The organism is Caulobacter sp. AVps18, assembly GCF_058681425.1.
Map to the genome: position 1 here is coordinate 2,674,865 of NZ_CM178737.1, position 52,466 is coordinate 2,727,330.

At 66.2% G+C, this 52,466-nt stretch carries 58 protein-coding genes, 2 pseudogenes and 1 riboswitch (2 of these 61 running past the window's edge); of the genes and pseudogenes, 39 read left to right on the plus strand and 21 right to left on the minus strand.

All coding sequences use genetic code 11. The features are described 5' to 3' along the window. A protein-coding gene (locus ACW179_RS12085; RefSeq protein WP_492059754.1) for a BolA family protein crosses the window boundary here: on the minus strand, positions 1-147 show its 5' portion. 90 nt of this gene lie to the left of the window's left edge; 147 of the gene's 237 nt are visible here — the first part of the coding sequence; its start codon is at positions 145-147; the stop codon falls past the left edge of the window. A gap of 159 nt (positions 148-306) precedes the next feature. Between ACW179_RS12085 and ACW179_RS12090 the strand changes: the two genes are divergently transcribed. The 4 genes from ACW179_RS12090 (at position 307) to ACW179_RS12105 (ending at position 4,737) form a co-directional block, all read left to right on the plus strand. Then, positions 307-1,011, plus strand: coding sequence for a hypothetical protein (locus tag ACW179_RS12090; protein WP_492059755.1), 705 nt, complete (start codon positions 307-309; stop codon positions 1,009-1,011). A 57-nt stretch (positions 1,012-1,068) separates the two neighbouring features. Further along, a complete protein-coding gene (locus tag ACW179_RS12095; protein ID WP_492059756.1) occupies positions 1,069-1,998 on the plus strand; it encodes a M20/M25/M40 family metallo-hydrolase in 930 nt (309 codons plus the stop codon). Between the two features lie 103 nt (positions 1,999-2,101). Next, positions 2,102-3,943 (plus strand): PAS domain-containing hybrid sensor histidine kinase/response regulator, encoded by a 1,842-nt coding sequence (locus tag ACW179_RS12100; protein ID WP_492059757.1) that lies wholly within the window; start codon positions 2,102-2,104, stop codon positions 3,941-3,943. Between the two features lie 215 nt (positions 3,944-4,158). Continuing rightward, on the plus strand, positions 4,159-4,737 hold the full coding sequence (locus ACW179_RS12105) for a fasciclin domain-containing protein (protein ID WP_492059758.1): 579 nt from the start codon (positions 4,159-4,161) through the stop codon (positions 4,735-4,737). A gap of 40 nt (positions 4,738-4,777) precedes the next feature. Here ACW179_RS12105 and ACW179_RS12110 read toward each other — a convergent pair whose 3' ends face one another. Next, a complete protein-coding gene (locus tag ACW179_RS12110) occupies positions 4,778-5,566 on the minus strand; it encodes a DUF3313 family protein (protein WP_492059759.1) in 789 nt (262 codons plus the stop codon). Between the two features lie 62 nt (positions 5,567-5,628). After that, entirely contained in the window at positions 5,629-7,839 is a 2,211-nt protein-coding gene (purL, locus tag ACW179_RS12115; protein ID WP_492059760.1) for a phosphoribosylformylglycinamidine synthase subunit PurL, read from the minus strand. A gap of 67 nt (positions 7,840-7,906) precedes the next feature. On the opposite strand from purL, the gene ACW179_RS12120 reads away from it, so the two are divergent. The 3 genes from ACW179_RS12120 to ACW179_RS12130 are packed head-to-tail and all read left to right on the plus strand — an operon-like array spanning position 7,907 to position 9,164. Beyond that, positions 7,907-8,173, plus strand: coding sequence for a type II toxin-antitoxin system VapB family antitoxin (locus ACW179_RS12120; protein ID WP_492059761.1), 267 nt, complete (start codon positions 7,907-7,909; stop codon positions 8,171-8,173). After that, complete coding sequence (locus ACW179_RS12125; RefSeq protein ID WP_492059762.1) at positions 8,170-8,568, plus strand: type II toxin-antitoxin system VapC family toxin; 399 nt, start codon at positions 8,170-8,172, stop codon at positions 8,566-8,568. The genes ACW179_RS12120 and ACW179_RS12125 overlap by 4 nt, the downstream gene beginning before the upstream one ends. Then, a complete protein-coding gene (locus tag ACW179_RS12130) occupies positions 8,565-9,164 on the plus strand; it encodes a peptidylprolyl isomerase (RefSeq protein WP_492059763.1) in 600 nt (199 codons plus the stop codon). Before ACW179_RS12125 ends, ACW179_RS12130 begins: the two co-directional genes overlap by 4 nt. A 201-nt stretch (positions 9,165-9,365) precedes the next feature. Here the strand turns inward: ACW179_RS12130 and ACW179_RS12135 are convergent, their stop codons facing one another. Beyond that, complete coding sequence (locus tag ACW179_RS12135) at positions 9,366-11,321, minus strand: CocE/NonD family hydrolase (protein WP_492059764.1); 1,956 nt, start codon at positions 11,319-11,321, stop codon at positions 9,366-9,368. Between the two features lie 116 nt (positions 11,322-11,437). Here ACW179_RS12135 and ACW179_RS12140 point away from each other — a divergent pair, with 116 nt between their 5' ends. Next, positions 11,438-12,319: a hypothetical protein gene (locus tag ACW179_RS12140; protein ID WP_492059765.1), complete on the plus strand. Its 882-nt coding sequence runs from the start codon at positions 11,438-11,440 to the stop codon at positions 12,317-12,319. On the opposite strand, the gene purQ is transcribed toward ACW179_RS12140, so the two are convergent. The 4 genes from purQ to ACW179_RS12160 form a co-directional block, all read right to left on the minus strand. Then, on the minus strand, positions 12,316-12,978 hold the full coding sequence (gene purQ, locus ACW179_RS12145; protein ID WP_492059766.1) for a phosphoribosylformylglycinamidine synthase subunit PurQ: 663 nt from the start codon (positions 12,976-12,978) through the stop codon (positions 12,316-12,318). The two genes, ACW179_RS12140 and purQ, sit on opposite strands and share 4 nt — an antisense overlap. Positions 12,979-13,032: 54 nt before the next feature. Next, positions 13,033-13,521, minus strand: coding sequence for a DUF3291 domain-containing protein (locus tag ACW179_RS12150; RefSeq protein WP_492059767.1), 489 nt, complete (start codon positions 13,519-13,521; stop codon positions 13,033-13,035). Between the two features lie 86 nt (positions 13,522-13,607). Further along, on the minus strand, positions 13,608-13,784 hold the full coding sequence (locus tag ACW179_RS12155) for a rubredoxin (RefSeq protein ID WP_492059768.1): 177 nt from the start codon (positions 13,782-13,784) through the stop codon (positions 13,608-13,610). 7 nt (positions 13,785-13,791) lie between these two features. Next, complete coding sequence (locus ACW179_RS12160; RefSeq protein ID WP_492059769.1) at positions 13,792-15,066, minus strand: cytochrome P450; 1,275 nt, start codon at positions 15,064-15,066, stop codon at positions 13,792-13,794. 87 nt (positions 15,067-15,153) lie between these two features. On the opposite strand from ACW179_RS12160, the gene ACW179_RS12165 reads away from it, so the two are divergent. Next, a complete protein-coding gene (locus tag ACW179_RS12165; RefSeq protein ID WP_492059770.1) occupies positions 15,154-15,777 on the plus strand; it encodes a TetR/AcrR family transcriptional regulator in 624 nt (207 codons plus the stop codon). 14 nt (positions 15,778-15,791) lie between these two features. On the opposite strand, the gene purS is transcribed toward ACW179_RS12165, so the two are convergent. Both purS and purC read right to left on the minus strand, forming a co-directional pair. Further along, positions 15,792-16,031 carry a phosphoribosylformylglycinamidine synthase subunit PurS gene (gene purS / locus ACW179_RS12170; protein ID WP_492059771.1) on the minus strand — a complete coding sequence of 80 codons (240 nt, stop codon included), beginning with the start codon at positions 16,029-16,031 and terminating at the stop codon, positions 15,792-15,794. Between the two features lie 166 nt (positions 16,032-16,197). Then, positions 16,198-16,956, minus strand: a complete 759-nt coding sequence (purC, locus tag ACW179_RS12175; RefSeq protein WP_492059772.1) for a phosphoribosylaminoimidazolesuccinocarboxamide synthase — start codon at positions 16,954-16,956, stop codon at positions 16,198-16,200. Between the two features lie 414 nt (positions 16,957-17,370). On the opposite strand from purC, the gene ACW179_RS12180 reads away from it, so the two are divergent. Then, positions 17,371-17,688, plus strand: coding sequence for a DUF1476 domain-containing protein (locus ACW179_RS12180; RefSeq protein WP_492059773.1), 318 nt, complete (start codon positions 17,371-17,373; stop codon positions 17,686-17,688). A 67-nt stretch (positions 17,689-17,755) separates the two neighbouring features. Here the strand turns inward: ACW179_RS12180 and ACW179_RS12185 are convergent, their stop codons facing one another. Next, positions 17,756-18,553: a CAP domain-containing protein gene (locus tag ACW179_RS12185; RefSeq protein WP_492059774.1), complete on the minus strand. Its 798-nt coding sequence runs from the start codon at positions 18,551-18,553 to the stop codon at positions 17,756-17,758. 53 nt (positions 18,554-18,606) lie between these two features. Here ACW179_RS12185 and ACW179_RS12190 point away from each other — a divergent pair, with 53 nt between their 5' ends. The 8 genes and pseudogenes from ACW179_RS12190 to ACW179_RS12225 all read left to right on the plus strand — a co-directional run bounded on the left by ACW179_RS12190 (position 18,607) and on the right by ACW179_RS12225 (position 24,842). Next, a complete protein-coding gene (locus tag ACW179_RS12190) occupies positions 18,607-19,170 on the plus strand; it encodes a nucleoside 2-deoxyribosyltransferase (RefSeq protein ID WP_492059775.1) in 564 nt (187 codons plus the stop codon). Between the two features lie 117 nt (positions 19,171-19,287). Next, positions 19,288-19,581, plus strand: a complete 294-nt coding sequence (locus tag ACW179_RS12195; RefSeq protein ID WP_492059776.1) for a hypothetical protein — start codon at positions 19,288-19,290, stop codon at positions 19,579-19,581. Positions 19,582-19,875: 294 nt separating this feature from the next. Then, a pseudogene (locus tag ACW179_RS12200) lies at positions 19,876-19,993 on the plus strand (hypothetical protein); the annotation flags it as partial. A gap of 750 nt (positions 19,994-20,743) precedes the next feature. Beyond that, positions 20,744-21,241, plus strand: a complete 498-nt coding sequence (locus ACW179_RS12205; protein ID WP_492059777.1) for a GAF domain-containing protein — start codon at positions 20,744-20,746, stop codon at positions 21,239-21,241. A gap of 49 nt (positions 21,242-21,290) precedes the next feature. Beyond that, entirely contained in the window at positions 21,291-22,442 is a 1,152-nt protein-coding gene (locus ACW179_RS12210) for a GNAT family N-acetyltransferase (protein ID WP_492059778.1), read from the plus strand. Then, positions 22,442-23,362 (plus strand): glycosyltransferase family 2 protein, encoded by a 921-nt coding sequence (locus tag ACW179_RS12215; RefSeq protein ID WP_492059779.1) that lies wholly within the window; start codon positions 22,442-22,444, stop codon positions 23,360-23,362. Before ACW179_RS12210 ends, ACW179_RS12215 begins: the two co-directional genes overlap by 1 nt. Continuing rightward, positions 23,359-24,282, plus strand: coding sequence for a hypothetical protein (locus ACW179_RS12220; protein ID WP_492059780.1), 924 nt, complete (start codon positions 23,359-23,361; stop codon positions 24,280-24,282). Before ACW179_RS12215 ends, ACW179_RS12220 begins: the two co-directional genes overlap by 4 nt. A 38-nt stretch (positions 24,283-24,320) precedes the next feature. Next, positions 24,321-24,842, plus strand: coding sequence for a flavin reductase family protein (locus ACW179_RS12225; protein WP_492059781.1), 522 nt, complete (start codon positions 24,321-24,323; stop codon positions 24,840-24,842). Between the two features lies 1 nt (position 24,843). Here ACW179_RS12225 and ACW179_RS12230 read toward each other — a convergent pair whose 3' ends face one another. Beyond that, positions 24,844-25,578, minus strand: a complete 735-nt coding sequence (locus ACW179_RS12230) for an endonuclease III domain-containing protein (protein WP_492059782.1) — start codon at positions 25,576-25,578, stop codon at positions 24,844-24,846. A gap of 66 nt (positions 25,579-25,644) precedes the next feature. After that, entirely contained in the window at positions 25,645-26,193 is a 549-nt protein-coding gene (locus tag ACW179_RS12235) for an NUDIX hydrolase (protein ID WP_492059783.1), read from the minus strand. Positions 26,194-26,592: 399 nt separating this feature from the next. On the opposite strand from ACW179_RS12235, the gene ACW179_RS12240 reads away from it, so the two are divergent. The 3 genes from ACW179_RS12240 to upp are packed head-to-tail and all read left to right on the plus strand — an operon-like array spanning position 26,593 to position 29,911. Beyond that, entirely contained in the window at positions 26,593-27,054 is a 462-nt protein-coding gene (locus ACW179_RS12240; RefSeq protein WP_492059784.1) for a (2Fe-2S)-binding protein, read from the plus strand. A 2-nt stretch (positions 27,055-27,056) separates the two neighbouring features. Next, positions 27,057-29,231, plus strand: a complete 2,175-nt coding sequence (locus ACW179_RS12245; RefSeq protein WP_492059785.1) for a xanthine dehydrogenase family protein molybdopterin-binding subunit — start codon at positions 27,057-27,059, stop codon at positions 29,229-29,231. 50 nt (positions 29,232-29,281) lie between these two features. After that, a complete protein-coding gene (gene upp / locus ACW179_RS12250; protein ID WP_492059786.1) occupies positions 29,282-29,911 on the plus strand; it encodes a uracil phosphoribosyltransferase in 630 nt (209 codons plus the stop codon). A 103-nt stretch (positions 29,912-30,014) separates the two neighbouring features. On the opposite strand, the gene cuyA is transcribed toward upp, so the two are convergent. Together cuyA and ACW179_RS12260 are read right to left on the minus strand one after the other, a co-directional pair. Next, positions 30,015-31,016: a D-cysteate sulfo-lyase gene (cuyA, locus tag ACW179_RS12255; protein WP_492059787.1), complete on the minus strand. Its 1,002-nt coding sequence runs from the start codon at positions 31,014-31,016 to the stop codon at positions 30,015-30,017. Positions 31,017-31,083: 67 nt separating this feature from the next. Then, entirely contained in the window at positions 31,084-31,602 is a 519-nt protein-coding gene (locus ACW179_RS12260; RefSeq protein ID WP_492059788.1) for a hypothetical protein, read from the minus strand. A 154-nt stretch (positions 31,603-31,756) separates the two neighbouring features. On the opposite strand from ACW179_RS12260, the gene ACW179_RS12265 reads away from it, so the two are divergent. From ACW179_RS12265 to ACW179_RS12290, 6 genes are all read left to right on the plus strand, one after another. Continuing rightward, positions 31,757-32,317, plus strand: coding sequence for a tetratricopeptide repeat protein (locus tag ACW179_RS12265; RefSeq protein WP_492059789.1), 561 nt, complete (start codon positions 31,757-31,759; stop codon positions 32,315-32,317). A gap of 36 nt (positions 32,318-32,353) precedes the next feature. Next, positions 32,354-32,755 carry a hypothetical protein gene (locus tag ACW179_RS12270; protein ID WP_492059790.1) on the plus strand — a complete coding sequence of 134 codons (402 nt, stop codon included), beginning with the start codon at positions 32,354-32,356 and terminating at the stop codon, positions 32,753-32,755. A 24-nt stretch (positions 32,756-32,779) separates the two neighbouring features. Next, on the plus strand, positions 32,780-33,634 hold the full coding sequence (ypfJ, locus tag ACW179_RS12275; RefSeq protein WP_492059791.1) for a KPN_02809 family neutral zinc metallopeptidase: 855 nt from the start codon (positions 32,780-32,782) through the stop codon (positions 33,632-33,634). 38 nt (positions 33,635-33,672) lie between these two features. Next, positions 33,673-33,778: riboswitch (TPP riboswitch) on the plus strand. A gap of 70 nt (positions 33,779-33,848) precedes the next feature. Further along, entirely contained in the window at positions 33,849-35,690 is a 1,842-nt protein-coding gene (thiC, locus tag ACW179_RS12280; RefSeq protein ID WP_492059792.1) for a phosphomethylpyrimidine synthase ThiC, read from the plus strand. Between the two features lie 310 nt (positions 35,691-36,000). Further along, positions 36,001-36,393 carry a hypothetical protein gene (locus tag ACW179_RS12285; protein WP_492059793.1) on the plus strand — a complete coding sequence of 131 codons (393 nt, stop codon included), beginning with the start codon at positions 36,001-36,003 and terminating at the stop codon, positions 36,391-36,393. A gap of 276 nt (positions 36,394-36,669) precedes the next feature. Continuing rightward, positions 36,670-37,023, plus strand: a complete 354-nt coding sequence (locus ACW179_RS12290) for a DUF1428 domain-containing protein (RefSeq protein ID WP_492059794.1) — start codon at positions 36,670-36,672, stop codon at positions 37,021-37,023. 23 nt (positions 37,024-37,046) lie between these two features. Here the strand turns inward: ACW179_RS12290 and ACW179_RS12295 are convergent, their stop codons facing one another. Beyond that, a complete protein-coding gene (locus ACW179_RS12295; RefSeq protein ID WP_492059795.1) occupies positions 37,047-37,400 on the minus strand; it encodes a SnoaL-like domain-containing protein in 354 nt (117 codons plus the stop codon). A gap of 154 nt (positions 37,401-37,554) precedes the next feature. On the opposite strand from ACW179_RS12295, the gene ACW179_RS12300 reads away from it, so the two are divergent. The 4 genes from ACW179_RS12300 (at position 37,555) to ACW179_RS12315 (ending at position 39,811) form a co-directional block, all read left to right on the plus strand. Next, entirely contained in the window at positions 37,555-38,340 is a 786-nt protein-coding gene (locus ACW179_RS12300) for a DUF2461 domain-containing protein (RefSeq protein WP_492059796.1), read from the plus strand. Between the two features lie 106 nt (positions 38,341-38,446). Then, positions 38,447-38,839, plus strand: coding sequence for a hypothetical protein (locus ACW179_RS12305; RefSeq protein WP_492059797.1), 393 nt, complete (start codon positions 38,447-38,449; stop codon positions 38,837-38,839). 70 nt (positions 38,840-38,909) lie between these two features. After that, positions 38,910-39,248 carry a GIY-YIG nuclease family protein gene (locus ACW179_RS12310; RefSeq protein WP_492059798.1) on the plus strand — a complete coding sequence of 113 codons (339 nt, stop codon included), beginning with the start codon at positions 38,910-38,912 and terminating at the stop codon, positions 39,246-39,248. Next, on the plus strand, positions 39,245-39,811 hold the full coding sequence (locus tag ACW179_RS12315) for a DUF2239 family protein (protein ID WP_492059799.1): 567 nt from the start codon (positions 39,245-39,247) through the stop codon (positions 39,809-39,811). Before ACW179_RS12310 ends, ACW179_RS12315 begins: the two co-directional genes overlap by 4 nt. Before the next feature lie 119 nt (positions 39,812-39,930). Here the strand turns inward: ACW179_RS12315 and ACW179_RS12320 are convergent, their stop codons facing one another. Continuing rightward, positions 39,931-40,959 (minus strand): ThuA domain-containing protein, encoded by a 1,029-nt coding sequence (locus ACW179_RS12320; RefSeq protein ID WP_492059800.1) that lies wholly within the window; start codon positions 40,957-40,959, stop codon positions 39,931-39,933. Positions 40,960-40,963: 4 nt separating this feature from the next. Next, positions 40,964-41,353, minus strand: coding sequence for a VOC family protein (locus tag ACW179_RS12325; RefSeq protein ID WP_492059801.1), 390 nt, complete (start codon positions 41,351-41,353; stop codon positions 40,964-40,966). 113 nt (positions 41,354-41,466) lie between these two features. Between ACW179_RS12325 and ACW179_RS12330 the strand changes: the two genes are divergently transcribed. The 3 genes from ACW179_RS12330 (at position 41,467) to ACW179_RS12340 (ending at position 43,794) form a co-directional block, all read left to right on the plus strand. Further along, positions 41,467-41,967, plus strand: coding sequence for a PepSY domain-containing protein (locus ACW179_RS12330; protein WP_492059802.1), 501 nt, complete (start codon positions 41,467-41,469; stop codon positions 41,965-41,967). A gap of 97 nt (positions 41,968-42,064) precedes the next feature. Further along, positions 42,065-43,444, plus strand: a complete 1,380-nt coding sequence (locus tag ACW179_RS12335; RefSeq protein WP_492059803.1) for an MATE family efflux transporter — start codon at positions 42,065-42,067, stop codon at positions 43,442-43,444. 5 nt (positions 43,445-43,449) lie between these two features. Continuing rightward, the gene (locus ACW179_RS12340) at positions 43,450-43,794 is read left to right on the plus strand and encodes a barstar family protein (RefSeq protein WP_492059804.1); all 345 of its coding nucleotides are present in this window, start codon (positions 43,450-43,452) and stop codon (positions 43,792-43,794) included. 12 nt (positions 43,795-43,806) lie between these two features. Here ACW179_RS12340 and ACW179_RS12345 read toward each other — a convergent pair whose 3' ends face one another. Beyond that, positions 43,807-44,703 (minus strand): cobalamin biosynthesis protein CbiG, encoded by an 897-nt coding sequence (locus tag ACW179_RS12345; protein ID WP_492059805.1) that lies wholly within the window; start codon positions 44,701-44,703, stop codon positions 43,807-43,809. A 74-nt stretch (positions 44,704-44,777) separates the two neighbouring features. Further along, the gene (mdoH, locus tag ACW179_RS12350) at positions 44,778-46,778 is read right to left on the minus strand and encodes a glucans biosynthesis glucosyltransferase MdoH (protein ID WP_492059806.1); all 2,001 of its coding nucleotides are present in this window, start codon (positions 46,776-46,778) and stop codon (positions 44,778-44,780) included. 292 nt (positions 46,779-47,070) lie between these two features. Here mdoH and ACW179_RS12355 point away from each other — a divergent pair, with 292 nt between their 5' ends. Next, complete coding sequence (locus ACW179_RS12355; RefSeq protein WP_492059807.1) at positions 47,071-47,415, plus strand: copper-binding protein; 345 nt, start codon at positions 47,071-47,073, stop codon at positions 47,413-47,415. A gap of 144 nt (positions 47,416-47,559) precedes the next feature. Here ACW179_RS12355 and ACW179_RS12360 read toward each other — a convergent pair whose 3' ends face one another. Further along, entirely contained in the window at positions 47,560-48,591 is a 1,032-nt protein-coding gene (locus tag ACW179_RS12360) for an NADP-dependent oxidoreductase (RefSeq protein ID WP_492059808.1), read from the minus strand. A 103-nt stretch (positions 48,592-48,694) separates the two neighbouring features. Here ACW179_RS12360 and ACW179_RS12365 point away from each other — a divergent pair, with 103 nt between their 5' ends. The 4 genes and pseudogenes from ACW179_RS12365 to ilvD form a co-directional block, all read left to right on the plus strand. Continuing rightward, positions 48,695-49,630: a Gfo/Idh/MocA family protein gene (locus tag ACW179_RS12365; RefSeq protein ID WP_492059809.1), complete on the plus strand. Its 936-nt coding sequence runs from the start codon at positions 48,695-48,697 to the stop codon at positions 49,628-49,630. Between the two features lie 16 nt (positions 49,631-49,646). Continuing rightward, entirely contained in the window at positions 49,647-50,582 is a 936-nt protein-coding gene (locus ACW179_RS12370; RefSeq protein WP_492059810.1) for a hypothetical protein, read from the plus strand. A gap of 83 nt (positions 50,583-50,665) precedes the next feature. Next, a pseudogene (locus ACW179_RS12375) lies at positions 50,666-50,824 on the plus strand (hypothetical protein). Between the two features lie 702 nt (positions 50,825-51,526). Further along, on the plus strand, positions 51,527-52,466 hold the 5' portion of the coding sequence (ilvD, locus tag ACW179_RS12380; RefSeq protein WP_492059811.1) for a dihydroxy-acid dehydratase. The gene runs 791 nt beyond the window's last position; only the first 940 of its 1,731 coding nucleotides appear in the window; it begins with the start codon at positions 51,527-51,529; its stop codon lies off the right edge, out of view.

Consider the following 52,466-nt stretch of genomic DNA (forward strand, 5'->3'; position numbering starts at 1 on the left):
CTTGACCCGGTTAAGGCCCCGGAACGCCGGTGAAACGATGCGCGCCTTGTAGTGATCGCCGTCGCCGGCCAGATCGGTCAGGACGATCTCGGCGTCGGGGAAGGCCGCATAGAGGCGCGCTTCGAGGTCGGCGGGAGACATGGGCACGGAAGAGGGCTCCGGTAACTGGCAGTGAGAACTATGGACGTGAAGTCTTAAACCCGCCCTGACGACGGTGGAATCAACGTTTTTCAGATTGCGTCGGAACCGCGATCACGCAATCATCACGCATCCGTGAGGTTTGCGTGATTTTCCGTGAGGTGGCCGATGTTGCGCTTGATCGCTGTGCTGCTGGCGGGGTTGATGCTGGGCGGGTGCGTGCCGCTGGTCTACTCACGACAGCCCCTGTTCGGGTCTGCCGACGCCGCTGGAGAGCCAGGGCTGCGGACGGGGATCTGGGAGAGCGTACAGCCTGGTGAGGAGTGTAAGGCCGATCCAAGCAAACCATTGCGACGTTGGAAGGCCTGTACCGACTGGTTTCTCGTCAGGAGCGGCGACCTGGCATCACTTAGTGGAAACGGTGTCTGGACGACGAATTCTGCTGAAGTAGAGGGTGTCTGGACAACGACTTCCTATGTCGCGGCATCGGGAACAACCATCACTCTGCAACTGGGGCCCGATCCAGATAAACGCTACACCTACCTTAGCCTTATGCCGCTTCTGCGCGATGAGGGCGGGCGAGTGACCTCTTTCAAACTTCGGGGTGCCCTTTGCGGTCCACCGAACGACGAGGCAGGGAAAGAGAAGGGCGAGCTGCAGCCGAACCCGCAAGAGCCCGCGCAATTCGAACCCGCGACGCTCGCGCCGCTGCCAGGATTGGCTTTGATGGAAGACGGCCAGAATTGCTGGGCGTCGGATGCCGCTGCCGTAAGGCGTGCCGTGGCCTTTGCGGAGGAGCATCCGGACTGGGGCACTTTCCAGCTTGCCCGCTGGGTCCGCGATGTCCGTCCCGACGATTTCGCCCGGCCCTAGCGAGGGCCGAGCGGAAGTCATTGCTCCAGGCGTCGGCGGCGGGGCATGTTGTTGGCGATGACTCGTTTTCGCGCCCTCCGCCTCGCCCCGCTCGTCGCTGTCCTGGTTCTGGCCGCCACGCCGGTCTTCGCCGCCCCCGGCGACAGGGCGCTGGAGGATGTCCGCATCCTGTCGGCCGACGACATGCAAGGCCGCGCGCCGGGCACGCCGGGTTCAGCCCTGGCGCGGGCCTATATTCTCAAGCGCTTTGGCGAGATCGGCCTGTCGCCGATCGGCGCAGGGTTCGAGCAGCCGTTCAGCTACGCCAGGCGCGACGGGACGAAGATAGCGGCCACCAATCTGATCGCGCGGATTTCCGGCACGGAAAAGAGCGGCAAGGCTATGGTCGTCACCGCCCACTATGACCATCTGGGCGTGCGCGAGGGTGCGGTGTTCAACGGCGCCGACGACAACGCCTCGGGCGTCGGCGGCCTGCTGGCCGTGGCCGAGGCCTTCAAGGCCCAGCCGCCCCGCCATGATGTGATCTTCGCCGTCGTCGATGCCGAGGAGAGCGGCCTGCGCGGGGCCCGCGCCTTTGTGGCCAACCCGCCCGTGCCCCTGGCCAGCATCGCCCTCAACGTCAATTTCGACATGCTGAGCAAGAACACGAAGAATGAACTCTATGTCGCCGGCGCCGGGCCCAACCCGGCCCTGCGGCCCATTCTTGAAAAGGTGGCGCAGAGCGCGCCGGTCTCGCTGAAGCTGGGCCACGACACCGACGTTAACGGCCCGCGTGACAATTGGACCAGCCAGTCGGATCACTATGCCTTCGCCGAGAAAGGCATGCCCTGGGTCTATTTCGGGGTCGAGGACCACGACGAGTATCACAAGGCCACCGATGAGTTCGCGACCATCCCGCAGGACTTCTATCGCCGCGCCGTGGCTACGGTAATCGCCGGCAGTCTGGCGCTGGAACGGGGTCTGGACAGCCTTCCCCCGCCGCGCTGAGGCGCGACCAAAGGACGCGATGGCAAACGGCCTCTCACGCGACCTTAAGCTTTAGGGCTAAGTGATCGGTGATTCTCAGGGGTTCGCCGCGATCGGTCGGGCAATGCTGCGAGACAAGATTGTCAATGCCGTCCCCCTGGCGGGGGCCATCATCGCCATAGCCATGGCGATGGACTATATTGTCAACGTCCTGATCGCCCGCACTCCGGCTGCCTATTCGCCGCTGTCTACCTTTGTCATTTCATCGGCGATCGCCGGGCCTTTGGCCTGGTTCCTGACCAGCCGCAAGCTGAGCCTGCTGGCGCTGCAAGCCGACCTTTCACGCAGTCTGGACGCCAAACAGAAGGCTATCGACGAGGCCGAACGGCGCCGCGCCGAGGCAGAGGACGCCCTCACACGCCTGCGCGAGAGTGATCGACTCTATCGCCTGCTGGCCGACAACCTGACGGACAATGTCAATCTGTGGTCCCGCAAGGGCAGACAGCTCTACATGTCTCCATCCATCGAGCGGCTGACCGGCTTTTCCGTCGAGGAGTATTCGCGCCTGCCGCCCAGCGCCAATGTCAGCCCCGAGGACTATCTGCGGGTGGTGGCTTTGATCTCGACGCTGGAACCTGGCGGCGAGGCGCGGGTCCTTGAATATGAGAGCTTCCACAAGGACGGCCATCCCATCTGGATCGAGAGCACCTATTCGCGCCTGGCGGGCGAGGAGGGTGAACTGCTGGTGACTTCGCGGGTGATCACCGAGCGCAAGCGGCTGGAACTGGACCTCAAGCAAGCCCTCGATCTGGCTCAGTCGGCGGCGGCGGCCAAGTCCGACTTTCTGGCCAACATGACCCACGAGCTACGCACACCGCTTAATGCCATTATCGGCTTTGCCGGGGTGCTGCGCGGGTCCAGCGCCCTGTCGGAGCGCGACGCGCGGCATGTGGGCCTGATCCAGGAGGCCAGCAACACCCTGCTCAGCGTGGTCAATGACGTGCTGGACTTCTCGCGGCTTGAGGCCGGCGGGGTCGAGCTTGATCCCCAGCCCTTCGCCCCCGAGGCCATGATCTGCAACTGCGCTGCGTTGATCGAGGGGCAAGCCAAGGCCAAGGGACTGACCTTGGCCGTCGTCGCGCCCGAATCCTTGTGCGCCATGCTGGCGGACGCGCCGCGGCTGTCGCAGGTGCTGCTGAATTTCCTGTCCAACGCCGTCAAGTTCACCCAGGTCGGCACTGTGACGATCACGGTGGTGCAGCAGATCGAGGAAGACGCCGCTGTGTTGCGCATCGAGGTTTGCGACACGGGGATAGGCATCCCCGCGTCGCAGCTCGCCAGCGTCTTCGACCGCTTCTCGCAGGCTGACGCAGCGGTTTCGCGGCGATATGGCGGCACGGGTCTGGGGTTGGCGATTTCACGCCGGATCATCGAGCAGATGGAAGGCCAGATCGGGGTCGACAGCGTGGAGGGCGAGGGCTCTCGCTTCTGGTTCGAGATCCGCGCGCCCCTGCGCGAGCTCATCCCCGAACCGTCGTGGGAAGACGCCCGGACGCTTGGTCCAGACAGGGCTGTCCGTTTGTTGCTGGTCGAGGACAACGCCGTCAATCGCGAGTTGGTACGCACCATGCTCGAACCGTTCGCCATCGGGGTTGAAACCGCCAATGACGGCGCCGCCGGCGTCGAGGCGGTGCGGAGCGGGGGCTTTGACCTGGTTCTCATGGACGTCCAGATGCCGGGTATGGATGGGCTGACAGCCACGCGCCATATCCGGGCCATGGGCAATCTCGCCGCCGCCCGCACGCCGATCATCGCCATGACCGCCAACGTCCTGCCCGAGCAGGTGGCCAGTTGCCTGGCCGCCGGCATGGACGATCACCTGGGCAAGCCGATCAGCCCGATCAAGCTGCTGGAAGCTGTGGCCCGCTGGTCGGGCCAGGAACATGGGCAGGCCCTGGCGAGCTAGAGCGCTTCCGAAAAGTGGGAACCGGTTTTCGGAATGAAACGCGCGTGAAAACAAAAGACTAGAGCGGGCGATCTGATTCAATCAGATCGCAGCCCGCTCTGAGGGTGCCGACAAGGTTTCGTGAAAATCGTCGAACCGCCGCATCCTGTTTCCGAACGGCGGCGTAGCTGCGGGCGTCCCACTTGAGGACCAACAATCCCCCCGGAGACGACCCCATGAAAAAGTCCCTGATGTTCGCCGCAGCCGGCGTGCTGTCGCTCGCCTTCGCCGGTTCCGCCCTTGCCAAGGTGGAGCACCATGGCGCGGGCCATGGCAAGACGGTCATGGTTGGCGGCGCGACGATGTATCCGACGAAAAACATCATCGAGAACGCCGTCAATTCCAAGGATCACACGACGCTGGTCGCCGCCGTCAAGGCCGCCGGCCTGGTCGAAACCCTGTCCAGCCCCGGCCCGTTCACGGTGTTCGCCCCCACCAACGCCGCCTTCGCCAAGCTGCCGGCCGGCACGGTCGAGACCCTGGTCAAGCCCGAGAACAAGGGCACGCTGACCACCATCCTGACCTATCACGTCGTGGCCGGCCGTCTGACGGCTGCCGACATTGCGGCCAAGGCGAAGGCCGGTGGCGGAAAGGCGGTTCTGACCACCGTGCAGGGTCTTCCGATCACCGTGGCCAAGGGCCATCACGGCTGGACGATCACGGACGCCAAGGGCGGTGTCTCGAACATCACCATCGCCGATGTTCTGCAGTCCAACGGCGTGATCCACGTCATCGACGGCGTGCTGATGCCCTGACCCTGCCGTCTCCGGGCTGCGTGATCGCGGCCCGGAGGCGCTACGGCTTGGGCGAGGGGGCCTTGTCGGCCGTCTCGCCCCGGGAGTCTGGAATATAGAGATTGGTGATGCGGCCGGCGATCATCCCGCCGGGCTGGAAGCGATCACCATAGGCCTTGCAGGGGTCTGTCTTGCTGTCGATCTTGCGCGATTTGAGCCCCTCGGGCGTCATGAGCGCCGCGGCCTGATCGGCGAAGGGTTCGGCGAACTGCAGGGCGTCGCCCATGCGTGACAGGGACGGATTGTCGGTGCCGATGGCCATGGCCCGCCGCGCCCAGGCGATGGCGGCAATCTGGCGCTGATCGCTGGCCGCGCGCATTTCCGCCTCGACGCCCAGTCCGCCCAGGGTGCCCGGCGCGCGCAGGCCGATGGGCCCCGGAATGAAGAACCCCGAGGCCGCCGATGCGGCTGATGCGATCCGGCCGGTGGGTTCAAACCAGGTGACGGCGGCGCGCACATCGGCGTCGGCCTGATCGGCGGCGACGATCTCGAACCGCTCGGACAGTTCAAAGCACAGTTGAGCATCGACCTCGCGCAGTACGGCGTAGCGTTCTTCCGGCGTCAGGGGCGAACGGCTGTCGGCGCCGTCGGACAGGACTGCCGGAGTCAGCGCCACCCGGCGCACCGCCTGCAGGGCTGCCGGATCGCTGAACTGGCGGACCTGGGCGCGTCCGCCGTTCTCCTTGGCCTTGAGGGTGGCATAGTCGCTCAAAAAGCCCGAGCGGTCGGGTGCTGCGGTGGCGCATGCACCCAGAACCAGGGTCAGGCCAACGAGGGTCAGCGGGCGCATTGATCGTTTCGTCATGGACGCAACCTTGCCGATTGAAGATGGCCGCGCCAAGGCCAAACCCCTTAGCCGCCCATAAAGCCCGGCAGCCAGGCCTCGTGGGCTTCGCGCAGCTCATCCAGCGGAATGCTGAACAGGTCGGTCGAGGCGAAGGCTTCGCCCGTCGCGACGCCGGCGAGGCTGGCATGGATGCCGGCCGCCTTGGCCTCAGCCATCACGGCGTCGGGATCGGGCGTGGCGATCAGGTAGCGGGCCTGGTCCTCGCCCAGCAGATAGGGGTGGGCATGCAGGGCGCTGCTGGCGTTGAGCACAATGCCGACCTTGCTGGCCAGGGCCATGTCGGCTGCTGCGATCAGCAGGCCGCCGTCCGACAGGTCGTGCAGGCCGGCGATCAGACCGGTAGGGATCAGGCCCCGTACGAAGTCGCCGTGCTTGCGCTCGGCCGCCAGATCGACCGGCGGCGGGGCGCCGTCTTCGCGACCCAGGATCTCGCGCAGATAGATCGAGGCACCCAGCTCGCCATGCGTCTCGCCGATCAGCACCAGGGCGTCGCCCTCGGCCACGTTCCCAAAGCCCATGCGCAGGTCATAGTCTTCGAGCAGGCCCACCGCGCCCACGGTAGGGGTGGGCGGAATAGCGACGCCGTTGGTCTCGTTGTAGAGCGAGACGTTGCCGCTCACGACGGGGAAGTCCAGCGCGCGGCAGGCCTCGGCCATGCCGTCGGTGGCGCGGACGATCTGGCCCATGGTCTCGGGCTTTTCGGGGCTGCCAAAGTTCAGGTTGTCGGTGATCGCGATCGGCAGCGAGCCGGCGGCGGTCAGGTTGCGCCAGGCCTCGGCCACGGCCTGCTTGCCGCCCTCATAGGGGTCGTTCTGGACATAGCGCGGGCTGACGTCGCTGGTCACGGCGATGGCCTTGCCCTTGCCGTGGATGCGCACGATGCCGGCGTCGCAGCCGGTGGCGCTGTCTTCCAGGGTGTCGGCCATCACGTGGCGGTCATACTGCTCCCACAGCCAGCGCTTGGAGGCCATGTCGGGGCAGCCGACGACCTTGAGCACGGCCGCGTTCCAGTCGGTGGGGGCAGGGATGGCGGCCGGGTCGAGACGCGGATGCAGGGTGGGCTGGACCCAGGGGCGGTCATACAGCGGCGCATCGTCGAACAGCGGGGCCAGCGGCACGTCGCAGACCAGCTCGCCGTGATGCTTCAGCACCAGCCGGCCGGTGTCGGTGGTGTAGCCGATGACGGCAGCGTCCAGGCCCCACTTTTCGAAGATGGCGTGGCCTTCGTGCTCGCGGCCGGGCTTGAGCACCGCCAGCATGCGCTCCTGGCTTTCCGACAGCATCATCTCGTAGGCGGTCATGCCGGTTTCGCGCTGCGGGACCATGTCCATGTTCAGCTCGATGCCGACGCCGCCCTTGCCGGCCATCTCGACCGAGGAGGAGGTGAGACCAGCCGCGCCCATGTCCTGAATGGCGGCGACGGCGCCGGTGGCCATCAGTTCCAGCGTCGCCTCGATCAGCAGCTTTTCGGCAAAGGGGTCGCCGACCTGGACGGTGGGGCGCTTCTCCTCGGAGTCCTCCGAGAACTCGGCCGACGACATGGTCGCACCGTGGATGCCGTCGCGGCCGGTCTTGCTGCCGAAATAGACCACGGCCAGACCCGCGCCCGGCGCGGCCGAATAGAAGATCTTGTCGGCCTCAGCCAGGCCCACGCACATGGCGTTGACCAGGATGTTGCCGTTATAGCCGCGATGGAAATTGGTCTCGCCGGCCACGGTGGGCACGCCCACGCAGTTGCCGTAGCCGGCAATGCCGGCCACCACGCCGTCGACCAGACGCTTGGTCTTGGGATGGCTGGGATCCCCAAAGCGCAGCGCGTTTAGCAGGGCGATCGGCCGCGCGCCCATCGTGAAGACATCGCGCATGATGCCGCCCACGCCCGTCGCCGCGCCCTGATAGGGCTCGATATAGGAGGGGTGGTTGTGGCTCTCCATCTTGAAGATGATCGCGTCGCCGTCGCCGATGTCGATGACGCCGGCGTTCTCGCCCGGCCCGCAGATGACGCGCGGACCGTCGATGGGGAACTTCTTCAGCTGGTTCTTGGACGATTTGTACGAGCAGTGCTCGCTCCACATCACCGAAAACACGCCCAGCTCGACCAGATTGGGCTCGCGGCCCAGGCGGTCGAGCACGACGGCGTACTCCTCCGCGTTGAGGCCAAATTCGCGGGCCGTATCGGCCATCGACTTCGTGGGGGCGTTCGTGGGCGTGCTCATGGGCGGGCCTTCTAGCGCGGCCGGGGGGATTCCGCTATATTCTAGAAACGTCAAAGGTGGTTCTAGAATGGGCATCAGCATCAAGCGGGCGGAAACCGAGGCTCTGGCGCGTGAGGTCGCCTCGGTCACGGGGGAAAGCCTGACCCAGGCGATCCACCAGGCCCTCGTCGAAAAGGTCGCCCGGCTTTCGCAGCCCTACAAGCTTTCCGACACCGAACAGGCTGCCAAGCAGGCTTTTTTCTCCGAGTTGGACGCCCGTCCGGTGCTCGATCCCCGCGACTGGCGCGAGATCGAGGCCGAGCTTTATGACGAACACGGCCAGCCGATCGGATGATCGTCGATACTTCTGCCCTGCTGGCCATCACGCTCCAGGAACCTGAGGCCGAACTCTTCTATGTGTTGATGCTTCGCGCCCGACGTCGCCGGATGTCCGCCGCGTCCTATGTCGAGGCGGCCGAGGTCTATATGCGGCGGATCAGCCTGGTAAGCGGCATCGGTCTGCTGAACCGTGATCTGGCGAGGCTGAGGATCGAGATCGTTCCGGTCACGGCCGAGCAGGCCTATGCTGCGGTCGAGGCGCGACGCATCTACGGCAAGGGGCGTCATGACGCTGACCTGAACTATGGCGACAGCTTCACCTACGCCCTCGCCAAGAGCCTGGACGAGCCCCTGCTGTTCAAGGGAAACGACTTCATCCACACCGACGTGAAGCGAGCCGCCCCGCCATGATCTGCCGTCGCCATCTGCTCGCGCTCGCCGTCGCCCTGCCGCTGACCGCCGCCGCGCCGGCATCCGTCCGAGTACGGATTGTCACGGATCTGGGCGTCATCGTCATCGAGCTCAATCCCGACAAGGCGCCGATCACCGTGGCCAATTTCCTGGCCTATGCGGACAAGCACTTGCTGGATGGCGGCAGCTTCTACCGCACCGTCTCGCCGCGTAACGATAACAACCCCGCCACGATCAGCGTCATCCAGGGCGGGCTGAATCGTGACGACAGCCCCTTGCCGGCCATCGCCCACGAGACGACCAGGGCCACGGGCATCCGCCACACCGATGGCGTGATCTCGATGGCGCGGGACGCCCCGGGCACGGCGGGGGCGGAGTTCTTTATCTGTATCGGCGACAATCCGGCGCTGGATTTCGGCGGCGCGCGCAATCCCGACGGCCAGGGCTTCGCAGCCTTCGGGCGGGTGGTTGAGGGCATGGACGTGGTCCGCGCCATCCAGGCCGCGCCCACGCTGAGCGATGCCGGCGATCCCTATCTGAAGGGTCAGATGATCGAAAAGCCTGTGATCATTCAGAAGCTGGCTCGATCAGGCTGATGGGTGCCGGGGTGAACGCTGACCAGGATCGTGCTCTGAAACAGTGAAGAGGCCGGTGGTGATCCACCGGCCTCTTTTTTGTTGAGGTCGAGATGCTCCCCCTCTGGGGGAGCTGTCACAGAGTGACTGAGGGGGCCTTCTGGGCATAGGCCGCGCTGCCCCCTCCGGCCCTTCGGGCCACCTCCCCCAAAAGGGGAGGATCTACTTCGTCTCCACCACCGGCAACTCAATGAAGCTGGCCGTCTCGCCTGCGTGGAACACCCGCTGGGTCGCCTTCACATAGTCGGCCGGCTTGGCCAGCAGGATGTTGGGCGTGAAGGTCTGCGGGTTGCGGTCATAAAGCGGGAACCAGCTGGACTGCACCTGCACCATGATCCGGTGCCCCGCCTTGAAGGTGTGGTTGGCGGTCGGCAGGATGAACTCGTATTTCAGCGGGGTATTGGGCTTGATCGCCTTGGGATCGCTGAAGCTTTCGCGATAGCGGCCCCGGAAGATGTCCATGCCCACGGCCAGCTGGTAGCCGCCCAGTTCCGGCTGGCTGGGCACCTCGTCGGGATAGACGTCGATCAGTTTCACCACCCAGTCGCTGTCCGTCCCGCTGGTCGAGGCGGTCAGGTTCACTTTCGGCACGCCGGCGATGGTCAGCGGCTTGTCCAGCGGCGCGGTCGTGTAGGTCAGCACATCGGTGCGGTCGGCGAAGGCGCGCTGGTCGGTGACCAGCCACGACTTCCAGCGATCGCTGTCGGCAAAGCGCACCGGGCGCGGCACGTAGGGCACGGGCTTGGCCGGATCAGAGACATATTCGTCATAGGCCGCCGGGCCCTTGGCCGCTGCGGGGGCCGTGAACGACAGACCGCCGCCGGGGGCCAGATAGAGCGGCTTTGACGTGCTCTGGCAGTTGCTTTGGCAGGCCAGAGGCCAGGTCTTGAAGCGGTCCCAGTGATTGGCCCCGGTGTTGTAGATCAGCACCGGCGGGGTGTCGGCCTTGGGCGCGCCGTCCTTCAGATACTGGTCAAAGAAGGGCTTGAGGGTGTCGCGCCGGAACTGCAGGGCGGTGTCGCCCTCCCACTTGAACGGACCCAGATTGTAGCCGTCATAATTGACCTGGCTGTGGCGCCAGGGGCCCAGCACCAGATAGCTCTTGTCGTTGGCGACGTCCTTGGGCTCGGTAGCGGCATAGGCGTGGACGCCGCCCCACATGTCTTCCTGGTCCCAAAGGCCCTGGATCCACATGACCGGAACCTTGAGCGGAGTCTTGGCCATGGTCTTGTCCAGCGCCTGCTCGCTCCAGAACGGCGTATAGGCGGTGTTTTCGACCAGCTTCTTCCACCAGGGCAGGCCGTCCAGACCGTTCAGCTTGGCGTAGTCGCCGGCCGAGCCCGCGCGGCGGAAGGTCTCGTAGTCGTCGTAACCGGGCCGCACCACGTCGTCGGCGGCGCCGCGCGCGGTGGTCTGGCTGGCGAAGAAGTCGAAATTGATCTGCCGGAACGCGCCGTGGTGGAACCAGTCGTCGCCCATCCAGCCGTCGATCATCGGGCTCATCGGCGCGGCCACCTTGAGCGCCGGGTGCGGATTGACCAGGGCCATCACCACCGTGAAGCCCTCATAGGAACTGCCCAGCATGCCGACCTTGCCATTGGTCTCGGGGACGTTCTTCACCAGCCAGTCGATGGTGTCCCAGGCGTCGGTCGAGTGGTCGACCTCGGAGGAGTTCAGCGGCCCCTTCAGCGGCCGGGTCATCACATAGTCGCCTTCAGAGCCATACTTGCCGCGCACGTCCTGGAACACGCGGATATAGCCGCCGTCGGCCACGAACGGCTCGTCGCCCTGGGGCAGGGTCGAGATCATCCGGGGGCTCTCGTTGCGTGTGGCCCGCTTGGCGGCGTTGTAGGGCGTGCGCGTCATGATGATCGGCAGGCTTTTGCCGCCCTTGGGGATCACGATGACGGTGTACAGCTTGGTCCCGTCGCGCATCGGGATCATCACCACGCGCTTGTCGTAGTCATAGCCGACCTTGGCGGCGACATACTTGCCGTCGATGTCCGGCGTCAGGGCCGGGGTCTGGGCCCATACCTTGGAGTGGGGGGAGACAGCGGCGAGGGCGAAGGTCGCAGCGGCGGCCAGCAGGCCGGCGCGGAACGGGGTAACGAGACTCATGGTGCGCTCCTGGAGAGGGAGCCACCTTAGGAGCGGTTCAAATGGGGTGCTATAGTGTAACGTCAGAATGACGCCCGTTGCTGTTGATGATCGGTGCTTGAGCGAAGCCGGACGGCATGATCTATCGAAAGCGTCCGGAGGTTGTCTTGAATCGGTTGCTCGCCCTTGGTGTTTCGATCGCCGTGATCCTCTCGGCCGGCTGTGAACGCGACCGCACGCAGACGGCGGTGAGCGGTGCGAGATCTATTGCGGTTCCGACAAAGAAGACTGGGACGCCATCCCGGGCCTTCGTCGGCGCGACCTTCCAAGCCGACTATCGCCAGGCCTGGTGCAACCGGACACCCGCTGACGTGGAGAGACTGAGAGCTGAGGACAGGGCGTCGATGGCAGACCTGTCCGCCGTGCCGGAAAGCGACGCCGAGATGCGGGCACGCCAGGCGGAGGAGGCCACCGCCAGACATGCCGACGAGGCAACAGCTGTAACGTCGTCGCGGGGCCGGGCACGACGTGCCAGGTCCATGCTGACCGTCTCGGGCGCGCGCTTCGCCGACAACTACGAGGAGGGCGATTCCGCAGTGGTCTACACCTATGCGGGGCGGCTACCGACCGCGTCATTCGACGTTGTCCGCGGGGCGCACTGGGAATGGCATAGCTGGAACCTCGTCGATGCTCGCGGCGTCCAGATCGATCTCGGTGGCCCCCCGGTGGCCTCGCCCAACGGGCTAGCGTTCGCCGCCACAGGAGACGACGTCTGGGGCGAGAGCCTTAATGGGGTGGAGATTGCGAGCTACGCGAACGGGGCTTTTACCCGCGTTGAGCTGGAAGCGTCCGCCGCATGCAATCCACATTGGATCGATGACAACACCTTGGAGGTGAAAGTCTTTCCGGGCTGGGAACGGTTCGCCCTGCGCCCGGATCAGGTAAGGCCCTCCGACTGGAAAACCGTCCGGGTCGTCAGGGATGGAAAAGGCTGGAAACTGCTCCCGCCTAAGCCCTAGGCGCTGGCGAACACGCTGCGGAACAGGATCGCGCCGTCTTCCGAGCCCAGATCGGCGTCGAACGACCGGTCGGGGTGGGGCATCAGGCCCAGGACATTGCCCTTGGCGTTGACGATGCCGGCGATGTCGCGGGCCGAGCCGTTGGGATTGTCCTGGTAGCGGAACACCACCTGGCCTTCGCCCTCGATACGGTTGAGCGTCTCTTCGTCGGCGAAGAAATTGCCCTCGCCGTTGCCGACGGTCATCACCGCCTCGCGCTGCTCGCCGAACTCGGCGGTGAAGCGGGTCTGGCTGTTGACGATGTCCAGCGCCACCGGCTTGCAGATGTATTTCAGCTTCTCGTTGCGCAGCAGGGCGCCGGGCAGCAGGCCCGCCTCGCACAGCACCTGGAAGCCGTTGCAGATGCCGACCACGGCCATGCCGTTGTCAGCGGCCTTGACCACTTCCTTCATGACCGGGCTCTGGGCCGCCATGGCTCCGCAGCGCAGATAGTCGCCATAGGAGAAGCCGCCGGGCAGAACGATCAGGTCCAGGTCGTCCGGCAGGGCCGTCTCCTGGTGCCAGACCATCTCGACGCGGGCTCCGGCCGAGCGCTCGATGGCGACCTTGCAATCACGGTCGCAGTTGGACCCCGGGAAGACGATGACAGCGGCTTTCATGGCGCGGGCTCTTAGCAGCGTTCGGGGCGGCTGTCAGCGGTTTGGGCGGTAAAACTAGACCCCGCACTCATCCAGTACCGGTGCCACCGGAATCGCGTCCGGCGCGGGAAAGGGCGTCTTGAAGGTGAAGGCCTGCGCCGTCGGTCCCAGCCTTTCCAGAAGGGCCAGCTTTTGCTTGGCTTCGTCGATGGTCGGGTGGTGACCGGCCGGGACCCACCAGAGCACCATGAAGACGTCCATGTGCTCGAACCATTCGCGGCGGCGGCGCATGATCTTCACGTGGTCGCCGCGATAGACAAAGGCCCCCAGCGAGGGGATGTCGGTCCAGACCGACATGTTGATGGCGATCAGCGGGTCTTCGTAAGGCGTCAGATCGGTGGCGTTGTTGCCCTCGCCGGTCAACCGCCAGACAAAGCCGGGCGAGGCCTCGGCGATCGCGTTCACGGCGTCGAGGTTGTCGGCGAAGTCCTTGATCATCGGATGATCAATCGGCGCGCGCAGGCGACCGATATTGACCTGTGCCAGTTCGTACCTCGAGCCCATCACCGTCTCCCGCCAACTCAACCCGAACATTGTGCGGCCAAGCTGGCTCGGGAAGGGGGCAGGTTGAAGAAATCGCTGCCTGCCCCTCACAGCTCAATCATGTCGAAGTCCGACTTCGGTGTGCCGCACAGGGGGCAGAGCCAGCCGGCCGGGATGTCGGCCCAGCGGGTGCCCGGGGTCAGGCCTTCGCCCGGATCGCCCTCGGCCTCGTCATAGATGTAGCCGCAGGTTCGGCACTGCCAGACCTTGAAGGGTTCGCTCATCGCGGCCTCACCTCATCTTGAAGCGGATCGGCACCGACTTGGGGCCGCAGACGAAGTTGGCGGTCATGCGGGTGGGCTGGCCGTCCAGTTCGACGCTGTCGAGGCGGGCAAGCAGCTCTTCCCACAGCACCCGCATCTCCATCCGCGCCAGATGCTGGCCAAGGCAGATATGGGCGCCGTAACCGAAGGCGACATGCTTGTTGGGTGTCCGGTCGATCCTGAAGCTGAACGGGTCTTCGAACACCGCCTCGTCGCGGTTGCCGGACGGATAGGACAGCATCAGCCAGTCGCCCTTGGCGATCTTGCGGCCGGCCAGTTCGGCATCGGCCGTGGCGGTGCGCATGAAGTGCTTCACCGGCGTGACCCAGCGGATCGATTCCTCCACCAGGCCCGGGATCAGCGAGGGGTCGGCCTTGACGCGGGCGAACTGGTCGGGGTTCTCGGCCAAGGCCCACATCGCGCCGGCGGTGGTCGAGGAGGTGGTGTCGTGGCCCGCCGTGGCGGCGATGATGTAGTAGCTCATCGCCTCCAGGTGGCCCATCGGCTCGCCATTGATCTTGCCGTTGGCGATGATGCTGGCCAGGTCCTCGCGCGGATTGGCCCGGCGATCCTCGGTCATGGCGTTGAAGTACATCATGAAGTCCATGATCACCGACTGCAGGCTGTCGATGCCGGCGCTGATGTCGGTGACGACCTTGCCGTCGCGGTTCAGGTCCGGATCGGCATTGCCGAACAGTTCCTGGGTCAGTTTCAGCATCCGCGGCTCGTCGGCCTCGGGCACGCCCAGGACCTCCATGATCACGTGCAGGGGGTAAAGGAAGGCGACATCGCGGGCGAAGTCGCAGCGGTCGCCCTTTTCGGCCATGCGGTCGACGAAGCCGCGGGCGATCTCGCGGATCCGGGCTTCCAGCGCCCGCAGGTTCTGCGGCAGCAGCGCGCCCTGGGTGATGCGGCGATAGGAAAAGTGGTCGGGATTGTCCATCTGGACCAGGGACCGCACCAGGTGGGGCGAGCCGCCCATCATCTCGCGGACCTTCCTGTCGGCCTCGATGGTAGTGACGATCGTCGCGCGGTCGCCGTTGTGGAACAGCTCGTTCTGGCGTTCGACCTCCAGGATGTCGGCATGGCGGGTCACCACCCAGAAGGGGTCGATCCCGTCCGGCTGGGCCACCTCCAGCGGGCTTTCGCGACGCAGCTGGGCAAAGGCCCGGTCGATGCGGTCGCCGTCGGCATAGGCCTTGGGGTCGACGATGGTGTTGGCGATATCGACGGCGATGGTCATGCTGGCGCTCCTGGCATCCTCCGGGGGCAGCTCTCCGGCCGCCTTTGATATTTGCTAGTTGTTCAACAAATATGTAGCGTGCGCAAGATGACATCCGCCCTTAAGGTTTCAGGCCGCCGCAGCCAGTCCGACCGTCGCCAGCAGTCCGAGAGCGAACTGTTGCGGGCGGCCGCCGAACTGATCGTCGAGCGCGGCATGGCGGCGGCGACCTTCGAGAATATCGGGGCGAGGGCGGGCTACAGCCGGGGGCTGGCAACCCAGAAATTCGGCTCCAAGCAGGGGCTGATCGAGGCCCTGATCGGCCGACTGCAGGCCCGTCTGCAGCATCTGCTCGACGACCGGCAGGTCGAGACCGCCAACGGCCTGGAAGCGATCCTGGGGTTCGTCGACATCTATCTGCGCAATCTGGCCGAGGACGGCGAGATGCGGGCCTATTTCATGATGATGGCCGGGGCCGTGGCCGAGGTCTCGGACCTGCGGGGCCCGTTTGCGGCGGCCCACAAGGAGGTCGAGCTGAAGCTGGAAGCCCTGTTCCTGCGTGGCCAGGCCGAGGGCGTGATCCGCCCGGGCTTCAATGCCGATGCGGCGGCGCTCATGGTCGGCGCGCTGCTTCTGGGGCTGAGCACCCAGAAGCTGGTCGATCCGGACCTCGACCTGGATCCGATCCGAGAGACCAGCCTGGCGACCCTCAGGGGCAGTTTCGCCGCCTGAGGCCGCCGGTGGGTTTAGTCGACGCTGATCGCGTAGCTTTCGATGACTGTGTTGGCCAGCAGCTTGTCGCACATCGACTTGACCTCGGCCTTGGCCTTCTCGGCGTCGCCGTCAGTCACGTCGAACTCGATGGTCCGGCCCACGCGGACATTGGCGACATCGGCCCAGCCCAGGCCGTGCAGCGCGGCTTCGACGGCCTTGCCCTGCACGTCGAGGACGCCGGGCTTGAGGAACACTTGAACCTTGGCTTTCATAGCGCTTCAAACCTTTTTCACCCTCTCCCAAAGGGAGAGGGAGGGACCCATGCGCAGCATGGGAGGGTGAGGGGTTTCGGGGCCAGCCGGACAGGGTTTAACCCCTCATCCTCCCACGCCAAAGGCGTGGGCCCCTCCTTCTCCCTATGGGAGAAGGTTCGATCAGCTAGTGCACGCCGCCCTGAATGACGGTGGGCATTTCCTTCATGATGCCGAGGCGGCGGGCCACCTCGGTATAGCTTTCGATGACATTGCCCAGGTCGCGCCGGAAGCGGTCCTTGTCCATCTTCTCGTTGGTGATCGAGTCCCACAGGCGGCAGCTGTCGGGGCTGATCTCGTCGGCCAGGATGACCCGCGAGAAGTCACCCTCATAGATGCGGCCAAACTCGATCTTGAAGTCCACCAGGGTGATGCCCACGCCGCTGAACAGGCCCGACAGATAGTCGTTCACCCGCAGGGCCGTGGCCATCATGTCGTCGATCTCCTGGGTGGCGGCCCAGTTGAACGCGGTGATGTGCTCTTCGGAGACCATCGGGTCGCCCAGCTTGTCGTCCTTGTAGTAGAACTCGATGATCGAGCGGGGCAGGGGCTGGCCTTCGGTCAGGCCCAGGCGCGTGGCGATCGAACCGGCGGCGATGTTGCGCACCACCACTTCGAGCGGGATGATCTCGACTTCCTTGATCAGCTGCTCGCGCAGGTTCAGGCGGCGGATGAAGTGGTTCTGCACGCCGATCCCGTTCAGGCGAGTCATGACGTACTCGCTGATCCGGTTGTTGATCACGCCCTTGCCTTCGAGAACGGCCTTCTTCTGGGCATTGAAAGCGGTGGCGTCGTCCTTGAAGTACTGGATCAGGGTGCCCGGCTCGGGGCCCTCGTACAGGATCTTGGCCTTGCCTTCGTAGATCTTCTTGCGGCGAGTGGTCATGGCTCTCGTCGAGGCCCTTCATGGATGCCAAGCGCGACCCCGGATCCGGGCCCGCCCGAAGAGGGACTGTCCGGGGAAACGAAAAGCGCGCGCGGCCGGATAGCTGCGCGCGGCGTTCGACTCAAGGCCGCTCGTTGAAAATGTCGCATGGAACCTACCCGAATGAGGGCTTGCGCGCAAACGCGGGGTCGGGTTCCGTAGCGATCGGAACATGCAAAACCGCCGCCTGCTGCCGATCCGCCGATTGCAGGCCGGCGCGTCACGGGATATGCAGCCGCCTTGAGAGCGCAACCGCGCAACCGGCCTGGCCGTTTGAGGGGTTGTCGCGTTGTAAATGTTTGAGAATAGAGCCTGTTTGTCCGTTGCGAACGACTTTCGCTGCGACAGGCGGGCGCAGACGAGTTTGGGGCCTTCATGACCACCTTCGACGATCGCGAGCAGGGTTTCGAACGCAAGTTCGTTCTGGATAACGAGCTTGAGTTCAAGGCCACCGCCCGCCGCAACCGCCTGCTGGGCGAATGGGCCGCCGGCCTGATGGGCCTGGCGACGGTCGAGGACTATGCCCGCGCCGTGGTCAAGTCCGACTTCGAGCAGCCTGGCGACGACGACGTGCTGCGCAAGGTGTTCGGCGACCTGAAAGGTTCGGGCGTGGCCGTCTCCGAGGGCGAGGTTCGCATGAAAATGGACGAACTGCTGGCCCAGGCCCGCGAGCAGATCAAGACCGGCGCCTGATCCTTCGGGCAGGGTTGAACTGAACAGGGGCCGTCCTTCGGGGCGGCCCTTTTTCGTGCCTGAAGGCTCAGCCCAGCACGAACACCGGCCCCCAGGCCACCTGATAGCGATGCTGGCCTGACGACAGGTGCGGGCGCAACTGCCAGGCACCGGGCGGCAGGGCCGTCTCCGGGCGGCCCTCGACATAGGGTGTGGTCAGTACCTCGCCGCCGGGCTCCGACACCGAGAACTGCGAGATCACCGGGGTGGCCTTCGACAGGGCCAGGGCGATCTCGTCAGCCGAGCGCACCCGCAGGGGCGCGGGTCCCTTCAGCCGGGCGGCCACCTCCGCATAGGCCCCCACCGCCAGCACGCGCGGCCCCTGACGCAGCACGCCATAGCCCACATGGGTGAAGCCGGGCGCCAGCAGGTTGGCGCGATGGCCGGGGCTGGCGCGCCACTGGCCCATGATCTGATCGGGACTGACCGCCCCGGCGGCGTTGCGGCGCATGGCGATGTTCTCGCCGGCCGCCCCCACCAGGTCGCGGGCCAAGAGGCCCACCCGGGCTGCGGCCATGAAGCCCTCGGGCGTGGCGTGGTCGATCAGGCCGCTGACCGCCATATCCGCCGCGTGGGCCCGGGCGGCAAGGGCCAGTCCCGGATCGAAGATCAGCGCCGGCAGGCCCCGGTTCTCGCGCAGGGCGTTGTTCTGCTCTTGCAGGGTCTCTTCAAAGCCTTCGTCAAACCGGCCGCCCGGCGCATTGGCCAGGCCCGCGCGCAGCCGCCGCTCATAGGCCAGCCAGGCTGAGGCCGGGGCGGCCAGGGCCGGGCCCGCCGCCAGCAGCAGCGGCGTCGCCAGAAGGGCTCTGCGGGAGATTTGCGGCATGTTGTCTCTTACAGTGATTGACAGACGGGGCGCGGACCCAGACCTAAGATCCCATGCGTCCCGTGCGTTCCATATGGCTGGCCGGTCCCGAACCCTGGCTCCCCGACTTCGCCGCCCAGGCCGCGCGCCAGCGGGCCCTGTGCATCGACTCCGGCTTCACCGGCCTGACCCCCGATCCCGTTCCGACGATGTCGCAGGACAGCTCGGAGATCGAGGCCCGCGAGCTTTACGCCGCCCGCATGGCGCGATTGCGTCAGGTCGACGCCGGTGTCGTCAACCTGACGCCGTGGCGCGGTCCCTCGGCCGATACCGGCGCGGCCTTCGAGGCGGGCGTGCTGGCGGGCCTGGGCCGTCCGGTCTTTGCCTATCTGAACGTGCCCGACGAGATCCATGCCGAATATGTCGACCGCGTCGAAGCCATCCTCGGCGCCCAGCGCGACGAGGCCGGCGTCTGGCGCGACGGCGACGGATGCCGGATCGAGGACTTCGGCCTGCCCGAAACCGTCATGCTGTGGGCCGAAGCCCGCCGCCTGTTCGTGATCGTCACCGACGATGTGCTGCGCGACCTGACGGGACTTGAGCTGTGCCTGGACGCGCTGGGGCTTTACGCGGAGTAGGGGGGGGGCGGTGTGGAGCTCGGGCAGGACGGTTCGGGGTGGACTCCAGACCATCGCCACGACAAGTTAAGCCGTTGTAGTAGGGGTCTGAATGCGGGCGTCCCCCGCAAAAATTCGATGATCGCAGAACTGTCGTTTGATTGCGTCTATGGGGACGATCAGGACAACATGGAAGGCTGTTTCCGGCTCCCCGGTCGGGACTGGCAGGTCTTCTATTTCACTCGCTGGTGGCACGGGCAGCCTGAAGTCATACCGAATGCTGTTTGGCAAAGCGGCGTCACAGGCGTCAACGTGCAATATCCTAAAGATCGGTCACTAAACCAAGCAACCGTTCAGGCGGTGCTGTCTGATGTGCTCGGCGTAGAAACCTGGACGCTCGTATCCGGCCCCGACTCGCTGATGCTAAAGTGAATCGGCACCGCCACGCCGCAAGAGCAGACTCTCCCTACTTTGCCCAAGGGTCGCGATCACGCCTTGGCGTCTTTCCCCAAACCAGACGCCCCGCGTCGCGCCGATCCTTAAATCTCACGCAGGCCAGCGTGCCGGACAGGACAGGCCAGTCCGCCGACACTGGCCTGCGGCCAGCCGCGTCGCGGCGACGCGTGAGTGTCGTCCTTGAGAGACCTGTCCTGTCCGGCGATCGTCTCGCCGAGGGATTTGGGGAGGGCTCCGGCCGGTCGGGCGGGAACAATTGTAAGCTGATCCAAAAAAGCTTGTCATCCCGGCCGCAGCGTAGCGGAGAGCCGGGACCCAGGGGCCGCCTCACTGCCGGCTGCCCCTGGGTCCCGGCTCTCCCGCCCTTTCGGGCGTCCGGCCGGGATGACAAGCTTTTTTTGGCTTGGAGAACGGGGGTAGAGCCCGCTCCATCCCCGGCGTATCGCCCACAAACCCCAATAAACTCAACGCCCTGCGAAAAGAACGAGCGCGCCCATCAGACGCGCTCAAAACCACCCCCATAATCACAGCTGTCCCCGTCGCAGGGGGAGGGCGCTTGGTACCGGCCCGAAGCGGCGATGGGGATGAAGCTGAGCGGGGCCGCGCGGTCACGCAGCGAGGATGAGGGTGGCCTGTTCGTTGGATTGATCCGGGGCCACCGGAGGTCTTGCTTGTCAGACAGCGCGGAACGACAGGGCGGTGATCGTAAAGCCGTCTATCGCGACCCGTCGGACCCCTCACGGACACACCGCAGGGGTTGGGCGCGCCCGTCCGGGGGACAATTGGGGGCCAGAGCTGAAACAGCGCTCGCGAGCTCGCCATCCTCACGGTCAGAACAGCTTCTGCGAAGCGGAAGAGACGAGCCGAAACGCACACACTTCACATCACGGTCCCCGGGTTCGCCCCGGCCGCTTCGCGCCTCCCCACTGAAACTCAGCGACTGTTCGCGTGAGGCGGAGAGCTCGTGGTCGCAGAACAGATGCTCCCCCTCTGGGGGAGCTGTCCCGGAGGGACTGAGGGGGCATCACTGCCCTCGCCGCGCTGCCCCCTCCGGCGCTTCGCGCCACCTCCCCCGAGAGGGGAGGATCTGGGCAGCCCCCCTCGCAATCGCCCCGCAACGCGCTATATCCCCGGCATCATGGCCGAAGCGTTCAACGACATCACCCTCTCCGCCGACAAGTCTGCCCGCTATGTCGAGGTGGCTGCCGAGATTGCCTCGGTGCTGGACGGCGAGCCCAACCTGACCGCCCGGATGGCGACGGTGGCCTCGATGCTGGCGAGCAGCTTCGGCCACTATTTCTGGACCGGCTTCTATGTGGTCGATCCGACCCGGCCCGGCGAACTGGTGGTCGGGCCCTATCAGGGCACGCTGGGTTGCCTGCGGATCGCCTTTGGGCGCGGCGTCTGCGGCGCGGCGGCGGCGACGGGACAGACCCAACTGGTCGCCGACGTCCACGCCTTTCCGGGCCATATCGCCTGCGACAGCCGCTCGGCAAGCGAGATCGTCGTGCCGGTGTTCGACGCCGGCGGCGCTCTGCTGGCGGTGTTCGATGTCGACTCTGACCAGCCCGCGGCCTTCGACCAGACCGATCAGGCGGGGCTTGAGGCGATCCTGAAAGCCACTTTCGCCGGCTAGCGACATCGTTTGCACGGTTTCATAACCTCGGTCGATTACGGTTGAGGTCATGATCGATGTGGACCTTTCCCACCCCGGGGCGCTGAGCGCCGCCGACTCGGCCCTCTGGCGGGGCTTTGCAGCGGCGCAGCCGGCGTTTGCGAGCCCCTTGCTGGGTCCCGACTTCGCCTGCGCCGTGGGCGCCGTGCGCGAAGACGCTCGCGTGGCGGTGATCCGTCGCGAAGGCGAGATCGTCGGCTTTTTCCCGTTCCATCAAAGGTTCGGCGGCATGGCCCGCGCCATCGGCGCGCCCTTGTCGGACTATCACGCCATCGTCTCGAAACCCGGCGTGGCGCTGGACGGCGCCCAGGTGCTGCGGGCTGCCGGGATCAGCGCGTTTCGCTATACCGGCCTGGTCGACCCCCACGGGGCTTTCGGCGGCCAGGGCGAGGCCAAGGCGGCGCATGTCATCGCGCTGGAAGGTCCGGCCGAGGCCTATCTGGAGGCTGTGCGGGCCGCCAGCCCCAAGAAGATCAAGAACTATCGCCGGCTGGACAACAAGCTGGAGCGCGAGATCGGCCCCGTCCGGCTGGTGGCACCCGATACATCGCGTCAGGCCTTCGACCAGCTGATCACCTGGAAGCGCGAGCAATTGCAGCGCACCGGCATGCACGACTTCCTGCGGCCCGACTGGACCAGCGGTCTGCTGACCGACCTGTTCAACCGGCAGAGCGGCGATTTCCAGGGCCTGATGGTCAGCCTCTATGCCGGCGACCAGCTGGTGGCGGGGCATTTCGGCGTGCGGCTGGGCGGGGTCTATCATCCGTGGATCGCCTCGACCGATCCGGCCTTCGGGGCCTGGTCGCCGGGCCAGATCTTCTTCCTGCGGGCCATTGCGGCCATGCCGGGGTTGGGGCTGAGCTGCTACGACCTGGGTCCCAGCCATGATCACTACAAGCGCGCCTATGCGCTGAGCCAGACTACGGCCCTGGACGGGGTCGCGACGGCGGCCGGCGTCGCGGGGCTGGTGGCCAGCTCGGTCGAGGGCGCCTGGACCCTGGCCGGCGCCCAGCGCTCTGGCATGGTGGGCAAGCTGCGTCGCCGCATGGACACCATTGCCAGCGTCGAATTGACCGTCGGGGGGCGGATGCGCGGCCTGGTCGATGCTGTCGCCAGCCAGTCGCGCCGCCGGGCCGGGGCGGGCGCTCGCGAGGACGGCTGATGGCCCGCGTCACGATCATGATCCCTACCCAGCGGCGGCCAGGCGGCCTGTCGGTGGCCGTTGCCTCGGTGCTGGCCCAGCAGGGTGTCGACTTCGCCGAGCTGGAGCTGATCGTGGTCGACAACGACCAGGTCGACTCGGCCCGCCAGATGATCGAGACGGCGGCGACGCGCGCGCCTTGTCCGCTGATCTATGTTCACGAACCCCGCGCTGGCGTGGCCAATGCCCGCAACGCCGGCATGGCCCGGGCCAGCGGCGACTTCATCGCCTTTCTCGACGATGACGAAGAGGCGCCGACCGGCTGGCTGGCGGCCCTGCTGGCGGCCCAGGCGCGGCATGAGGCTGACGTGGTCTTCGGCCCCGTGCGTGCCAGGGCCCCCGATAACGTGGCCGAGCATCGCGCCTATCTGGAACGCTTCTTTTCCAGGCTGGGACCGGCAGAGGAGGGCGTGATCGCCCACTATTATGGCTGCGGCGACAGCCTGTTGCGTCGCGCGGCCTTGCCCGATCCGGTCTCGCCGTTCGCGGTCGAGCGCAACCAGATCGGCGGTGAGGACGACATGCTGTTTGGCCAGATGCAGGCCGCCGGGGCGCGGTTTGCCTGGGCGCCGCAGGCCTGGGTCTGGGAAGACCCCGTGCCTTCCCGCCTGACGCTGGACTACACCATCGCCCGCGCCTTTGCCTACGGCCAGGGGCCCTCGGCCCATTGCGCCGCCGCCAGTCCGCCCGACCGGGCCGGGGTGGCACGCTGGATGGCGGTGGGGCTGGCCCAGGCGGCGGTGTTCGGCGCCGTGGCCGGCCTGAAGTGGCTGGTGCGGGCCGGCGACCGCGCTGACTGGCTGGACCGCGCCGCCCGGGGCCTGGGCAAGACCCTGTGGTGGGGACCCTTCAAGATCCAGTTCTATGGACTTAACCCATGAGCATCATCACCGACTGGACGCCGGAAAAGGCCAGGGCCTTCGGGCGCGAGAACCTGTCGTTCCGCCACAGCCTCCATGAGCGGCCGATGTTCGACGACGAGGGGCTGGCGCGCCTGGTCGACCAGTATCCTCGCGACCAGCTGGGCGTCTTCACCATGGGCGAGGACCCCAAGGCCTGGACCACCTGGCGCAAGGGCGCTGCCGGAAACCTGACCGGCGACCAGCTGCTGGAGGCTGCCCAGAGCGGCCGCATCTGGCTGAACCTGCGCCACACCAATGATTTCGTGCCCGAATATGCCGCCCTGGCCGACGAGATCTTCGCCGAGAAGGAGGCGCGGGCTCCGGGCCTGCGCACCTTCAAGCGCGATCTTGGCATGCTGATCAGCTCGGCCAATGCCCAGGTGTTCTATCACCTCGACGTGCCGCTGGTGTCGCTGTGGCAGATCCGGGGGCGCAAGACGGTCTGGGTCTATCCGGTCTCCGATCCCTATGTGGGCGAACTGGCGCTGGAGAAGATCGTGCTGCGCGAGACCGCCGAGCAGTTCGCCTTCGATCCCGCCTGGGACCAGGGCGCGCAGGTCTATGATCTGACCCCCGGCGTGATGGCCACCTGGAGGCAGAACGCTCCGCACCGGATCGAGAACGGCCCGATGCTGAATGTGTCGCTGTCCATCGAGTTCATGACCCCGCCGGCCCTGATGCGGGCCAATGTGATCTATGCCAACGGCGTGCTGCGGCGGCGACTGGGCGTCCGGCCGCGAATCCAGAACGGGTTTGGCCCGGCGGCCCTGACCAAGCTGGCCGTGGCCCGCGGCGCCAAGGCCCTGAACCTTCAAACCCCGCATGTGCGCCATCTGCCTATCACCTTTGGCCTGGATCCCGCCCAGCCCGGCGTGTTGATCGAGAACCCAGGCGTCTAAGGCTTGCCCCGGCCGGCGCTTCATCGCAGAAGTCAGCCATGAGTCAGGCAGTCACCATCGAACTGGGCGAGGGCGCGGAACACGACGCCCGGGCCCTGCGCAACGCTTTCGGGTGTTTCACCACCGGCGTCACGGTGATCACCACCACGGGGCCAGACGGGCGCAAGGTGGGGCTGACCGCCAATTCCTTCACCTCTGTGTCGCTGGATCCGCCGCTGGCCCTGGTCTGCGTGGCCCTGACCTCTTCCAGCCTCGCGGCCCTGGATGCGGCGGGGGTCTTCACGGTCAATGTGCTGCATGCCGATCACGAGGACCTGGCCAAGCAGTTCACGCGCAAGGACGGCGACCGCTTCGAGGGCGTCGAGGTCGAGACCTGGCGCACCGGCACGCCGGTCCTGCCCGGCTGCATGGCCAATTTCGAGTGCGAGACCCACCAGGTCTTCGACGCCGGGGATCACCGGGTCTATGTCGGTCGCGTGGTCAAGCTGCGCTACGACCCTGACCACGAGCCGCTGGTCTATCTGCAGGGTCGCTTCCGACGGGTTCACGTCGAAGGGTGATTTAGCCTGCGGTCTGCCGTGGCCTCCACGCCAGGACGTCGGCATTGCGGCCCACATCCACCCGGCTGCAGCTGTCCTTCAGCGGACAGGCGCCGCAGCGCGGGGCCACTTCCGGGCACAGCATCTGACCCAGCCCGCGCTTCATCAACCAGTGCAGTTCGAACAGGTCGTCGGCGCTCCAGGTCTGCGGCACCAGGGCCATCAGGGCGTGATAGGCGGCGGTGGCGTCGCCCGAACTCACCAGGCCGATGCGCCGCGAGACGCGATGCACATTGGTGTCGACCACCATCGCCCGCATGGCCAGGCTGCTGAAGTTGAGCACGCAGGCGGCGACCTTGACCCCGACGCCCGGCAGGCTCTGAAGCTCGTGGCGGGCGGCGTCCACCGACAGGCCGCGCAGGTGGCTTAGCGACAGCCAGCCGATCCGGGCCTCGATCATCCGCAGGGCCATGGGCAGGCGACGGGCCTTGTCGCGGGCATGGGTAACGTCGCCAAGGAGGTCCAGGACCACCCCTTCGTCGGCGCGGGCCAGGTCTTCCCAGCACGTGAACGCAGCCCGCAGGCGCAGGAAGGCGGCCCACGACACTGCGTCGGGCGTGCGGCCGCTGATCGACGACTTCACCAGTTGCGAGACCGGATCCATCCGCGCCACCGGACGCTGGGGACCAAACTCGGCCAGCAGGCGATCACGCACGGCTTCGAGCGGAGAACGGGAAAGGCCAAGGGACAGCTGCATGATGCGCCTCGTTGGAACATAATGGGAACATTATGCGCCGCGCGACCGCTTGTCCACAGGCTGTGACTATCTTCGGGCGCGACCCCAGAAGGTGGTGACCCGTCGGCGCAGGCGCTCGAACGCCACCTTGACGGGGGTGGGAGCGCGGGCCGGGGCCGGGCGCTCCTCTTCCGGCAGTTCAACCCCGGCGAACCGGGCGATCAGGTCGCGAAGCTGCGGCTCCTGCACCGCCAGGGCCGCCTCGACAGGGCTCATCCACTGCAGCACGCGCTGGCCCTTTTCCGGCCAGGTCGCATGCTCGCCGGTGACTTCCAGCGGATAGACGTCGACCTTGACCAGTCGCGCCGCGCCGCTCTTCAAACGCTTGAGATACTCGTACTCGCCGGCCGCCTGGTCGGCGACCACGCCGTCGAGACCGGCTTCTTCATAGGCTTCCTGGGCGGCGGCGGCGGGGTCGGTGCGATCCTTCATCGGCCAACCCTTCGGGATCACCCAGCGCTTGGTCTCGCGCGAGGACACGACCAGGATCTGCAGGGCTTCGCCTTGGCCACGCCAAGGCAGGGCGGCGACCTGGCGACGCTTTGCTCCATCCTGCTTTGCCGGCTTGTCGGTCACGCGTTCCAAAATCCGAGTTGTATCCGCCTTGCCGTTCCGTCCCGGATGGGTCTCGACGCCAGACTCCGTACGCACCTTAGTGCAGGGCCAATCACGAGATCGGACCGATGGCCCCTATAACGCCCTTGAGCAGGCGAGTCGTCGAGACCGCATGGGCGTCATGCGTCGTTTTGAGCCTTGGCTCGCGTTCGCTTTTCCGTTTCCGGCGGATGCCACCGCTCCGGGAATCGGAAGAACATCGATTCGTCATCCCAAGTCTTCATCCGCCATCGGTCTGTATCGCAGTCCTTGCTGAGTTCTGTGCCCCACAGGGCGGGTTACGCAATCCATGCTGCCCCCTCGTCTGTAGCGCTCGGCTGAGGCATGATCGCCCCGCAACCTCGAAGGCAGGAGTCGGGTATGGCGTTTACGCTGACCATCAATGGAGAAACCCGCTCGGCCGATGTCGCGGGCGACACGCCTCTTCTGTGGGTGCTTCGTGAGGCCCTGGGACTGGTCGGGACCAAGTTCGGCTGTGGCGCGGCCCAGTGCGGGGCCTGCACGGTGCATCTGGACGGCGTCCCGGTGCGGGCCTGCATCACGCCGGTGCAGCGGGTGGGTGCCAAGGCGGTGACCACCATCGAGGGCGTGGGCCAGACCGCCGTCGGCGCCCGGGTTCAGGAGGCCTGGAAGGCCATCGACGTGCCCCAGTGCGGCTACTGCCAGGCCGGCCAGATCATGTCGGCCAGCGCCCTGCTGGCGGCAAAGCCCAAGCCGACCGACGCCGATATTGACGCGGCGATGAACGGCAATCTGTGCCGCTGCGCCACCTATATTCGCATCCGGGCGGCCATCAAGGCCGCCTCCGGCCAGGAGGCTTGAGCATGGACGGCGAAATCCTTCGCGACCCCACCCGTCGCCTGTTCCTGCAGACCGGCGCCGCCGTCGGTGGCGGTTTGATGCTGTCGTTCAGCCTGTCCGGCGAAAGCCAGGCCGCCGGCGATGGCAAGCTGAGCGCCTATGTCCGCATCGCGCCCGATGGGGCGGTGACCATCGTCTCCAAGGTTCCCGAGGTGGGGCAGGGCATCAAGACCTCGCTGCCGATGCTGATCGCTGAGGAACTGGACGTCGACTGGTCGGCCGTCAGCGTCGAGCAGGCCATTGCCGACACCAAGGTGTTCGGCCGTCAGGTGGCCGGCGGCAGCATGGCCACCACGCTGGAATATGACGGCCTGCGCCGGGTGGGCGCGACGGGCCGGGCCCTGCTGATCGCGGCGGCCGCCACGCGCTGGGGCGTCGCTGCCGACAGCTGCGCCACCGAGCCGGGCGTCGTGATCCACGCGGCCAGCGGCCGACGTCTCGGCTATGGCGAGCTGGCCCAGGAGGCCGCTGCCCTGACGCCGCCTGATGCCAAGACCCTGACTCTGAAAGACCCCAAGACCTTCCGGATCATTGGTCAGAGCCACAAGAGCCGTGATCTCGAAGCCATCACCACCGGCCAGCCGCTATACGGTATCGACGTGCGCGTGCCGGGCATGCTGTACGCGACCTTCGCCAAGGCCCCGACCTTCGGCGCCAAGGTCGCCAGTGTCGACCTGGCACCGGCCAAGGCCGTGGCGGGCGTCAAGGACGCCTTCGTGGTCGAGGGGGGCACAGCGCTGAACGGCCTGCTACCCGGCGTCGCGGTAGTCGCCGACAGCTGGTGGGCCGCGCGCAAGGCTCGCATGGCGCTGGACATCAAATGGGCCGAGCACCCGACCGCAGCCCAGAGCAGCGCGGGCTTTGCCGCCAAGGCCGCAGAGCTGGCCAAGGCCCCGCCGCATCGGACACTGCGCGCCGACGGCGACGTGGATGCGGCGCTGAAGGCAGCGGCCAAGGTCGTCAGCGCGGCCTATGCCTATCCCTTTATCGCTCATGCCAATCTGGAGCCCCAGAACTGCACGGCCAGCGTCAAGGACGGCAAGGTCGAGATCTGGGCCCCGACCCAGAACCCTGAGCCTGGCCGCGCGCTGGTGGCCAAGACCCTGAACGTGCCGCCCGAGGCGGTGACCATCCATCTGGTGCGCTGTGGCGGCGGCTTTGGTCGGCGTCTGATCAACGACTACATGGTCGAGGCGGCTTTCCTCTCCCAGAAGGTCGGCGCGCCGGTGCAACTGCTGTGGACGCGCGAGGACGACGTCCAGCACGACTTTTACCGGCCCGGCGCCTGGCACAACTTCACCGCCGGGCTGGACGCGCAGGGAGGCCTGACCGCCTGGCGCGATCACTTTGTGAGCTTCGGCGAGGGCGAGCAGTTCGCCTCCAGCGCCGGCATGAACGCCACCCAGTTCCCGTGCTGGGCCGTGGATAACTACAAGGTCGATGTCTCGGTGATGCCGCTGGGCGCGCCGACCGGCCCGCTGCGGGCTCCGGGAAACAACGCCTTTGGCTTCGTGATCCAGAGCTTCACCGACGAGGTGGCCGTGGCCGCCGGGCAGGACCCTGTCGCCTTCCGTCGAAAGCTTCTGGGCGAGCCGCGCCTGTTGCGCGACTCGAGCCAGGGCGACAGCTTCCACACTGGCCGCATGCGCGGTGTGCTGGATCTGGTCGCTGAAAAGTCTGGCTGGGGCCGCAAGGTTCCGAAGGGGACCGGCCTGGGTGTGGCCTGTCACTATAGCCACCTGGGCTATGTGGCCGTGGTCATGGAGGTGTCGGTCAGGAAGGGCGAGCTGAAGATCCACAAGGTCTGGGCCGCTGCGGATGTCGGCTCGCAGATCATCAACCCCAAGGGCGCCGAGCAGCAGGTGCAGGGCTCGATCCTGGATGCGATCAGCTCCACCCTGTACCAGCAGATCACCTTCGAGAACGGTGCGACCGTTCAGAGCGGCTTTGCTGACCACCCGCTGCTGCGCATGGCCGACGCGCCGCCGGTCGAAGTGCATTTCAAGATCAGCGACAACCGGCCCACGGGCCTGGGCGAGCCGGCCTATCCGCCGACGCCCGCCGCCCTGTGCAACGCCATCTTCGCCGCCACAGGTAAGCGGATCCGCAGCTTGCCCATCGGCGATCAACTGGCCTGAGCCAGGCCGGCCTGCTAGGAGCGGATAGCCGCTTCTAGCAGGGTCTTACCATGTCCAACGTCACCGTCATTAGTCACCCGCTTGTGCAGCACAAGCTGACCAAGATGCGCGACAGGACCACCTCGACCAAGACCTTCCGTGCCCTGATGCGCGAGACGGCGACCCTGATCTGCTACGAGGTGACCCGCGACCTGCCGATGGAAGAGGTCCAGATCGAGACCCCGGTCGCTCCGACCACGGCCAGGGAGATCGCCGGCAAGAAGCTGGTCTTCGCCCCCATCCTGCGGGCGGGCCTGGGCATGGCCGACGGCATGCTGGACCTGGTGCCCTCTGCCCGCGTGGCGCATGTGGGGCTGTACCGCGATCCGGAGTCGCTCGAGGCGGTGGAATACTACTTCAAGGCGCCCCAGGACATCGCCGGGCGTCTCGTCATCGTGGTCGATCCCATGCTGGCCACCGGCCACTCGGCCATCGCCGCCGTCACGCGGCTGAAGGCGGCGGGCGTCACCGACCTGCGTTTCGTCTGTCTGCTGGCCGCCCAGGTCGGGGTCGACAACCTGCGCGCAGCCCATCCCGACGTACCGATCTGGACGGCCGCCATCGACGCGCAGCTGAACGATCACGGCTATATCGTGCCGGGTCTGGGCGATGCCGGCGACCGGACGTTCGGGACGCGCTAGAGCCGGTTGCGATCTGATGCGAATCAGATCGCAACCGGCTCTAGTCTTTTGTTTTCACGCGCGTTTCATTCCGAAAACCGGTTCCCACTTTTCGGAACGCGCGCTAAGTCAGCGCCGGCTCAAGCTGGGTGTGATAGCCGAACAGGCCCTGGGCACCGCCGGTGTGCAGGAACACCACGCGCTCGCCCTTGAACGCGCCCTTGCGGGCCTGGTCAAGAAGACCCTTCATCGCCTTGCCCGAATAGACGGGGTCCAGCAGCAGGCCCTCAAGGCGGGCCGCCAGGGTCAGGGCATCGATCACGCCCTGGTCGATCAGGCCATAGCCTTCGCCCACATAGTCGCAGTCGGCGACCACCATCTCGCGCGTCACCCGGCCGGCTGCGCCGATGGTCTCGGCGGTGGCGACGGCCAGGTTGAAGACGTTCTCTTCCTGCCTGGCCTTTGGGGCGCGCACGCCAAAACCCAGGATCGGCACGTCGACCGACAGAGCCGCAAAGCCGGCGACCAGACCGGCATGGGTGCCGGCGCTGCCGGTGGCCGTGACCAGACGGTCGATGCGCAAGTCGCGTTCGTCGGCCTGGACGATCAATTCGCGGGCGCAGTCCACATAGCCCAGGGCGCCGACGGTGTTGGAGCCGCCGCCGGGAATGACATAGGGCTTGCCACCGCGCCGGCGCACGGCCTCGGCCGAGGCTTCCAGCTCGGCGACCATGTCGGTTCCGCCGGGCACGAAGCGGATCGCCGCGCCCATCAGACGGTCCAGCAGCACATTGCCCGATCCGACATAGTCATGGGCCTGCGACCCTGTGCGCTCTTCCAGGATGATCTCGGAGGCCAGCCCGAACCGCACGCCGGCGGCGATGGTCTGACGGACGTGGTTGGACTGGACGGCACCCTGGGTCACGAGCGTGTCTGCGCCCTGGGCCAGGGCCTCACCCAGCAGGAATTCCAGCTTGCGGGTCTTGTTGCCGCCGCCGGCCAGGCCGGTGCAGTCGTCGCGCTTGATCCACAGGTCTATTCCCAATTCCGCGCCCAGACGGGGCAGGGGCTCTAGGGGCGTGGGCAGGTGGGCGAAGCGGGCGCGGGGAAAGCGGGCGAGGTGCATGGAACGATCCCTGACAAGGCGTGCCGCCCCGTTAGCACGTTCCCAGGCCTGACGAATACGGCCGCGTCTAGGGCTCATTGGCCCGGGCCTGCGCCTCGGCCTCAAGACGGGCACCGGCGCGGGCCTCGGCCATGGCGCGGGTGGTGGGATCGCGCATGCGCGACTTGATCAGCTCCACCAGCTCATAGGGCGGCGCCTGGATACCGCCGGCCCCGCCGCGCATGGAGGCAGTGTCCCGCGCCGCTTCGAAATCGTACCAGCCGCGCAGGGTCTGGCAGAGCGGCTTGGCGATCCGGGTGCCGGTTGGGGCCTTGGTCAGGCATATCAGCCGGCCCGGATCGGTCTCCAGCAGGGCGTTCAGCTGATCTTCGATGGCCTTGTCGGCGATTGGACCCGGCGGCTGGGGCGGCTTTGCGGCGGCCTCGACCGTGACCGAGTCGACCTCAACCGTGGCTGCGGGCACCTGCTGCAACATCAGGGCGGCGACGAGGATCAGGCTGTGCATCGGAAGGGCCAAGTCTGGAAGCGGAAAGGTGATGATGAAGTTAGTGTATTGCTCCAGGTGGCACAGCTTAAAATTGTGCAATCTTTGGGTTTCAGACACTTGCGGCTTGGCTCTGAGCCAGAGCGCGAAATGTGTTATGCTGAGGGCGTCATCAAGCACGGCCCGCGGGGCCGACCCGGGGTTCCGTCCCGGGCCGGACCTTCGTCAGAAGGACCGGCAAGCATGGGAGGACACTATGAGACATTCGAGCCTCTTGGCCGTCGCAGCCCTGGCGGCTGCGGTGTTCACCGCCGATACCGCCGGGGCCTCGACCCTGGTCCTTGGCGGCGGCGCGGCCAAGGATTGTTCGCTGGCCGCTATTCAGGGCCGCAATGACCAGAAATCGGTGTTGACCTGCACCACGGCGCTGGAGACCGAGACCCTGAATTTCCGCGATCGGGCCCGCACCTATGTCAATCGCGGGGTGCTGCAGATGCGCCGCCGGGACTTCCCGACCGCGCGGGCCGATTTTGACGCAGCGGCCAGGATCGACCCTGAGTTGGGCGAGGCCTGGGTCAATCGTGGCGCTGCCTATGTTGGCGAAGAGCGCTACACCGAGGGCCTGACCGAGATCGACAAGGGCCTGGCCCTGGGCGTCAAGGATCCCGAAAAGGCGTGGTTTAACCGGGCCATGGCCAATGAAGGGCTGGGCGATCTCAAGTCGGCCTATCGCGACTATGTCAAGGCGGCCGAACTGAATCCGGACTGGGAGGCGCCGAAAAAAGAACTGGCGCGTTTCAGCGTCAAGCGACCCTGAGCGCAAGACGCGCGCCGGGCCCGACCGGAGCATATCATGGCCTTGAAATCCCGGATTGCCGTTGCCGGTGCAGCGTTTGCGGTTGCGCTCGTGGCTGGCCCCACCCTGGCCCAGACTTCGCTGCGTGACCTGCGCGTCCAGAACGCCGCCGCCCATGAGGCCCAGTCGGCGCGGCAGGACTTGCTGGCCAGTCAGCGCGAGATCGCCGCGCGCCAGGATCAGGCCAGCACGGCCCTGACCCTGCGCGAACTCGACAGCGTGCGCCAGTCGCCGCCTGGCTCCGACCTCCTGGCGCTGCGCCCCCCAACCGTTATCCAGCCTGACGCGGCGGCGGCCAGTTTCACGGCGCAGATGGACCGGATGGAGCGCCTGACGCAGGATGCCCTGGCGCGCGGCAACGCACGGATTCGGGCCGTGGTTCCAGCCAGCGAGCAATAGCGACAACGGGGCAGGGGTCACGGCATGGAATGGAGAGGCGCGCGCCGCTCGGGCAATATCGAAGATCGCCGTGGCCTGGGGCCGGTCGGCGTGGCCGGCGGCGGGATCGGGGCGCTGGTCCTGGCGGCCGTGGGCTATTTCGTGTTCGGCATCGACCCACAGACCACCCTCGACGCCGCCCAGCAGCTTCAGGGGCAGGGCCAGGCCCAGCAGGAAGGCGCGCGCGGGCAGGTGAAGGACGAGAACGGCCAGTTCGTCGACGCCATCGAGACCTCAAACCAGCAGGTCTGGGGGCCGATCTTCGCGGCCGCGGGTTCACGCTACACCCCGCCCCAGGCGGTGGTTCTGTATGACGACGCTACGCCCACCGGCTGCGGAACCGGCCAGTCGGCCATGGGGCCGTTCTATTGTCCGGCCGACCAGAAGGTCTATCTGGACCTGACCTTCTGGAACGAGCTTGAGACCAAGTTCGGGGCCAAGGGCGAGTTCGCCCGGGCCTATGTGATCAGCCACGAGATCGGCCATCACGTTCAAACCCTGCTGGGCGCATCGGACAAGGCGCGCCGCATGGGGGCCAAGGGCGCTGAAAGCGGCTCGGTGCGCCTGGAACTGCAGGCCGACTGCTATGCCGGGGTCTGGGCGTCGCGGGCCGGCGAAGCCTCAGGCGGCCAGATCGTGATCAATCCCGCCGATATCGAGGACGGCCTGGGCGCGGCCTCTGCTGTGGGCGACGACACCATCCAGTCGCGCAGCCAGGGCCAGGTGGTGCCTGACAGCTTCACCCACGGCACCAGCCAGCAACGGATGCGCTGGTTCATGCGCGGTTACGAACGCGGCGATCCGGCGCTGTGCGATACGTTCCGGGCGTCGCGGCTTTAGCAACCGCTTGACCCATACGTCAGTACGCCTAGTGTCCCCCCTGTTCACCGGGGGGTCGCTTGCGCGGCTGAGATTGGGCGTTTGCCCTGACCCGTCGAACCTGATCCGGGTCATGCCGGCGAAGGGAGGGAACGCGAGCGGGCCGATTTTGCCGTTCGTCAGACCGACTTAGCACGCTTGTCCGGGTCTCCTTAACGCTTGAGGAGCGCCCGATATGAACGTCCAGACCACCATCAAGGCTGTCGCCGAGACCATCTCGACCGGCCCGATCCCCGGCTCGCGCAAGGTCTATCAGGCCGGCGAGCTATTCCCCGACCTGCGCGTGCCGTTCCGCGAGGTGGCCGTCCACCCGTCGGCCAACGAGCCGCCGGTGACGATCTATGACCCGTCGGGTCCCTATACCGACCCCACCGCGACCATCGACATCGAGAAGGGCCTGGAGCGTTCGCGCGAAGCCTTCGTCGTGGCGCGCGGCGATGTCGAGGTGGTTGAGACGCCCCGCGAGGTGAAGCCCGAGGACAACGGCTTTGCCCAGGGCAAGCACCTGGCCCCGCAGTTCCCCGCCGTGGGCCGCACCATCTATCGCGGCAAGCCGGGCCACCTGATCACCCAGTACGAATATGCCAACGCCGGCAAGATCACCGCCGAGATGGAATATGTGGCCATCCGCGAGAACCTGCGCCGCGAGCAGAACGCCCCGTGCGTGCGCGACGGCGACGATTTCGGCGCCTCGATCCCCGACTTCGTGACGCCCGAGTTCGTGCGCCAGGAAGTGGCCCGCGGCCGCGCCATCATCCCGGCCAACATCAACCACGGCGAACTGGAGCCGATGGCCATCGGCCGCAACTTCCTGGTGAAGATCAACGCCAATATCGGCAATTCGGCCGTGCTCAGCACCGTCGCCGACGAGGTCGACAAGCTGGTCTGGGCCACCCGCTGGGGCGCCGACACGGTCATGGACCTGTCGACCGGCCGCAACATCCACAACATCCGCGACTGGATCATCCGCAACAGCAGCGTTCCGATCGGCACCGTGCCGATCTATCAGGCGCTGGAGAAGGTCAACGGCGTGGCCGAGGACCTGAACTGGGAGGTCTTCCGCGACACCCTGATCGAGCAGGCCGAGCAGGGCGTGGACTATTTCACCATCCACGCCGGCGTGCGCCTGCCGTTCATTCCGATGACCGCCAAGCGCGTCACCGGCATCGTGTCACGCGGCGGCTCGATCATGGCCAAGTGGTGCCTGGCGCACCACAAGGAGAACTTCCTCTACGAGCGCTTTGACGAGATCTGTGAGATCATGCGCGCCTATGACGTCTCGTTCTCGCTGGGCGATGGCTTGCGTCCCGGCTCGACCGCCGACGCCAATGATGAGGCCCAGTTTTCGGAGCTGCGCACCCTGGGCGAGCTGACCAAGGTGGCCTGGAGCAAGGGCGTCCAGGTGATGATCGAAGGGCCGGGCCACGTGGCCATGCACAAGATCAAGGCCAATATGGATGAGCAGCTCAAGCACTGCCACGAGGCCCCCTTCTACACCTTGGGCCCGTTGACCACGGACATCGCCCCTGGCTACGACCACATCACCTCGGCGATCGGCGCGGCGATGATCGGCTGGTTCGGCACGGCGATGCTCTGCTACGTCACGCCCAAGGAGCACCTGGGCCTGCCCGACCGTGACGACGTCAAGACCGGCGTCATCACCTACAAGCTGGCCGCCCATGCGGCGGATCTGGCCAAGGGACACCCCGGCGCGGCCATGTGGGACGACGCCATCAGCCGCTCGCGGTTCGAGTTCCGCTGGGAAGACCAGTTCAACCTGGCGCTCGACCCGGAAACCGCCCGCAAGTTCCACGACGAGACCCTGCCCAAGGAGGCGCACAAGACCGCGCACTTCTGCTCGATGTGCGGGCCCAAGTTCTGCTCGATGAAGATCAGCCACGAGGTGCGGGAGTTCGCCGCCGCTCAGGCCCCGAACGAAGCCGCAGCTCTGGGCATGGCGGAAATGAGCGAGAAGTTCCGCGAGCAGGGCTCTGAGATCTATCTGAAGACCGAATAGGCGATCAGCACGGCCGCCGCTCTTTCGAAACCGGAAGGGTGGCGGCCTGGCCTGCGACGCTCTCGGCTGTGTCCGGATGTGTCACTCCGGAAAGTCTAGAGGCGATTTGCCCATTGCGGGGTCGGGTTGCCTTTAGAGTCAATATCGAATTCATTATGATTTTTTCGCTTCGGCTGCTTCGCGAGCGCCGTCACTTGTTCTGGCGACATTTCGACGCGGCCGATTTATGAAATTTACTCTTAAGATGTGAGGCGCAAGCTCCAATCTTGTCTGGTGCTCATTCGAGCATTTAGTCTGGAAAGAGGATGCTATGTCGACCGTTACGTCCAGTTTCCGTCGTCGTGGGCAGGACCATTTTGAACCTGAAGACGGCGATCCAGCCTTGCAGCGTCGGATGCGCGGCTATCTTGAACAGATCGACTACATGACCTTCGCCTCGAACAAGGCGATCATCAGCCAGGCCCTGGGTCATGTCGACGCCGCGCACTTTCAGCATATGGCCGTGGCCGCCGCCGCCGCGCGGGTCGCCTGGGTCGCCGCTGCTGTGGCGATCACCGAGCATGCTCATACCTTGACGCCGGAGCACGTCGCCAAACTGGCCCATCTGCGCGCCTGCTATGACGAACTGGCCGGCGCCTATGAGGGCATGCGGCGGATGATCGAGCGCGGCTATCTCGCCTTCCGGCCCGGTCCGGCCAACTAGAGCGGGTTGCGATCTGATGGAATCAGATTGCAACCCGCTCTAGTCGTTTGTTTTCACACGCGTTTCATTCCGAAAACCGGTTCCCACTTTTCGGAACGCGCTCTTGGCTCTCCAGCGGCCTGATCTGTCAGTGCGGTTGGGTGAGACCCCGCCATGCCGAGGTCCTGACTGGGGCCGGTTTCGGCGTTGCTTTTCCGCCTGAACTTCACGACCCTCTGTCAGAGCAGGACCCGTCCACGCGTCCTGGGGCTCCCAGCAACGACAGGGATGGCACCCATGGCCTATGTCGATGGTTTCGTACTCGCGGTCCCCAAGGCCAACATCGAGGCCTACAAGGATATGGCCCAACTGGGTGCCAAGGTCTGGATGGAGCACGGCACCCTGTCCTATGTCGAATGCTTCGGCGACGACGTGCCCTATGGCGAGCTCACTTCATTTCCCCGCGCCGTCCAGGCGACCGATGACGAAGTCGTGGTCTTTTCCTGGATCACCTATGAGAGCCGCGCGGCCCGCGACACTATCAATGCCAAGGTCATGGCCGACGAGCGCATGAAGTGGGACATGGCCAACCTGCCCTTCGACGGCAAGCGCATGATCTTCGGCGGCTTCGAGGCGTTCCTGGAGCGGTAAGACTCCAGGAACGATGCGCCGGATCAGTAGAAGAACTTCTCTTCGACGATCTTGCCGTCGAGCACGGTGTAGAGCGCCACCTCGTCCATGGTGATGCGCTCGCCTGTGGCCTTTTGCGTGACATCCATCTTGAAGCCGACAGCGAACTGGTCGCCGTTGATATAGGGGCCGGTGACCTCGAAGCCGTGGACCTCGTGGTTGGCGGCCCACCATTCGCCCTTGCCGCGCACGCCGGCCTTGCCTTCGATGCGGGCCATGTCGCCGGGCATGGCTTCCAGGCTGACCACGTCGTCGGCCCAGTATTTCTCGCCGGGTTCATCGAAATTGCCGGCCTTGCACAGGGCGACGAGGTCGGCGGCGATGTCTTGAATGGTCATGGCAGTCTCCAGGAAGGGCGGGTTGTGGTGCAAGCTTCCGCTCGATCAGCGAGGTATTCAAGCCTTGATGTTCACTTTAAGTTCTGGTTTGGCGTGGTTGCTGCCAGGCTGTGGCAGCAGGACACGCCCTGGTGTTTCAAGCTACCCTCGCTCCATGACAGTCACCCCGTTCCCCGGCTTCGCCACCGCCGACCTCGCCTTTCTGACCGGCCTGGCCGCCCACAATGACCGCGAGTGGTTCACCGCCAACCGGGCTCCGTTCGACGCGGGGCTCAAGCCCACCCTGGTCTCGCTGATCCTGGCCCTGAATGACGTCTTCGAGGCCAAGGGGCTGCCGCTGGCGGGACATCCGAAAAACACGGTGTTTCGCATCCACCGCGACGTGCGGTTTTCCAGGGACAAACGCCCCTACAAGACCCATGTCTCGGCCACCCTTACCCGCGATGGCCAGAAGATGTCGCCGGGCATGGTCTATGTGCATATCGAGCCCGAAGGCGGCTCAACGCCGGCGTTTGATCCCCAGACCATTGACCCCCTGGACCCCTCGACCCTGCCGTCGGCGCGCGGATCCGACGACAGCTATGCCGGGCGAGGGGCCTTTGTGGCGGCCGGGTTCTATCTGTCGGAGCGGCCGCATATCGACGCCTTTCGCCAGGCCATCGTCGCCGATCCCAAGGGGTGGCTGGCGGTCGAAAAGGCCCTGGCGGCCAAGGGGCTGACACTGGAGACCGGCGAGCCGACCAAGCGCATGCCCAAGGGGTTCGAGGACCAAGCCGGCGGTCCGCTGGAAGCGGCGATCAAGCGCACCCGCTGGCTGGTGCGCCGCGAGCTTGCCGGGGTGGAGATCGGCGGGCCAGATCTCCCCTGTGTGATTGTCCGGTTCGCCGCCGACGCCCGGCCGCTGCTGGCTTTCGGGTGGAAGGCCCTGCCGGGAGTTTAGCGGGCTTGGGCGGTCCGAAGGCGGCAAGGACCTCTTAAACAGTCGGGCGCAGTCTGTGCCCAGACCCGGCGTCTCTGAGGCGTTCGAAGCCGGGCGGGAGGGGCGCATGTCATCGACCGTCACATCCAGCTCACGCCGTCGCGGGCAGGATCATTTCGAGCCCGAGGATGGCGATCCTCAGGTTCATCGCCGGCTGCGCGGCTATCTCGAACAGATCGACTACACCGCCTTCGCCTCTAACAAGGCGGTGATCGGCCAGACGCTCGGCCACGTGGATGCCGCGCGCTTCCAGCATATGGCCGTCGCCGCCGCCCATGCGCGGGCCCAGTGGGTGGCCGCCGCCGTCGCCCTGACCGAGACCACCCATACCCCGTCGCCTGAGCAGATTGCCCGCCTGGCCCAGTTGCGGACCGCCTATGACGAGATTGCCGAGGCCTATGAGGCGCTGCGACGCATGGTCGAGCGCGGCTATCTGGCCTTCCGACCGACGGCCAGCTGAAGTTTAATTATATCCGGGTATTATTGACTTTCCATTTTGTCCGGGTGAAAAGCGGCGTCAGGAGACTCTGATGACCGGACGCAAGGCGCTGACGCGCGACTATCGGGACCGCAAGATTGAGGCGGGGATCTATGCGGTGCGCTGCGCCGCCACCGGCGAGGCCTGGGTGGGCGCGACGCCGGATCTGGCCACGCGGCAGAGCGGGGTATGGTTCACGCTCCGGCACGGTTCTCACTCCGAAAAGACCTTGCAGGCCGCCTGGGCGGCGCAGGGCGAGGCGGCCTTCGCCTTTGAACCGCTCGAGGTCATCGACGACGAAGGGCTGGGCGACCTGGGCCGCTCGTCTCTGCTCAAAGAGCGCCGCGATGCCTGGATCGTACAACTGAGCGCTCGGAAGCTGAACCGATGAGTGGGCCGTTTGTGGTGTTCTGCGGCACGACGCGACTGGTCTCCGGTTCGCGGCTGGAGGCAGCGCTGGCCGCCCAGCATGCGGCGACGACGGGTGTTGCGGCGCTGATCTTCGACGTCGAAGGCCGACAGGTCGATTTCGATCTCAGCGGCTCGCCCGAAGCGTTGGCGGCGCGCCTGGCACCAGCGCAGGGTGAGGCCGAGACGGCTCCCCGTGGTCGGGGGCGGCCGCGTCTGGGCGTGACGGCGCGCGAGGTCACCCTGCTGCCGCGCCACTGGGACTGGCTGGCAGCCCAGCCGGGAGGGGCCTCGGTGGCGCTGCGCAAGCTGGTCGAGGCGGCGCGCCGCGACGGGGAGGGGCCTGATCGTATCCGCCGCTCGCGCGAGGCGGCCTATCGCTTCGCCAGCGCCATGGCTGGTGATCTGCTGGGCTTCGAGGAGACCATCCGGGCCCTGTTCGCCGGTGATGCCGAGGCCTTCGCCGCCCGCATCGCCGTCTGGCCCGAAGACCTCGCCGACCAGTTGACCCAATTCGCCGCCGAGGCGTTCGGTTCGCACGCCTGACAGGCCGTCGCATGCATCCATCAGGGTCCAGGCCCTGGGCTATGACATGAGCAGGATCGAGTTTCCGGTCCAGCCGCCCGCCCGTCCCGGCACCCCGGCCAAGCGCAAGCCTTAGCGACTCAGGGCTGGGAGCGGCTCAATACCTCGGCCAGAAGCGGCTCATAGGCGGCCCGGAACGGGGCGGGGTCGCTGTCGGGCTTGGCGGGGTAGATCATGCGCAGGGCCGCGATTTTGCCGGCCGTGGTGTCCAGCCAGGTCTTGTCGGCCAGGGCCAGTCGGGTGGCGCGAGCGTCGATCTCGGCAGCAGGCAAGCCCTCATAGGCCAGCAGCGAGCGCATGGCCCAAATGTCCTGCTGCTGTGGGTTGGGCGCAGCGTCCGTGCGGCCCTTGCCCGTGGTCCAGCGGACCATGGCGACGAACTGGGCCTGGAAGCGCGGGTCCTGGAAGGTTGAGGTCGTGTGGCCCAGATTGGTGAAGGCCAGCCTGCCACGCCCGATCTGCTTCACCCAGGAGAGCGGAACCAGATAGGGGCGTTTCAGCGGCGTGCCGGTGAAGTCCAGCGCCTGCAGCACCCGCGTGCTGGCCGGATCGAAGTCGGCGTACTGGTAGATTTCCTCGGCATGGGCGAACCGGGCGGGCCAGGCGGCGGTCGTGGCGTGCGGCGCGACGGCGGCGACGGTGATCGGGGTTCCCTCGGTCCAGGGGTGGCCGGCAAACTGGCCGCCGATGAAGCGGGCATAGGTCTGGCCCGGGCCTTCATAAGGCCAGCCGGTGTCGGCCGCGCTGTGCAGGCCGATGAAGCCGCCCTTGCCGCTGGCCACCCAGTCCTGAATGGCTTGCCAGTTGGCCGGCGAAATCGGCAGGGCGCCGGTGGTGTAGAACACCAGCACGTCGATCGACTTCAGCTTTTCCGCCGTGATCTCGCGGGCGTCCTGAGTGGTCTCCAGCGTAAAGGCACCCGAGGTTTTCGCGAGGTCTGCGAGGGCCATCTCTGACGGGGCCAGGGCACCCTCGGGCCGGATCACCGGAGCATGTCGCCATCCCGCCGACTGGCTCAGATACAGCACGCGTGGCTTGGCGGGACCCGCCAGGGCTGGCCCCGCCAGCAGCATCACAACAGCGCCCAGCAGGGCCAAAAAGCGCATCATCGGGTCATGCCTTGGGCTGGATCAGGTCCCAGCGGTTGCCATACAGGTCTTCCAACACCGCCACCGTGCCATAGACCTCGTGGCGAGGCTCTTCCAGAAACCGTACGCCGGCCGCGCTCATCCGGCCATGGTCGGCGGCGAAGTCGTCTGTATTGAGGAACAGCCACACCCGGCCGCCGCCCTGGTCGCCCACCCGCAGGGCCTGATGCTCATCAGCCGCCCGGGCCAGCAGGAATTGCGAGCCGCCCGCGCCGGGCGAGACCACGACCCAGCGCTTGCCGCCGCCCATGTCGGTGTCCTCGACTCGCTCAAAGCCCATCTTGCCGACATAGAAGTCCAGGGCCTCGTCATAGTCGCGGACCAGCAGGGCGATCTGGGCGAGGTGCAGGGCCATGGCGGGTCCTTTGCGCGGCGAGGGTGTTTGATACAAGCTTAGCATCGCCGGGCGGGCAGGTTTTGGGGCACAGTCGCCACCAACCGCCGGCTCTCGCCCCTGAGGACAACACCATGAACTGCCGTCTTGCCCTGGCCCCGACCCTGGTGCTTGCCCTTGCCCTGATCGCTCCTGCCGCCCTGGCCGGCGCGCCAGAGACGAAAATTACCCCCGTCGCTGCCGCCGACGTGCCGCCGTTGGTTCTGGCTGTAGTCCTGAAGGCCGCTCCTGGCCTGAAGGTGACGGAAGCCGAACTGAAGGAACGCGAGGACCGTCGCTATTTCGATGTCGAGGGCGTGCTGCCAAACGGGGCCGAGATCGAGTTCGACCTGCTGGAGAAGAACGGCGCCTGGGAGATCGTCGAAACCCAGCGCGACATCGCCTGGGCTGATGCACCGGCCGCCGTGCGGACCGCCGCCGGCAAGGCCCAGCCCGTCCGGGTGATCGAGAGCACCCAGAACGACGGCATGGTGATCTATGAGCTGTTCGCGCCCGGCCAGCCCAAGACGCCGGCTCTGGAGGTCAGCCTCAAGGACGGCGTCGCCAAGGTGCTGGCCGAGACCTGGCCGCACTGAGCCAAGCCCGCCCGTATCGCTCTGTTCCGCTACAAGCCGCCTTGCCGCGACCGGCACCTTGGGTCACTTTGCCGGCCGTTTTGAGAAAGACCTCGCCATGCCCCGCGACGCGGCCGCCTCGGCGCCGCCTCCTGCGCGGCGCTTTGGACCCATCCGAACCGACCTGAACGAGCTGCTGCGCCTGTCGGGGCCGGTGGTGCTGTCGCGCCTGGGCATCATGGTGATGGGCCTGACCGACGCGATCGTGGTGGGGCGGTTCTCTGCCGAGCAGCTGGGGTTCCACGCCATGGCCTGGGCCCCGTCGTCGATCTTCGTGACCATGGCGGTGGGCCTGCTGGTGGGCGTTCAGGTGATGACCTCGCGGGCTCTGGGGGCCGGGAACCCGCACGAGACCGGGGCGGTGCTGCGGCGCGGCCTGATCTATGGCTTCTGGATCGGCATGGCCTCAGCCATCGCCCTGGCCGCGCTGGGGCCGCTCTTCATGCACAGCGTCCACCTGCCCAAGGCCCTGGCTGACGGGGCGACGGCGCCGATGATCGTCTTCTCGCTATCGCTGCCGCTCTACACGATTTCGGTGGCGCTCAGCTTCTGGCTGGAGGGGCTTTCGCGGCCCGGACCGGTGACCATCGCCATGTGGGTGGCCAATGCGATCAATCTGGCGGTCAACCTGCTGCTGGTGCCGGGAACCTTCGGCCTGCCGGCCCTGGGCGCGGTGGGCGGGGCCTGGGCCACCTTTGGCGCGCGGGCGGCTTTGGTGCTGATGCTGGGGATCTATGTGCTGCGCCTGAAGGACGCCGGGGTGCTGGGCGTGTTCGACAAGCCGGACCGCGACCGTCCCGCCGAGATCGAGCAGCGCCGCATCGGCTATGGCGCGGGCGCGTCGAACTTCTTCGAGGTGGCGGCCTTTGCGGGGATGAGCCTGGTGGCCGGCTGGATCGGCGGGCTGTCGGTGGCCGCCTGGGCGGTGGTGATCAATGTGGCGGCGGTGATCTTCATGCTGCCCCTGGGCATCGCCACGGCGACCTCGGTGCAGGTGGGACGGGCGTTCGGCTCGCGTGATCCGGCCGGCATGACCCGCGCGGGCTGGATCTCATTTGCCTTCACGGCGGTGGTCGGTGTGGTGGCGGCCCTGCTGCTGTGGCCCCTGCGCCATCTGGTTGGGTCAGCCTATACCGCCGACCCGCAGGCCCTGGCGATCATCGCGCCTGCCCTGGCCCTGACCTGCCTGTTCCTGGCCCCCGACGCCGTGCAGGTGGTGGCGGCCCAGGCCCTGCGGGCGCGCGGCGAGGTATGGGTGCCCACCTTCACCCACCTGATCAGCTATGGCGTGATCATGGGGCCGCTGGCCTGGTGGCTGGCCATTCCGATGGGGCTAGGTGTTAACGGCATCGTCTGGGCCGTGGTGGTGACCAGCTTCGTCTCGGCGGCGTTCCTGCTGGCGCGGTTTCGGATGCTGGATGTGAGGGAACGGGGCTGACATCGATGAGCACGCTTGTAGTGCCGATCCCGACCAAAGAGATCTTGGATTGCCAAAGCTTTTATACGGTTTTCCGGCAGGCTCTGGGCTTCCCAGAGTTCTACGGCAGAAACATGAACGCCTGGATCGATTGCTTGACCTCAATCGACGACCCGGCGAGCGGCATGACGAACCCCTCTGTTTCGCAGGGTGAGTTCGTGATGCTGAGAATCGACGACGCAGCGGACTTTAGGCGCCGATGTCCTGACGAGTTTTCGGCCCTGATCGAATGCGCTGCGCTCGTGAACTACAGGCGCGTAGAAATGGGCGAGAAGCCCGTCTTGGGTCTGATGCTGATTGGAGACTTCTAGGGGCGCGCCGCTTTACGCCCCCAGAATCCAGCCTTCTTCGGTCTGTGCCGCCTCAACCACCTCGGCCGGGACATCCTTGCCCGGGGCGAAGATCGCGCCCAGCTTGCCCGCTTCGTCCAGCTTGGCGAAGTGTTCGGCCTGCGCACGCACCTGGGCCAGGTCCTTGACCTCGCCGGGGGCGGGGACGGCCTTGAGCAGCGAGGGATAGACCTCGGCGATCACCACCAGTACGTCTTCCAGATCAGCCTCGGTCAGGGCCTTGAAGCCCGTCTCGAACGGCCAGACCCGCGCCGCGTCGCCGCGGGCGTCCTTCAGGCGGCGGGCGGCCGGGATGCCGACGATCGCCTGACCGCCGACCGAGCCGTTGTAATAGAGCTTCCAGATCGAGTGCGCGCCTTTGGCGGCCTTGTCTGCAAAGCGGAACTCGGCCAGGTCGCCCTCGCCATGCTCGCGCGAGCGCTTGGGTTGCAGGGTGGTCAGGGTGTCCTTGGGCGGGCAGCCCCAGAACGGGAATGGCCCGCCGGTCAGGCGCCGGTTGATTTCCGAGCCCACGCCGAAGCGGTTGTTGGTGTTATCGGCCTTGTCCTTGACCATCTTGTTCAGCTGGTCCCAGACCGCGCGCCACGGTGCCTCGCCCGGAAGGTTCAGCGCCTGGGCGAAGCCCTGCGGGAAGCCCAGCGGGAAGTCGAAGCCGACCAGGGCCCGCTCGCCGCGCTTCTTGAAGTCATCCAGGATGGCGGCCAGCTTGACCTCGGCCTCCTGGCGGGTGGCCGGGTTGTGGCTCTCGAACGTCAGGCGGAAGCGCACGTCGCGCTTGAGCACGCCGATCCACACGGAGTCAGCCCCCGTGGTCGGTTTGGCCGCCGCGCTCCAGTCGACGATCACATAGGCGCTGAACAGGCGCGACACGGCGTTGGCTCCGTCAGGAATGAACGAAGCGCGCTTCTACTCCGGTCCGGCGGCGGGGGCCAGCGGCGTTGCTGTCAGGCGGCGGTTTGTTCGGCGGGCTTGTCGGTTACGGGCAGCAGGCCAGCATCGCGGGCCATCCAGCGGGTCGGGGGCTCGCAGACCGGGCCCAGGGCAGCGCGGACGATGGCCGGCGGACGGCGCTCTTCCGGGGTCATGAACAGGCCATTGGCCTTGACCCGCAGGCCGGCGGCCTTGTGGGCGCCCAGCATGGTCAGGGGCACAGCCAGCATCAGGCCGGCCAGGATCGGCGCTGTGGCGGTCAGCAGGTCGGGCGTGAACCAGAAGCCCAGGGCCAGGGCGCAGCCCGTCACCGAGATCCAGCCCATGGCGCGGAAGGCTTCCTTGCCGCTGACCTTGTCGGCATCGCGGCGCTGGGTGGCCCAGCCGCCGACCTTGCCGGCCAGGATCTCGACCAGGGCGCGGGTCTGGGTGAACATCAGCATGGGGGCGACAAGAGCCGACAACAGCATCTCGACGCCCAGCCCTGCGGCGATGCGGCGACGACCGCCAAAGCCCTTGCGCTCTTCCGGACGCGAGAAGACCAGGATGGTGCCCAGGATCTTGGGGCCAAACAGCAGGATGAAGGTGATGATCATTGCCCAGGCCGTGGCCTGGATCTCGCGCCAGTCGATCAGGGCGTGAGCGGCGGCCTGCAGGTCGGCCAGGGTGAAGGCCGCCTTTTTCAGTTCCGGCATCAGCAGTCGCGAAACGACGCCGGCCGCCAGCGCGATGAACCACAGGGGGGAGAGCACATAGCTGAGCACGCCGATCACCAGATGCATGCGGCTCATCCAGTGCAGGCCGGGCAGGGCGACCAGCGGGATGTGCTGCACATTGCCCCGGCACCAGCGGCGGTCGCGGGTGGCGAAGTCCAGCAGGTTCGACGGGCTCTCCTCGTAGGAGCCGTCCAGATAGGGCGCCAGGTGGACGCTCCAGCCGCCGCGGCGCAGCAGGGCGCTTTCCAGGGCGTCGTGGCTCATCACCTCGCCGCCGAACGGCTTGGGGCCGTCCAGCGAGGGCAGGCCGCAGGTCTCGGCAAAGGCGCGGGTGCGGACGATGGCGTTGTGGCCCCAGAACGAGCTCTCGCTGCCCGACCACCAGGCCAGGCCCGTCCAGGCGACGCGGCCATACAGGCGCGTGGCGAACTGAAGGGTGCGGGCAAAGATCGTCTGGCCGTTGATGATCATCGGCATGGTCTGGATCAGGCCGGCGCCGGGGTGACGCTCCATGGCGTCGGCCAGGCGGACCATGGCCTCGCCGGTCATCAGGCTGTCGGCGTCGAGGATCAGCATGTGCTCGTAGCTGCTGCCCCAGCGGGCGACCCAGTCAGCGACATTGCCGGCCTTGCGGCCCTTGTTTTCCTGACGGACGCGGTAATAGACGGCGCAGTTGGCCTCGCGGCGGAAGCGGGCGAAGCAGGCCTGCTCGGCCAGGGCCACGGACGGATCGCGCGTGTCGCTGAGGATGAAGATGTCGAAGGCGCGGCTATTGCCGGTCTCGGCCAGCGAGGCGTCCATGGCGCGCAGGCGTGCGAAGACCTCGGCGGCGTCCTCGTTGTGAACCGGCATCAGGATGGCGGTGCGAGCCCGCAGCTTCGGCATCGGCTTGGCGCTGTCGATGCCCAGCGGATCCTTGGGCTTGCCCAGCAGGATCACAAAGCCGGCCAGGGCGGTGCAGAACCACAGCGACAGGGCCAGGAACAGCGGGGCCAGCAAGGTGAGCACAATGGCTTCCAGACGGGTGACGCCGCCCAGGGCGACGGTGTCGAACGTGGCCTTCCAGCCGGCCGCGCCCATCACCAGGGTGAAAATCCCGACGATCCAGCGTCGGGTGGCCATGTCGGACACCACGCTGGTGGCCCGGCGCGCGCCGCCCTGCCAGAAGGCGAGGTGCTGCACCGGCATGGCCAGCGGGGCCTCGACGGGGATTTCCACCGTGTCGCGGCGTTGCAAGACCTGATCGAGGGACACGCTCGTTGAGGAGCGCAGGTCGAAGAGGCTGGAGCGGTCGCTCATCGGGTCATCGTCTCGGGTTGTCCGGCCTTGGCCGGCCCTCTCCGAACAGCTCGACTTTACGCGGTTCGAGCTTTCCGTCCGCGCGCTCGTCCGCTAGGGGAACGTCCGTGGTCGGAGAGCTTGCAGCATTGCGGTCGATTTCCGGCGTGGAGAGCCACCGGCGTCCCCAATAGTAAAACTTCGATCACGAAATCGCTACCAGAAATCACGCCGATCTCGCGGTTGCGGCAAAAAAGGCGGGCGCCGTTTGGGGAAGGCGGCGGCAATGGCTTGCAGAGACTGTCCTAAGCTTATGAAAAACAAGACTCTTGTCGCTCTTCTGATCTTTCTGATGGTGGCCGCCTGTGGCCCTGGCGCGCAGAAATCGGCCACCCCTGCAGCGGCTTTGGAGAGCGCCCAGGCCCGTGAAGCCCTGCCGATCTACGACTCAAGGGGCGTAATAGCGGCGCTGGACGGCATGACGATCACGCTCGATCACGAGGGCGCGAGCACCGCCGGCCTGGCCCCGGGGCGCAGTGATTTCACCGCCCATGCCGATGTTCTGGCCGATGCGCCCGTCACGCCGGGGGCGCGGGTGGACTTCAGTTTCATCAAGACCGCACAGGGGCTGGAACTGACGGAACTGAAGACGCGCTAAGGCAAAAAACTGTTGTCATCCCGGACAAGCGCGGAGCGCGCAGATCCGGGACCGCCACTAGCGCGGAGTTCACGCGGCGGTCCCGGATCGCGCTACGCGCGTCCGGGATGACAAGCCTTTCGGGGATGAAAGCCGACGGGCGTCCTAGCCCAGCTTGACCAGCATCTTGCCCAGGTTCTCGCCGTTGAACAGCTTGATGAAGGCCTCGGGGGCGTTCTCGACGCCGTCTTCGATGGTTTCCTTCCACTGCAGCTTTCCGGCGCCCATCCAGGCTGCCATGTCCTTCACGAAGGCCGGATAGAGGTCGTAGTGGTTGGAGACGATGAAGCCTTCCATCCGCAGGCTCTTGCCGACGGCCTGGATGATGTTGGACGGGCCGACCGGCTTGCCGGTCTCATTATACTGCGAGATCATGCCGCACAGGGCGAAGCGGGCGAACGGACGGGCCGAATTGATGGCCGCTTCCAAGTGTACGCCGCCGACATTCTCGAAATAGACGTCAATGCCCTTGGGCGCGGCCTTGGCCAGTTCGGCGACCACGTCGGGTGTCGCCTTGTAGTCGATGACGTGATCGACGCCGATCGACTTGAGGAACGCGACCTTTTCCGGACCGCCGGCCGAACCGATCACGGTGTGGCCCTTCAGCTTGGCGATCTGGCAGACCACCGAACCCACGGCCCCGGCGGCGGCCGAGACAAATACGACGTCGCCGTCCTTCAGGGCGGCCACGCGCAGCAGGCCCGCATAGGCGGTCATGCCCGGCATGCCCAGGATGCCCAGGAAGGCCTGGGGCGGCAGGCCGTGGGTGTCGATCTTGGTCAGGGCGCCCATAGCGCCACCGGCCGCCTTGATGGCTGCGGGCGAAATGTTGAACAGTTCGCGCCAGCCGAACATCGAGTTGACGATGTCACCGACCGCGAAATCGGGATCGTTGGAAGCGACGATCTGGCCGATCGCGCCGCCCTGCAGGGCCTTGCCCAGCTCGAACGGCGGCACATAGCTGGCCCGGTCATACATCCGGCCGCGCATATAGGGGTCGACCGACATCCACAGGTTCTTGACCTGCACCTCGCCCTCGCCGGGCGCGCCGACCTCGACGGTGGCCAGTTCGAAGTCGGCGTGGGTCGGAACCCCGACGGGGCGGCTCTTCAGTCGGATTTCGCGTGAGGCGGTCATGGGGCGTTTCCCTGAGAGTTTCTAATTTAAACGCTTGTTTAGCCTGTCCCTGCGTCATGCTCCAGTGCTTCTAAGCGACGGCGAAGCGGTTTAGACAGCAGGCATGACCCAAGCGATCCTTAAGGCCGGCCCCCTGAAGGCCGGCGTCGTCGGTGCCGGCGTGTTCGGCGGCTATCACGCCAAGAAGTATGTGGAACTGCCGGGCGTTGACCTCGTCGCGGTGTTCGACATTGATCTGGCCCGCGCCGCAGCCCTGGCCGAACCGCTGGGCGCGACGCCCTATGACGACATGGCCGCCTTCTTGGCCGCCGTCGACGTGGTGACCGTGGCCACACCGGCTGTCCACCACGCCGGGGCGGCTCTGGCGGCGCTGAAGGCGGGCAAGCCGGTCTATTCCGAAAAGCCCCTGGCGGTGACGCCGCAGGATGCCGACGCCATGGTCGCCGCAGCCCGCAAGGCCGGCGTGCCCCTGGCTTGCGGCCATCAGGAGCGGGTGGTGTTCCAGGCCATGGGCCTGCTCGACATTCCCGAGCAGCCACTGCGCCTTGAAGCCGTGCGTCGCGGTACGCCCTCGGACCGCAATCTCGACGTCTCGGTGGTACTGGACCTGATGATCCACGACATCGACCTGGCCCTGGCCCTGTGCGCAGCCGATCCCGTGACCGTAGAAGGCGAGGGGGCCATCACCCGCTCGTCGTCGCTCGACTGGGTCAAGGTCGAGGCCACCTTCGAGAACGGCTTCACCGCCGTGTTTGACGCCTCACGTGTCGCCGAAGCCCGCGAGCGGACCATGAAGGTGGTCTATCCCTCCGGCGAGGTCGAGATCGACTTCCTGGCCCGCACCTTCCGCAACACCACGCCGTTCCCGCTGATTGAGGACTTCACCGAAACCCCCGCCGGCAAGGACCCGCTGGGCCTGAGCGTGGCGGGCTTCCTGGCGGCGGTGCGCGGCGAGGCCCCGCGTCCGGTCGTCACCGGCGTGGAAGCGGCCCGGGCCCTGGACTTGGCCCTGGCGGTCGAGCAGGCGGCGGGGGGGTAGGGTGGAGGCGTTAACTATGCAATTGAGATTGATTGTCGCTGCGATCGCGGTTTGTGGCCTTCTTGCGCAAGGTGTCGCCGCTGAAACGTCCAGTGGTTGGCAAGGCGAGCAGGGGCAGTACTACTCAACGCCTGTGCGAAATGCCGATGGTCTGGTCGAGTTCGACGTTGTGACTGTTTACAGCGTTTCCGAGCAAGCGGGTGTGTTCCTATGGCAAAAGCGTGTCAGGTTGGACTGTTTCTGGGGCATTGGGCAAGAAACAGGTGAGAGCTTCGGTCGTCCACCAAGTCAAGCGGCTAAACAACCTGTCCATAAGTTCGGTAGTTTCAATTTCTACAAAGATCCCGACGATATTGGTTCTATGGTGCCCTTCGCTTGTAAAAATGAAGCGAGGGGGCGGAAATTTTCCACGCTTGAACTCGCGCTAAAGGACAGAATTTCTGAGCTTGGCTTTACAAATATCGACTCGATCTACAATGTTTACACGCCGCCTCCACTGGCGATCAGGCCCCTTGAGACAACGGTTGGTCAGCCTCCGGACGGTGATCCTGCGGGACGTCACGATTTGATCTGGCGCGCAGACCACAAAGCTATTTTTGTATCTACGGCCTATAGATCTAAGGAGGGTGCCAAGACGATTGGGCGCTCGATATGGGTCGCGGGCATCGGCCCGAGTCCGACAGGGCAAGTTTTTATGATCCGCGATTTCGCAGTGGATTGCACCAAGGGCGTTGTGGCTATCAGGACCGTGGCGTCCTGGCCTGGAAAGAGCGAATGGGTACCTTCAGTAGATGGTACTCAGGTTGCCTTCATAACGCTTACCGCGCCAGCTTCGATCGAAGAGTCTTCAATTGTAGAAGCTGCATGCATGAAGGCCTTGCCCATTCAAACCTTGGCGTCGACAGCGGCATTGGTCGCTTATGCGCGGGGGCAGGATGTGAAGGCACCATGAGGGCGACGCCCGGCGTCCCGCTCATCCTTAAATCTCACGCAAGCCAGTCCTGACCGGCGATCGTCTCGCCGTGAGATTTAAGGATGGCTCCCTTCGGCGCGAAGGTGTCTTCGACCGCCAACAATGCTTGTCATCCCGGCCGCAGCGAAGCGTAGAGCCGGGACCCAGGGGCAACCGCATTGCCCTGGCCCCTGGGTCCCGGACAGCCTCTACGAGGCTTCCGGGATGACACAAATTTGTGAGCGATGGGTGCTCTATCCTCTGCGTACAGCCAGTAAAATGCAGTAAAATCAATTACTTAAAGCCTTCTCCCGCCTCTGTATCCCCCGCGTCGAAACCTCCCGCATACTGATCTCACCCCAAGGCAAGGGAAGGGACGTCGGCCGGCGACCTGATGGGCCTTGAGGGGTGATCGAGCGGGACCACCGTTCGGGCCAAGGCCCGGGCGTCCGGTTTAAAGAGAGGGCGGGTGACGTAAACCCGCCTATCGGGGGCAAGCCAAGGCCTCCGCCCGTCCGAAGGTTCGCTCCGGGTTCCTCCGGAATCGGCGTGGCTTGCAGCTTCAGGGCTGGGTCCGTCGCGAGGAGGGCAAAGCCCGGGTGGGGCATAGGGTTGAACTAGACCCGCGCGCCCCGGCCAGAGGGATAACGATCACGCGGAGCGTCTGTTTTCGTCGAAACGGTATTCACTATCCCATCCTCCGGGCGAGGCCCGGACGCTCCGCGACCCTTCCCACCAACTCGGCGGTTTCCCGCGTGAGGTCGCGAGGTCGTGTCCCGAGCCAAGAGGGTTCGATCATGCGCCGTCCGGCCGCCCATCGCGAACCGCTCGCAATGAAAGTCGCCGCCATCCGCTCGTCACGGGCAAAAACTGACCGTCAAACCCTTCCACACCGCCCCGGCGTGGGCTAATCCCACCGCTCTTCATTCTAAAGGGCGTGCGCCATGACCAGGAAACCCGACGGAAGCTGGGACAAGTCCAAACTGCCCAGCCGGCACGTGACCGAAGGTCCGGCCCGCGCGCCGCACCGCTCCTATTACTACGCCATGGGCCTTGGCACCCGCGACATCGCCCAGCCGTTCGTCGGCGTGGCCTCGTGCTGGAACGAGGCGGCACCGTGCAATACCGCCCTGATGCGTCAGGCCCATGCAGCCTCCCAGGGCGTCAAGGCGGCCGGCGGTACGCCGCGCGAGTTCTGCACCATCACCGTCACCGACGGCATCGCCATGGGTCACGAGGGCATGCGGTCCTCGCTGGTCAGCCGCGACTGCATCGCCGACTCGGTGGAACTGACCATGCGCGGCCATGGCTATGACGCCCTGGTCGGCGTTGCTGGCTGCGACAAGAGCCTGCCGGGCATGATGATGGCCATGCTTCGCCTGAATGTGCCGTCGGTGTTCCTGTACGGCGGCTCCATCCTGCCGGGCCGCTTCAACGGCAAGGATATCACCGTCATGGACGTCTTCGAGGGCGTCGGCTCGTTCGCGGCCGGGACCATGGACGAGAAGACCCTGTGCGAGCTGGAAAAGCATGCCTGTCCGTCGGACGGCGCCTGCGGTGGCCAGTTCACCGCCAACACCATGGCCTGCGTGTCTGAAGCCATCGGCCTGGCCCTGCCGCTGTCCTCGGCCCTGCCTGCGCCGTATCTGGACCGTGACCAGTATGCCGTCGCCTCGGGCGAGGCGGTGATGCGCTTGATCGAGCAGAACATCCGCCCGCGCGACATCTGCACCCGCAAGGCCTTCGAGAACGCCGCCGTCGTCGTCGCTGCGACAGGGGGGTCCACCAACGGGGCTCTGCACCTGCCGGCCATGGCCCATGAGTGCGGCATCGAATTCACCCTCAAGGATGTAGCCGAGATCGCTGCCCGCACCCCCTATATCG

What these genes read in the sequence shown, in the direction of transcription:
- ACW179_RS12090 (WP_492059755.1), top strand. Translation starts at nt 307, where the DNA reads ATGTTGCGCTTGATCGCTGTGCTGCTGGCGGGGTTGATGCTGGGCGGG.
- ACW179_RS12095 (WP_492059756.1), top strand. Translation starts at nt 1,069, where the DNA reads ATGACTCGTTTTCGCGCCCTCCGCCTCGCCCCGCTCGTCGCTGTCCTG.
- ACW179_RS12100 (WP_492059757.1), top strand. Translation starts at nt 2,102, where the DNA reads ATGCTGCGAGACAAGATTGTCAATGCCGTCCCCCTGGCGGGGGCCATC.
- ACW179_RS12105 (WP_492059758.1), top strand. Translation starts at nt 4,159, where the DNA reads ATGAAAAAGTCCCTGATGTTCGCCGCAGCCGGCGTGCTGTCGCTCGCC.
- ACW179_RS12110 (WP_492059759.1), bottom strand. Translation starts at nt 5,566, where the DNA reads ATGCGCCCGCTGACCCTCGTTGGCCTGACCCTGGTTCTGGGTGCATGC.
- purL (WP_492059760.1), bottom strand. Translation starts at nt 7,839, where the DNA reads ATGAGCACGCCCACGAACGCCCCCACGAAGTCGATGGCCGATACGGCC.
- ACW179_RS12120 (WP_492059761.1), top strand. Translation starts at nt 7,907, where the DNA reads ATGGGCATCAGCATCAAGCGGGCGGAAACCGAGGCTCTGGCGCGTGAG.
- ACW179_RS12125 (WP_492059762.1), top strand. Translation starts at nt 8,170, where the DNA reads ATGATCGTCGATACTTCTGCCCTGCTGGCCATCACGCTCCAGGAACCT.
- ACW179_RS12130 (WP_492059763.1), top strand. Translation starts at nt 8,565, where the DNA reads ATGATCTGCCGTCGCCATCTGCTCGCGCTCGCCGTCGCCCTGCCGCTG.
- ACW179_RS12135 (WP_492059764.1), bottom strand. Translation starts at nt 11,321, where the DNA reads ATGAGTCTCGTTACCCCGTTCCGCGCCGGCCTGCTGGCCGCCGCTGCG.
- ACW179_RS12140 (WP_492059765.1), top strand. Translation starts at nt 11,438, where the DNA reads ATGATCTATCGAAAGCGTCCGGAGGTTGTCTTGAATCGGTTGCTCGCC.
- purQ (WP_492059766.1), bottom strand. Translation starts at nt 12,978, where the DNA reads ATGAAAGCCGCTGTCATCGTCTTCCCGGGGTCCAACTGCGACCGTGAT.
- ACW179_RS12150 (WP_492059767.1), bottom strand. Translation starts at nt 13,521, where the DNA reads ATGGGCTCGAGGTACGAACTGGCACAGGTCAATATCGGTCGCCTGCGC.
- ACW179_RS12155 (WP_492059768.1), bottom strand. Translation starts at nt 13,784, where the DNA reads ATGAGCGAACCCTTCAAGGTCTGGCAGTGCCGAACCTGCGGCTACATC.
- ACW179_RS12160 (WP_492059769.1), bottom strand. Translation starts at nt 15,066, where the DNA reads ATGACCATCGCCGTCGATATCGCCAACACCATCGTCGACCCCAAGGCC.
- ACW179_RS12165 (WP_492059770.1), top strand. Translation starts at nt 15,154, where the DNA reads ATGACATCCGCCCTTAAGGTTTCAGGCCGCCGCAGCCAGTCCGACCGT.
- purS (WP_492059771.1), bottom strand. Translation starts at nt 16,031, where the DNA reads ATGAAAGCCAAGGTTCAAGTGTTCCTCAAGCCCGGCGTCCTCGACGTG.
- purC (WP_492059772.1), bottom strand. Translation starts at nt 16,956, where the DNA reads ATGACCACTCGCCGCAAGAAGATCTACGAAGGCAAGGCCAAGATCCTG.
- ACW179_RS12180 (WP_492059773.1), top strand. Translation starts at nt 17,371, where the DNA reads ATGACCACCTTCGACGATCGCGAGCAGGGTTTCGAACGCAAGTTCGTT.
- ACW179_RS12185 (WP_492059774.1), bottom strand. Translation starts at nt 18,553, where the DNA reads ATGCCGCAAATCTCCCGCAGAGCCCTTCTGGCGACGCCGCTGCTGCTG.
- ACW179_RS12190 (WP_492059775.1), top strand. Translation starts at nt 18,607, where the DNA reads ATGCGTCCCGTGCGTTCCATATGGCTGGCCGGTCCCGAACCCTGGCTC.
- ACW179_RS12195 (WP_492059776.1), top strand. Translation starts at nt 19,288, where the DNA reads ATGATCGCAGAACTGTCGTTTGATTGCGTCTATGGGGACGATCAGGAC.
- ACW179_RS12205 (WP_492059777.1), top strand. Translation starts at nt 20,744, where the DNA reads ATGGCCGAAGCGTTCAACGACATCACCCTCTCCGCCGACAAGTCTGCC.
- ACW179_RS12210 (WP_492059778.1), top strand. Translation starts at nt 21,291, where the DNA reads ATGATCGATGTGGACCTTTCCCACCCCGGGGCGCTGAGCGCCGCCGAC.
- ACW179_RS12215 (WP_492059779.1), top strand. Translation starts at nt 22,442, where the DNA reads ATGGCCCGCGTCACGATCATGATCCCTACCCAGCGGCGGCCAGGCGGC.
- ACW179_RS12220 (WP_492059780.1), top strand. Translation starts at nt 23,359, where the DNA reads ATGAGCATCATCACCGACTGGACGCCGGAAAAGGCCAGGGCCTTCGGG.
- ACW179_RS12225 (WP_492059781.1), top strand. Translation starts at nt 24,321, where the DNA reads ATGAGTCAGGCAGTCACCATCGAACTGGGCGAGGGCGCGGAACACGAC.
- ACW179_RS12230 (WP_492059782.1), bottom strand. Translation starts at nt 25,578, where the DNA reads ATGCAGCTGTCCCTTGGCCTTTCCCGTTCTCCGCTCGAAGCCGTGCGT.
- ACW179_RS12240 (WP_492059784.1), top strand. Translation starts at nt 26,593, where the DNA reads ATGGCGTTTACGCTGACCATCAATGGAGAAACCCGCTCGGCCGATGTC.
- ACW179_RS12245 (WP_492059785.1), top strand. Translation starts at nt 27,057, where the DNA reads ATGGACGGCGAAATCCTTCGCGACCCCACCCGTCGCCTGTTCCTGCAG.
- upp (WP_492059786.1), top strand. Translation starts at nt 29,282, where the DNA reads ATGTCCAACGTCACCGTCATTAGTCACCCGCTTGTGCAGCACAAGCTG.
- cuyA (WP_492059787.1), bottom strand. Translation starts at nt 31,016, where the DNA reads ATGCACCTCGCCCGCTTTCCCCGCGCCCGCTTCGCCCACCTGCCCACG.
- ACW179_RS12265 (WP_492059789.1), top strand. Translation starts at nt 31,757, where the DNA reads ATGAGACATTCGAGCCTCTTGGCCGTCGCAGCCCTGGCGGCTGCGGTG.
- ACW179_RS12270 (WP_492059790.1), top strand. Translation starts at nt 32,354, where the DNA reads ATGGCCTTGAAATCCCGGATTGCCGTTGCCGGTGCAGCGTTTGCGGTT.
- ypfJ (WP_492059791.1), top strand. Translation starts at nt 32,780, where the DNA reads ATGGAATGGAGAGGCGCGCGCCGCTCGGGCAATATCGAAGATCGCCGT.
- thiC (WP_492059792.1), top strand. Translation starts at nt 33,849, where the DNA reads ATGAACGTCCAGACCACCATCAAGGCTGTCGCCGAGACCATCTCGACC.
- ACW179_RS12285 (WP_492059793.1), top strand. Translation starts at nt 36,001, where the DNA reads ATGTCGACCGTTACGTCCAGTTTCCGTCGTCGTGGGCAGGACCATTTT.
- ACW179_RS12290 (WP_492059794.1), top strand. Translation starts at nt 36,670, where the DNA reads ATGGCCTATGTCGATGGTTTCGTACTCGCGGTCCCCAAGGCCAACATC.
- ACW179_RS12295 (WP_492059795.1), bottom strand. Translation starts at nt 37,400, where the DNA reads ATGACCATTCAAGACATCGCCGCCGACCTCGTCGCCCTGTGCAAGGCC.
- ACW179_RS12300 (WP_492059796.1), top strand. Translation starts at nt 37,555, where the DNA reads ATGACAGTCACCCCGTTCCCCGGCTTCGCCACCGCCGACCTCGCCTTT.
- ACW179_RS12305 (WP_492059797.1), top strand. Translation starts at nt 38,447, where the DNA reads ATGTCATCGACCGTCACATCCAGCTCACGCCGTCGCGGGCAGGATCAT.
- ACW179_RS12310 (WP_492059798.1), top strand. Translation starts at nt 38,910, where the DNA reads ATGACCGGACGCAAGGCGCTGACGCGCGACTATCGGGACCGCAAGATT.
- ACW179_RS12315 (WP_492059799.1), top strand. Translation starts at nt 39,245, where the DNA reads ATGAGTGGGCCGTTTGTGGTGTTCTGCGGCACGACGCGACTGGTCTCC.
- ACW179_RS12320 (WP_492059800.1), bottom strand. Translation starts at nt 40,959, where the DNA reads ATGATGCGCTTTTTGGCCCTGCTGGGCGCTGTTGTGATGCTGCTGGCG.
- ACW179_RS12325 (WP_492059801.1), bottom strand. Translation starts at nt 41,353, where the DNA reads ATGGCCCTGCACCTCGCCCAGATCGCCCTGCTGGTCCGCGACTATGAC.
- ACW179_RS12330 (WP_492059802.1), top strand. Translation starts at nt 41,467, where the DNA reads ATGAACTGCCGTCTTGCCCTGGCCCCGACCCTGGTGCTTGCCCTTGCC.
- ACW179_RS12335 (WP_492059803.1), top strand. Translation starts at nt 42,065, where the DNA reads ATGCCCCGCGACGCGGCCGCCTCGGCGCCGCCTCCTGCGCGGCGCTTT.
- ACW179_RS12340 (WP_492059804.1), top strand. Translation starts at nt 43,450, where the DNA reads ATGAGCACGCTTGTAGTGCCGATCCCGACCAAAGAGATCTTGGATTGC.
- mdoH (WP_492059806.1), bottom strand. Translation starts at nt 46,778, where the DNA reads ATGAGCGACCGCTCCAGCCTCTTCGACCTGCGCTCCTCAACGAGCGTG.
- ACW179_RS12355 (WP_492059807.1), top strand. Translation starts at nt 47,071, where the DNA reads ATGAAAAACAAGACTCTTGTCGCTCTTCTGATCTTTCTGATGGTGGCC.
- ACW179_RS12360 (WP_492059808.1), bottom strand. Translation starts at nt 48,591, where the DNA reads ATGACCGCCTCACGCGAAATCCGACTGAAGAGCCGCCCCGTCGGGGTT.
- ACW179_RS12365 (WP_492059809.1), top strand. Translation starts at nt 48,695, where the DNA reads ATGACCCAAGCGATCCTTAAGGCCGGCCCCCTGAAGGCCGGCGTCGTC.
- ACW179_RS12370 (WP_492059810.1), top strand. Translation starts at nt 49,647, where the DNA reads ATGCAATTGAGATTGATTGTCGCTGCGATCGCGGTTTGTGGCCTTCTT.